At 63.7% G+C, this 57671-nt stretch carries 49 protein-coding genes and 1 pseudogene (2 of these 50 cut by a window edge); 20 read left to right on the forward strand and 30 right to left on the reverse strand.

Annotation, left to right across the window (positions count from 1 at the left end):
• Nucleotides 1–467: the 3' portion of a thioredoxin gene (trxA, locus tag FHW69_RS09705; protein WP_183422870.1), read on the forward strand. 403 nt of this gene lie to the left of the window's left edge; the window shows 467 of its 870 coding nt (coding positions 404–870); its start codon lies off the left edge, out of view; the stop codon is at nt 465–467.
• 73 nt (nt 468–540) lie between these two features.
• Nucleotides 541–993 carry a DUF4442 domain-containing protein gene (locus FHW69_RS09710; RefSeq protein ID WP_183422871.1) on the forward strand — a complete coding sequence of 151 codons (453 nt, stop codon included), beginning with the start codon at nt 541–543 and terminating at the stop codon, nt 991–993.
• A gap of 27 nt (nt 994–1020) precedes the next feature.
• Here the strand turns inward: FHW69_RS09710 and FHW69_RS09715 are convergent, their stop codons facing one another.
• From FHW69_RS09715 to FHW69_RS09725, 3 genes are read right to left on the reverse strand one after another with little or no spacing between them, the layout of a single operon-like run.
• Nucleotides 1021–4068, reverse strand: coding sequence for an efflux RND transporter permease subunit (locus FHW69_RS09715; RefSeq protein WP_183422872.1), 3048 nt, complete (start codon nt 4066–4068; stop codon nt 1021–1023).
• Complete coding sequence (locus tag FHW69_RS09720) at nt 4065–5108, reverse strand: efflux RND transporter periplasmic adaptor subunit (protein WP_183422873.1); 1044 nt, start codon at nt 5106–5108, stop codon at nt 4065–4067. The genes FHW69_RS09715 and FHW69_RS09720 overlap by 4 nt, the downstream gene beginning before the upstream one ends.
• Nucleotides 5101–6432 (reverse strand): TolC family protein, encoded by a 1332-nt coding sequence (locus FHW69_RS09725; RefSeq protein ID WP_183422874.1) that lies wholly within the window; start codon nt 6430–6432, stop codon nt 5101–5103. Before FHW69_RS09725 ends, FHW69_RS09720 begins: the two co-directional genes overlap by 8 nt.
• Before the next feature lie 143 nt (nt 6433–6575).
• Here FHW69_RS09725 and FHW69_RS09730 point away from each other — a divergent pair, with 143 nt between their 5' ends.
• Nucleotides 6576–7595, forward strand: coding sequence for a YncE family protein (locus FHW69_RS09730; RefSeq protein WP_183422875.1), 1020 nt, complete (start codon nt 6576–6578; stop codon nt 7593–7595).
• A 19-nt stretch (nt 7596–7614) separates the two neighbouring features.
• Here the strand turns inward: FHW69_RS09730 and FHW69_RS09735 are convergent, their stop codons facing one another.
• The 5 genes from FHW69_RS09735 to FHW69_RS09755 all read right to left on the reverse strand — a co-directional run bounded on the left by FHW69_RS09735 (nt 7615) and on the right by FHW69_RS09755 (nt 11133).
• Nucleotides 7615–8280: a response regulator gene (locus FHW69_RS09735; protein WP_183423233.1), complete on the reverse strand. Its 666-nt coding sequence runs from the start codon at nt 8278–8280 to the stop codon at nt 7615–7617.
• A gap of 66 nt (nt 8281–8346) precedes the next feature.
• Nucleotides 8347–9180 (reverse strand): sulfite exporter TauE/SafE family protein, encoded by an 834-nt coding sequence (locus FHW69_RS09740; protein ID WP_183422876.1) that lies wholly within the window; start codon nt 9178–9180, stop codon nt 8347–8349.
• Nucleotides 9181–9312: 132 nt separating this feature from the next.
• Complete coding sequence (locus tag FHW69_RS09745; protein ID WP_343204005.1) at nt 9313–9891, reverse strand: DNA starvation/stationary phase protection protein; 579 nt, start codon at nt 9889–9891, stop codon at nt 9313–9315.
• 89 nt (nt 9892–9980) lie between these two features.
• Nucleotides 9981–10613, reverse strand: a complete 633-nt coding sequence (locus tag FHW69_RS09750) for a hypothetical protein (protein ID WP_183422877.1) — start codon at nt 10611–10613, stop codon at nt 9981–9983.
• The gene (locus FHW69_RS09755; RefSeq protein ID WP_183422878.1) at nt 10603–11133 is read right to left on the reverse strand and encodes a sigma-70 family RNA polymerase sigma factor; all 531 of its coding nucleotides are present in this window, start codon (nt 11131–11133) and stop codon (nt 10603–10605) included. Before FHW69_RS09755 ends, FHW69_RS09750 begins: the two co-directional genes overlap by 11 nt.
• 97 nt (nt 11134–11230) lie before the next feature.
• Here FHW69_RS09755 and FHW69_RS09760 point away from each other — a divergent pair, with 97 nt between their 5' ends.
• The 8 genes from FHW69_RS09760 (at nt 11231) to FHW69_RS09795 (ending at nt 23588) form a co-directional block, all read left to right on the forward strand.
• Entirely contained in the window at nt 11231–11866 is a 636-nt protein-coding gene (locus FHW69_RS09760) for a DUF502 domain-containing protein (protein WP_183422879.1), read from the forward strand.
• A gap of 12 nt (nt 11867–11878) precedes the next feature.
• Nucleotides 11879–13651 (forward strand): M14 family metallopeptidase, encoded by a 1773-nt coding sequence (locus FHW69_RS09765; RefSeq protein ID WP_183422880.1) that lies wholly within the window; start codon nt 11879–11881, stop codon nt 13649–13651.
• 99 nt (nt 13652–13750) lie between these two features.
• Entirely contained in the window at nt 13751–15898 is a 2148-nt protein-coding gene (locus tag FHW69_RS09770) for a M13 family metallopeptidase (protein WP_183422881.1), read from the forward strand.
• Between the two features lie 311 nt (nt 15899–16209).
• Nucleotides 16210–18486 carry a TonB-dependent siderophore receptor gene (locus FHW69_RS09775; RefSeq protein WP_183422882.1) on the forward strand — a complete coding sequence of 759 codons (2277 nt, stop codon included), beginning with the start codon at nt 16210–16212 and terminating at the stop codon, nt 18484–18486.
• Between the two features lie 54 nt (nt 18487–18540).
• Nucleotides 18541–19227 carry a Fe2+-dependent dioxygenase gene (locus FHW69_RS09780; RefSeq protein WP_183422883.1) on the forward strand — a complete coding sequence of 229 codons (687 nt, stop codon included), beginning with the start codon at nt 18541–18543 and terminating at the stop codon, nt 19225–19227.
• Nucleotides 19227–19919: a tetratricopeptide repeat protein gene (locus FHW69_RS09785; protein WP_183422884.1), complete on the forward strand. Its 693-nt coding sequence runs from the start codon at nt 19227–19229 to the stop codon at nt 19917–19919. The genes FHW69_RS09780 and FHW69_RS09785 overlap by 1 nt, the downstream gene beginning before the upstream one ends.
• Before the next feature lie 70 nt (nt 19920–19989).
• Nucleotides 19990–22830 (forward strand): RNA polymerase-associated protein RapA, encoded by a 2841-nt coding sequence (rapA, locus tag FHW69_RS09790; RefSeq protein ID WP_183422885.1) that lies wholly within the window; start codon nt 19990–19992, stop codon nt 22828–22830.
• A 593-nt stretch (nt 22831–23423) separates the two neighbouring features.
• Nucleotides 23424–23588 carry a hypothetical protein gene (locus tag FHW69_RS09795; protein ID WP_183422886.1) on the forward strand — a complete coding sequence of 55 codons (165 nt, stop codon included), beginning with the start codon at nt 23424–23426 and terminating at the stop codon, nt 23586–23588.
• Nucleotides 23589–23605: 17 nt separating this feature from the next.
• Here FHW69_RS09795 and FHW69_RS09800 read toward each other — a convergent pair whose 3' ends face one another.
• The 4 genes from FHW69_RS09800 to FHW69_RS09815 form a co-directional block, all read right to left on the reverse strand.
• Nucleotides 23606–24268: a rhomboid family intramembrane serine protease gene (locus tag FHW69_RS09800; protein WP_183422887.1), complete on the reverse strand. Its 663-nt coding sequence runs from the start codon at nt 24266–24268 to the stop codon at nt 23606–23608.
• A 65-nt stretch (nt 24269–24333) separates the two neighbouring features.
• On the reverse strand, nt 24334–24864 hold the full coding sequence (gene gloA / locus FHW69_RS09805) for a lactoylglutathione lyase (RefSeq protein WP_183422888.1): 531 nt from the start codon (nt 24862–24864) through the stop codon (nt 24334–24336).
• A gap of 53 nt (nt 24865–24917) precedes the next feature.
• Nucleotides 24918–26495 (reverse strand): hypothetical protein, encoded by a 1578-nt coding sequence (locus tag FHW69_RS09810; protein WP_183422889.1) that lies wholly within the window; start codon nt 26493–26495, stop codon nt 24918–24920.
• Nucleotides 26495–26947, reverse strand: coding sequence for a DUF3574 domain-containing protein (locus FHW69_RS09815; protein ID WP_183422890.1), 453 nt, complete (start codon nt 26945–26947; stop codon nt 26495–26497). Before FHW69_RS09815 ends, FHW69_RS09810 begins: the two co-directional genes overlap by 1 nt.
• A 315-nt stretch (nt 26948–27262) precedes the next feature.
• Between FHW69_RS09815 and FHW69_RS09820 the strand changes: the two genes are divergently transcribed.
• Nucleotides 27263–29704 (forward strand): TonB-dependent receptor, encoded by a 2442-nt coding sequence (locus tag FHW69_RS09820; RefSeq protein WP_183422891.1) that lies wholly within the window; start codon nt 27263–27265, stop codon nt 29702–29704.
• A gap of 72 nt (nt 29705–29776) precedes the next feature.
• Here the strand turns inward: FHW69_RS09820 and FHW69_RS09825 are convergent, their stop codons facing one another.
• Nucleotides 29777–30886 carry an OmpA family protein gene (locus FHW69_RS09825; protein WP_183422892.1) on the reverse strand — a complete coding sequence of 370 codons (1110 nt, stop codon included), beginning with the start codon at nt 30884–30886 and terminating at the stop codon, nt 29777–29779.
• Nucleotides 30887–31112: 226 nt separating this feature from the next.
• Complete coding sequence (locus FHW69_RS09830) at nt 31113–32564, reverse strand: bifunctional 2-methylcitrate dehydratase/aconitate hydratase (protein WP_183422893.1); 1452 nt, start codon at nt 32562–32564, stop codon at nt 31113–31115.
• A 285-nt stretch (nt 32565–32849) separates the two neighbouring features.
• Here FHW69_RS09830 and FHW69_RS09835 point away from each other — a divergent pair, with 285 nt between their 5' ends.
• Entirely contained in the window at nt 32850–33527 is a 678-nt protein-coding gene (locus FHW69_RS09835; RefSeq protein ID WP_183422894.1) for a TerC family protein, read from the forward strand.
• A 76-nt stretch (nt 33528–33603) separates the two neighbouring features.
• Here the strand turns inward: FHW69_RS09835 and FHW69_RS09840 are convergent, their stop codons facing one another.
• The 6 genes from FHW69_RS09840 to FHW69_RS09865 all read right to left on the reverse strand — a co-directional run bounded on the left by FHW69_RS09840 (nt 33604) and on the right by FHW69_RS09865 (nt 38744).
• The gene (locus tag FHW69_RS09840) at nt 33604–34449 is read right to left on the reverse strand and encodes a hypothetical protein (protein WP_183422895.1); all 846 of its coding nucleotides are present in this window, start codon (nt 34447–34449) and stop codon (nt 33604–33606) included.
• A 165-nt stretch (nt 34450–34614) separates the two neighbouring features.
• Nucleotides 34615–35934: an acetate kinase gene (locus FHW69_RS09845; RefSeq protein WP_183422896.1), complete on the reverse strand. Its 1320-nt coding sequence runs from the start codon at nt 35932–35934 to the stop codon at nt 34615–34617.
• Between the two features lie 57 nt (nt 35935–35991).
• Nucleotides 35992–36654 carry a hypothetical protein gene (locus FHW69_RS09850; RefSeq protein WP_183422897.1) on the reverse strand — a complete coding sequence of 221 codons (663 nt, stop codon included), beginning with the start codon at nt 36652–36654 and terminating at the stop codon, nt 35992–35994.
• Entirely contained in the window at nt 36651–37334 is a 684-nt protein-coding gene (locus FHW69_RS09855; RefSeq protein ID WP_183422898.1) for a C39 family peptidase, read from the reverse strand. The genes FHW69_RS09850 and FHW69_RS09855 overlap by 4 nt, the downstream gene beginning before the upstream one ends.
• Entirely contained in the window at nt 37331–37681 is a 351-nt protein-coding gene (locus FHW69_RS19030; protein WP_255494744.1) for a hypothetical protein, read from the reverse strand. The genes FHW69_RS09855 and FHW69_RS19030 overlap by 4 nt, the downstream gene beginning before the upstream one ends.
• 70 nt (nt 37682–37751) lie before the next feature.
• Nucleotides 37752–38744 (reverse strand): hypothetical protein, encoded by a 993-nt coding sequence (locus tag FHW69_RS09865; RefSeq protein ID WP_183422899.1) that lies wholly within the window; start codon nt 38742–38744, stop codon nt 37752–37754.
• Nucleotides 38745–39112: 368 nt separating this feature from the next.
• Between FHW69_RS09865 and FHW69_RS09870 the strand changes: the two genes are divergently transcribed.
• Complete coding sequence (locus tag FHW69_RS09870) at nt 39113–41125, forward strand: NADPH-dependent 2,4-dienoyl-CoA reductase (RefSeq protein WP_183422900.1); 2013 nt, start codon at nt 39113–39115, stop codon at nt 41123–41125.
• A 66-nt stretch (nt 41126–41191) separates the two neighbouring features.
• On the opposite strand, the gene prpC is transcribed toward FHW69_RS09870, so the two are convergent.
• Nucleotides 41192–42340 carry a 2-methylcitrate synthase gene (gene prpC, locus FHW69_RS09875; RefSeq protein WP_183422901.1) on the reverse strand — a complete coding sequence of 383 codons (1149 nt, stop codon included), beginning with the start codon at nt 42338–42340 and terminating at the stop codon, nt 41192–41194.
• A 49-nt stretch (nt 42341–42389) separates the two neighbouring features.
• The gene (gene prpB, locus FHW69_RS09880; RefSeq protein WP_183422902.1) at nt 42390–43277 is read right to left on the reverse strand and encodes a methylisocitrate lyase; all 888 of its coding nucleotides are present in this window, start codon (nt 43275–43277) and stop codon (nt 42390–42392) included.
• A gap of 116 nt (nt 43278–43393) precedes the next feature.
• On the opposite strand from prpB, the gene FHW69_RS09885 reads away from it, so the two are divergent.
• The gene (locus FHW69_RS09885; protein WP_183422903.1) at nt 43394–44698 is read left to right on the forward strand and encodes a dicarboxylate/amino acid:cation symporter; all 1305 of its coding nucleotides are present in this window, start codon (nt 43394–43396) and stop codon (nt 44696–44698) included.
• Between the two features lie 42 nt (nt 44699–44740).
• On the opposite strand, the gene FHW69_RS09890 is transcribed toward FHW69_RS09885, so the two are convergent.
• Nucleotides 44741–46345 carry an alpha/beta hydrolase-fold protein gene (locus FHW69_RS09890; RefSeq protein ID WP_183422904.1) on the reverse strand — a complete coding sequence of 535 codons (1605 nt, stop codon included), beginning with the start codon at nt 46343–46345 and terminating at the stop codon, nt 44741–44743.
• 125 nt (nt 46346–46470) lie between these two features.
• Between FHW69_RS09890 and FHW69_RS09895 the strand changes: the two genes are divergently transcribed.
• The 3 genes from FHW69_RS09895 to FHW69_RS09905 all read left to right on the forward strand — a co-directional run bounded on the left by FHW69_RS09895 (nt 46471) and on the right by FHW69_RS09905 (nt 49081).
• Complete coding sequence (locus FHW69_RS09895) at nt 46471–47253, forward strand: phosphatase PAP2 family protein (protein WP_183422905.1); 783 nt, start codon at nt 46471–46473, stop codon at nt 47251–47253.
• Nucleotides 47254–47315: 62 nt separating this feature from the next.
• Entirely contained in the window at nt 47316–48272 is a 957-nt protein-coding gene (locus FHW69_RS09900; protein ID WP_183422906.1) for a diacylglycerol kinase family protein, read from the forward strand.
• Entirely contained in the window at nt 48269–49081 is an 813-nt protein-coding gene (locus FHW69_RS09905; RefSeq protein ID WP_183422907.1) for a metallophosphoesterase, read from the forward strand. Before FHW69_RS09900 ends, FHW69_RS09905 begins: the two co-directional genes overlap by 4 nt.
• On the opposite strand, the gene FHW69_RS09910 is transcribed toward FHW69_RS09905, so the two are convergent.
• Nucleotides 49078–49857: an SDR family oxidoreductase gene (locus FHW69_RS09910; RefSeq protein ID WP_255494765.1), complete on the reverse strand. Its 780-nt coding sequence runs from the start codon at nt 49855–49857 to the stop codon at nt 49078–49080. The genes FHW69_RS09905 and FHW69_RS09910 overlap by 4 nt on opposite strands.
• A gap of 96 nt (nt 49858–49953) precedes the next feature.
• Nucleotides 49954–51474 (reverse strand): oligopeptide:H+ symporter, encoded by a 1521-nt coding sequence (locus FHW69_RS09915; protein WP_183423237.1) that lies wholly within the window; start codon nt 51472–51474, stop codon nt 49954–49956.
• Between the two features lie 133 nt (nt 51475–51607).
• On the opposite strand from FHW69_RS09915, the gene FHW69_RS09920 reads away from it, so the two are divergent.
• Complete coding sequence (locus tag FHW69_RS09920; RefSeq protein WP_183422908.1) at nt 51608–52639, forward strand: oxidoreductase; 1032 nt, start codon at nt 51608–51610, stop codon at nt 52637–52639.
• A 33-nt stretch (nt 52640–52672) separates the two neighbouring features.
• On the opposite strand, the gene FHW69_RS09925 is transcribed toward FHW69_RS09920, so the two are convergent.
• The 3 genes and pseudogenes from FHW69_RS09925 to FHW69_RS09935 form a co-directional block, all read right to left on the reverse strand.
• Entirely contained in the window at nt 52673–53545 is an 873-nt protein-coding gene (locus tag FHW69_RS09925) for a sulfurtransferase (RefSeq protein WP_183422909.1), read from the reverse strand.
• A pseudogene (locus FHW69_RS09930) lies at nt 53542–54329 on the reverse strand (CoA pyrophosphatase). The gene FHW69_RS09925 and the pseudogene FHW69_RS09930 overlap by 4 nt, the downstream one beginning before the upstream one ends.
• A gap of 48 nt (nt 54330–54377) precedes the next feature.
• Nucleotides 54378–55094 (reverse strand): FKBP-type peptidyl-prolyl cis-trans isomerase, encoded by a 717-nt coding sequence (locus tag FHW69_RS09935; RefSeq protein ID WP_183422910.1) that lies wholly within the window; start codon nt 55092–55094, stop codon nt 54378–54380.
• Nucleotides 55095–55235: 141 nt separating this feature from the next.
• Between FHW69_RS09935 and FHW69_RS09940 the strand changes: the two genes are divergently transcribed.
• Nucleotides 55236–56018 (forward strand): enoyl-CoA hydratase-related protein, encoded by a 783-nt coding sequence (locus tag FHW69_RS09940; RefSeq protein ID WP_183422911.1) that lies wholly within the window; start codon nt 55236–55238, stop codon nt 56016–56018.
• A 42-nt stretch (nt 56019–56060) separates the two neighbouring features.
• On the opposite strand, the gene FHW69_RS09945 is transcribed toward FHW69_RS09940, so the two are convergent.
• On the reverse strand, nt 56061–56954 hold the full coding sequence (locus FHW69_RS09945) for a DUF1684 domain-containing protein (protein ID WP_183422912.1): 894 nt from the start codon (nt 56952–56954) through the stop codon (nt 56061–56063).
• Nucleotides 56955–56991: 37 nt separating this feature from the next.
• On the reverse strand, nt 56992–57671 hold the final stretch of the coding sequence (gene mutL, locus FHW69_RS09950; RefSeq protein ID WP_183422913.1) for a DNA mismatch repair endonuclease MutL. The gene runs 1147 nt beyond the window's last position; the window shows 680 of its 1827 coding nt (coding positions 1148–1827); its start codon lies off the right edge, out of view; its stop codon occupies nt 56992–56994.

Here is a 57671-nt window from a genome sequence, read left to right on the forward strand (position 1 = left end):
CCCAGGACGCGATCAACCGTCTGCAGCAGGCCATTGCCGCCGAGCCGGATCGCGCCGAACTGAAGCTGGACCTTGCCCTGGCCCTGATGCGTGATGGCCGGGTCGCCCCGGCCCAGGCCGAACTGGACGCCCTGCCCGTCAACCTCGCCACCGACGCCCGCGCCGTTCGCCTGCGCAGCCAGCTCGAACTGGCCCGCGCCCTGGAAGGCGCGCCGTCGATGGCGGAACTGCGCGCACGCATCGAAGCCAACGACACCGACTGGGAAGCGCGCGACCTGCTGGGCGTACGCCTGTTGCTGGAGGGCGAGGCGGCTGCCGGCCTCGATCAGTTCCTGGACATCCTGAAGCGCCAGCGCGACTGGAACGACTCCCAGGCCAAAAAGCGCCTGCTCGCCGCTTTCCTGACCATCGAAGACCCGGCGCTGGTCAGCGCCTACCGCCGGAAGATGTCCTCGCTGGTGTTCTGAGAATCTTCGCGGTCCAGGCCTCTATAATGACGCCCATACGGCCCCGTATGGGCGTTTTGCTTCGAGGCTTCGTTTGAAACCCAATACCTTCCGGCGCCTGCTGAATCTTTGGCCGCCCTTCTTCTTCAACGCGATCCGCGTCCAGTCCATTTCTTCGGACTGGACCGAGTTGCGCGTGGTGCTGCGCCTGCGGCCGTGGAATCGCAACTATGTGCGCAGCCAGTTCGGCGGCAACCTGTTCGCGATGACCGATCCGTTCTGGATGCTGCTGGCCATGCATCAGCTCGGCAACGATTACTACGTGTGGGACAAGGCCGGCGCCATCGAGTTTGTGGCTCCGGGGCGCGAGGATGTGTTCGCACATTTCGTTCTCACCCCGGCCGTCGTGGACGAATTGCGTACGGCGGCATCGGGTGGTGAGAAAGTGCTGCACTGGTTTGATGTGGATGTGACCACGCGCTCAGGCGAAGTCATTGCGCGCGTGCGCAAGCAGATTTATGTGCGGTTGAAGCCGAAGCATCGTTGAGGTTCTGGCTGGCACACAATGCTTGGGTCAATCGCGCTCCCGGGGCAATGTCAGGCCGATCAGCACCGGCATGGCGAGCAACACCGCCGGATACTGCACCAGCAGTCCCGCGATGATGGCAATCGCCAGCGGCTGCTGGATGCCCGCCCCCTGTCCGATGGCCAGCGCCAGAGGCAGCAACGTCAGGATCGCTGCCAGCGTGGTCATCGTGATGGGGCGAAGACGATCATGGCTGGCCACGCGCAAGGCATCACGCGCCGGCATGCTCCGCGCCAGGAACTCATATTCGCTGATCATGAAAATCGCCATCTCGGTGCCGATGCCCACAATCATCGTGAGCCCCATCATCGCCGTGATGTTCAGATCGACGCGCGCCAGCCACAGCGCCACAAACACGCCCGTGATGGAAAATAACGACACCCCGATCACGATCAGCGCCAGCGTTACGCGCCGGTAGAGAAACATCAGCAGGATGAACTCCGCCATCAATGCGGCGGCAAACACGCGCGTCAGGCCCGCAAACGCCACCTGCTGCTGTTGATACAGACCGCCCAGTTCATAACGCACGCCACTGTCCAGCAATCCCGGCTTGCTCAGCGCCTGCCGCACGCCCGCGACGGCTGCACTCATGCCGCCGGAGTCAATTCGCGCGGTCACAGGAACCATGGGCTGGAGATTCTCCCGCGTGATCTGTGGCTGCCCGGCCTGGGGCACGATGCTGGCCACGCGACTCAACGGGAACAGATGTCCATCGGCCGCACGAAGGGCCAGTGCGGCCAGGTCAGGTGTGCGCCACTCGCGCACTCCGGGCATGGATACCCGCACACCCACGGTCTTGCTGACGCGTGGCAGCGTCGTGGCCACCACACCGTTCAACGCCGCGTCGATCGCCTGGCTGACTGCGGCAGGCGTCACGCCTTCATTCGCCGCTTTCTCTGCATCGATGCGCACATCAAGCGCATCACCGGCAAGCTGGATGCCGCTCTTGACCTCAACCAGCCCCGCCACATGCGACAGGGCATCCGCCACGCGCTCTGCCTGCGCATCCAGCCGCGACGGGTCCGTGCCATAGAGTTTCACTTCGATGGGCTGCGGCACGGCCGTGAGGTCACCGATCAGATCCTCCATCAGCTGGGCAGTTTCAATCTGCATGCCCGGCACATCGCGTTCGATGCGATCACGCACCTCATTCATCATTTCAGGCGTGGAGAGCACATGTGCCGGTTTCAACCGCACGAAGAAATCGCCGTGATACGACTGTCCCAGATCGCCACCCAGGCCAGTGCCCAGCCGGCGGGAGAATGTCTCCACATCCGGCGTCATGCGCAGGATGGTCTCGACCTGGGCAATCTGCCGCTCCGATTCGGGCAACGATGTGCCCGGTGCCGTGTAGTAATCCATCACGAATCCGCTTTCATCCACCTGCGGCATGAAGCCCGTGGATACATGCGCATACGCCACCACACCAGCCACCAGAGGCACGGCAAACACCAGCACAAGTGTCCAGGGGCGCTGCACCAGCGTGCCGTACAGACGTCCGTGCACGCGCGCCCACCATCCCCCATCGCCGTGGGTGGCCGGATCGTGCCAGCGACCGAAGTCGACGAAACGACGCACCAGCACGGGCACCACGGCAATCGTCATCAGCCAGGAGACGACCAGCGCGCAGGCCATCGTGATCGACAAAGCCCGCGAGAAGGCCCCCGTCACGCCGTCGAGAAAGCCCAGCGGAACGAACACGATCAACGTCGCCAGGCTCGATCCGGACAAAGGCACAAGAAATTCGCGCGCCGCCGGATACACGCCTGATGCACCCACCACGGTGCCATCGCTGCCCCGGGCACCGGCACGCCGCGCAATCTGTTCGATCATCACGATGACATCGTCGATGACCAGACCCACAGCAGCCGCAATGCCGCCAAGCGTCATGATGTTGAAGCTCATGCCCATCACGTGCAGCAGGAGCACCGTCGTGGCCAGGGTGGCAGGCACGGCAATCAGTGCCACCAGCATCACGCGCGCACTGCGCAGGAACAGCCACAACACGATGCTGGCCAGTACCAGGCCGATGACGACCGCGTCGCGTACGCTCGCTGCCGACTCCAGCACCAGCTCGCTCTGGTCGTACCAGACCTTCAGCGTCACGCCAGCGGGCAACGCGAGACCAGCGAGGCGACTGCGCACCTGCGACGCGATAGCTACGGCGTTGCCATCGGGCTGCTCGTAGATGTTGAACAGAACGGCGGGACGGCCATCCTCCGCCACATGAACCCACTGCGGAACGACACCATCGCGCACTGTGGCGACATCCCCCAGACGCACGAGCGCACCGCCATCGTTGCGGATCAGCGTGGCGCGCAACGCGTCCAGCCCGTTCACCGCATGATCGGCCACCACGAGATACAGCTTGTTGTGATCCTGCACTCGCCCGACAGCCTGCAAGGCGTTCGCTCCGGCAACGGCCGTCGTCACGTCATCCAGGGTGATGCCATGTGCGGCCAGGCGGTGCGGGTCGGTCTCCACTTCAATCTCGGCCGTCTCGCCACCCTGCACGTCCACCCGCGCCAGGCCGGGCACCGTCGCCAGCAGCGGCACCACCGTGTACTGCGCCAGGTCGCGAAGCTCCACGGGCGAGAGCCTGTCCGAATGCAGCGCATAGGAAAGAATGGGAAACACAGTAGGGTCCATCCGCCGCACGTCATATGACGTACCGGGAGGAAGCGCGGGAATGGCACGCGAGATGGCCGCGTCCACCAGCAGCGTGGACGCCGTCATGTCGCGTCCCCAGCCGAAGTCGACCGATATCTGCGCCGAACCCCGCGAGGTTTCCGAACGCAGGCCCACCACACCAGGCACCGTACGAATGGCTTCTTCGACCGGACGGGTTACCAGCAATGCCATCTGATCGGCGGGACGATCACCCGCTTCAAGATCCACCACCACGCGGGGGAAGGACACCTGGGGAAAGAGCCCTACCGGCAGGGAAAGCGCAGCCATGATGCCGGCGAGGGTGAGGGCCAGCGCCACGATGACGAACGTGCGCGCATGACGTTCAATCCATGGAGGTGACCTCATCGCGCCGCACCATCGGGACGCACCTGCATGCCTTCATCCAGTTGCCCGGCTCCCACCACCACGAGGGGATGCGTGGCGTCCAAGGCGCCGGACACGGCACTGGTGTCGCCCTGCTCGCCCACCAGCGTGACCGGTACGCGCACGGCTTTGCCTTCGGCCACCTGCATCACGTGCAGACCTGTGGCGTCGTCCAGCAACGCGTCGCGCGGCACAAGCCAACCCTTCCACTGACCCACGGTGATCTGCGCGCGATAGGACATGCCTGCGGTGATCGCTCCTTCGGGAACGAGTTCGACGGGCGCCTGATGCGACCGGGGATCAAGCGCACCTGCGCCGCGCCGCACGCTGGCGGACACCACGGCGCCCCCGTCCACGGGCGTCAGCGTCGCCTTGTCCTGCGCTTCGATTCGCGTCATCACCGCAGGCTCCACGCCAGTCACCACGGTGAGCCGGTCGTTGCGTGCCAACGTGACAAGCGTCGCGCCGGGGGCGAGGGTTTCACCCACCGGTGCGCCAACGGCCGTTACAACCCCGTCGAACGGCGCGTGCAACACGACATCACCGCTGCCATCAACCGCTGGCAAGCCTGCAAGTGCCGCTTTTGCATCGGCCACGGCCTTGTCCGCCTGCGCGAGTTGGTCGCGGGTAGCCAGCTGACTGGCCAGCAGCGACGCCACATGATCCCGCTGCGTCACTGCAAGCGTCAGCGCGCTGCGCGCCTGAAGCAACGCAGTCACTGATGCGCCGGACGGAACGAAATTCCCCAGCGACTGGCCGCGTGCCACACGCTGCCCCACCATCACGTCCAGATGACCAAACGCTCCCTGCACCGGCAACGTCATGGTCAGGGACGCATCGACAGACGCCGCCGCCACACCATAGGCGAGCACGGTTTCGGGCAGCGCGCCTTGCGCGGGCATCTGTGTCTTGACCAGCGCGCTGGGAATAGCCGCCTCCCCCTCGCTGTCGGGAGCGCCCCCACAGGCGGCAAGCAAACCCGCAACGAGGCACGGCAGCAACAAACGCACACAGCTATTCATGATGTTCCCCAGCCGGCGGGAGCGATGCCGGCATGCCTGCACCGGTCAGGGTTTCCAGCGCGATGATCTGTTCGCGAAGGGTTTGCTCCAGCGTGATGCTGGCGGCCTGGCGGCTCGCAGACGCGCTGACCAGATCCACATAGATGCGGACATCCATCAGGCCAGCGTCGAAAGCCGCACGCGACGATGCATCGGTCGTGCCCGGCGATGCGTCGCTGCGCGCTTTCTGCGCCAGCACGGTGTGCTGCGCCGCAAGCAGCGATTCCACTTCGTCGTGCGCGTCGGCGATGCGAGCCGCAAACTCGTCGTGAAGTTGCTGCCGGGTTGCCGATGCCATCGCGATGGCGTGTTGATTGTGATTGAACACCGGCAGATCGAAGGTCACGGCAGGGCCGCCGTTGCGGACGCGGCTGTTGTCCTGTGAGGCGCTGTAACCCAGCGTGAGCGCGGGAAACTGCGCCAGCACGGCAGCGCGAAGCGTCGCCTCCTGCGCGGCATAGCCCAGCCGGAGCGCCACCAGATCCGGGCGCCGCTGCGCCAGCGTCGCCAGCTGAGTGCGAACGACGCGGTCATCGGAAGGGACCACGGGAGGAAGTGGGGCCAGCGATACGACGGCGTCGTAGCGCAGGCCGAGTAGTGCGGTGAGTTCACGGTGCCGCGCTTGCAGCGTGCGTTGCAGATCATCGTGCGCCGTTCGCGCATCGGCTGCCGCAGCCAGGGCCGGCGCGGCGGCACCCCGCTCTTCGTCACCTGCGGCAATGGCGTGATTCAACCGTGCGGCACGCTCGTCCAGCCAGTCCAATGACCTGCCCTGCACCGCATACAGACGCTCCCCCTCGCTGATATCCACGACCAGCAGCTGCGCCTTTGCCACCGTCTGCCATTCCTGCCACAGCAGCGATGCGTTGATCTGGGCTTCGGTCGCGCGTGCCGCCTCGCGCATCGGTGCCAGGGTGATCAGCGCCGCCACATCCTGGCCGATGCCCGCTGACCATGCGGTGCTGTCGCCCGCGCCGGACAACAGATATCCCACGCCGAGATTCACGGAGGGATTCGGCAACACACCCGCCTCCAGCATCTGCGCGTGCGCGATGTGTTGCTGTGCGCGAAGCGACACCAGCTCCGGGCTGTGTTCCAGCACCAGCCGATCCACGCCGTCCATGGTCAGCCCGCCAGGCGGGGGCGGCGTGCCCTGCAACTCTTCGATGCTGCTGGCCAGTGCGGGTTGCACCGCCAATGGCAAAGGCCGATACGTGGCGCATCCCGCGACGCCTGCTGCAATAAGCACAGCCGTGCCGATAGCGGGAAGAACGGAGGAATTCACGCAAACCTCGTGGGCATGATCGAATGGGGCCACGGTATCGACCTTTGCTTAGCGATCTCTTTGGCCGATGCGCCTGCCGTGTTGTAAGCCGTGAATAAGCCAGCCGGTCCATGCTCGGCGAACCTTCCGCACGAGCCACGTCCATGCGCGCACCCTTTCGCTACCTGCTTCCTGTCGGTCTTCTCTGGATGTGTGCCCACGCAGCTGCCGCCGACGCGCCGCTGGGCGTGACGTCACGCTGGGCCATCGGGCAGGAAGGTGGCTGGGACTACCTGAACTTCGACGCTGTACAGCATCAGCTTTATGTCAGCCGGGCTGATCGTGTGCTGGTGCTGGATGTGGATAGCCACACCATCAAGGGCGTGATCGCCGGTACGGCCGGCGTGCATGGCATCGCGTTGTCTGACGACCGCCATGAGGGCTATACCAGCAATGGCAAAGCCTCATCGGTAACGGTATTCGACCGCCGTACGCTGAAGACGCTGGCGACCATCGGCGGCACGGGCAAGAACCCCGATGCCATCGTCTACCACCCGGCAAGCCACTCGTTGTTTACTTTCAACGGCGCAAGTCACGATGCCAGTGTGATCGACGTGACCGCCCGCAAGGTGGTTGCCACGATTCCGCTGCCGGGCAAGCCCGAGTTCGCCGTCACCGATGACCATGGGCACCTGTTCGCGAACATCGAAGATAAGGCGCAGCTCGTGGACATCGACATCGCATCCGGAAAGGTGGCGCACATCTGGTCACTGGCACCGTGCCAATCGCCCAGCGGGTTGGCTATCGACAAGGCGAATGAGCGGCTGTTTTCCGTGTGCGACAACAAAGTCATGACGGTACTGGACGGCACGCGCGGCAAGGTGGTTGCGTCAGTGGCGATTGGCGAGGGCCCCGATGCTGTGGCATTTGATGCGGCGACGCGCACTGCGTACGTGTCCGATGGTCAAAGTGCCGACCTGACGGTGGTGCAGCAGATGGATGCCGATCACTATGCCGTGCTCCAGACATTGGCCACGCAGACCGGTGCGCGTACGCTGGCACTGGATGCGCAGACGCATCGGCTGTTTCTTCCGGCGGCGACGGCGGATGGATCGTTGCCGGTGGGTGGCAAGGTGCGCTGGAAGGACGGGAGTTTTACGTTGCTAACCATTGGCAGGCCCTGAACGACCTGGCCAGCGTCACTCAACGCGGATCGCGCGGAATCATGTAGCCAAATCCGCGCACGGTCTGAATGGCCTCGAAGCTCAGCTTCCTGCGCAGCGCATGCACCAGCACCTCAAGAGCATTGGCGGTCTGCGCACCGTCAATGCCGTACAGTGAATTCTCCAGCGTCTGCCGCTGTACGATACGCCCGGCGCGTTCGATCAGAATCTGCAACAACGCAAACTCGCGACGGGTCAGCTCAACGGGCTGACCGCGATATGCCACCTCGAACGTACTGAGGTTCAGATCAATGGCGCCCACTTCGATGTGGTTATCTGCCAGCCCCTTTGAACGACGCGCCAGCGCACGGATGCGCGCGGCCAGTTCGTCCAGATGGAACGGCTTCACCAGATAGTCGTCAGCGCCGGCATCCAGTCCACGAATGCGCGCTTCCACCGCATCGCGTGCCGTCATCACGATGACCGGTGTGCGGATGTGCGCGGCGCGGATCTCTTTGAGAATATCCAGCCCGTCTTTGCCGGGAAGGCCCAGGTCAATCAACACCACATCCGCCGACTGGTCGCGAATCGCGCGCAGCCCTTCGGTGCCGTGGCGAATCAGGGTCACCGTGTAGGACAGCTGCGTCAGTACCCGCCGGATGGCCGCGCCCAGTTGAGCGTCGTCCTCAATGACGATGATGTGCACCAACTGCTCCTCGACTGTCTCGACCACGTTGCGCCCTGCCTTTCTGGCCCGTGTTGTGGCGCCGATTCACGGCCGCGCGCCTCTGGTAAGCGCAGGATGGTCACGCCCCTGGCTTACGTCTGCCTTAGGGCCGCTGATGGACGTCGCATGACGCGTGACAATGGCGTCCCCGGCACTCAGCGTCATGCTGACGCCCGCCGCCACCATCGCGCCGTAACCCATGCGCCGGAACCACAATCCACTGACATGCACGAGCAGCCGCCGGACCATCCACGTACCGGTGACCGCAGCGCCACCGACCATCAGGCCCACGATCACTCCCCAGCGGTCAAGAAGGCCAAAACCTGCATAAATCCCGAGCTTCGCCACATGCAGCAGGATGTCGTTCGCCGCACGTGTCGCCACGACCTGCTGCGCAGTGAGCCCCTGGCGCAGGTAGAAACCGTTGAACAACAGACCGACCGCACCCGTCAGCCCGGATACAAAGCCCGCCAGCGCACCGATCAGCGGCAGCGTCCACCACGATGAAAGCGATACCCGTGCGGGCGGGACGCCACGCCGGAACAGCATGGGCAGATTACCGAGCAGAAAGACCCCGAGCACCACCTCCAGATAAACCGGGTCCACGCGACTGAGCACGCATGCGCCCAGCCACGCCGATGGCAGCGCAGCAGGCACGAAGCCGCGCACGATGCGCCACTGCACATGCCCGAAGAACAGCGCGATCCGCGACATGGAGCTGATGGCCGTGCCCAGCGACAACGCGGCGGGCACCGCCGTGGCGGGCAGCACCATGCGCAGCACGGGCAGCAGCACCAGGCCGGCGCCACCGCCACTCATGGCGCTGACGGCAAACGCGGCCGCCGCAGAAACAAACACGACACACAGGGAAACGAGCATGAAAAAAAAGTTCCGCGACCAAAGATCGCGGAACCAGAGCATCGTTTTCTTAGGCGAACATCAGGTCACCACCTGATGCGCGCTGGCGCGTTTCGCATGATGCGACAAGGCGCCGATGGCCTACGAAACACCTCAGGCGTTGCGGCCGCTCTCAAACAGGAACCACACGCGGCGCTCGGCCTGGTCGATCCAGTTCTCAAGAAGGCTCGCCGTCGCCACATCACCGTATTCATCGCACAGGCTGTGGGTTTCGCGCATGTAAGCGGCAAGGCGCTTGTTGTCCTCGCGAAGCTCGGCAAGCATGTCCTGCGGTGTGACGAAATCGGCATCATTGTCCGAGAGACGCTGAAGCCGCTTGGAGTGGCCTACCGAACGCAGTGTCGTGCCACCGATCTTGCGGACACGCTCGGCCACGTCATCGACGATGGCGTAGATCTGGTCCGACTGATCGTCCAGCAACAGGTGCAGGTCGCGGAAGTTCGGGCCCGACATGTGCCAGTGGAAATTCTTGGTCTTGAAGTAGATCGCAAATACGTCAGCAAGCAGCGCATTGAGTTCGGCAGAAATATCGCGCGTGGCATCGGCACCCAGGTCGCTGGGCGTGCGCAGGTCGGCCTTGCGGCGCTCCTTGACATCGGACCTGGTGGCGCTGGCCTGTACCGCTTTCACTTTGGCCTTGTCCTTCGGCTTGTCTTTGGCTTTCGCTTTCACGTTGAATCCTCATGCGTCACGGAAGGTGCGCCAAGCATGCGCCGGTTTCATGACCCGTGCTTGGCGAAAACACTCTCGGGCATACCGCGTCATTCCTTTGTAAAACGGTCCAGGTCAACCAGTGCCCGTTGCGCACGGGCCACGGCAGACCGCTCCAGGCCGTCTTTTCCGCCCGACCGGACATACCGCATCACAAGAACAAACACACCCAGGCAGCCCAGCCCTGCGACAACCTGCCACCCGACGAAAACCGGGTTCTGCGCATAGAGATTCACGCCGCCCAGTGCAAAAGCCCAGATCAGCAGGGGCACCCACGCCACCGAGCCGATCACACCGAACCACCAGCCCTCGCGCACCTTCCATGAGCGCAGTGCGGCCAGCCGGCGCTGTGTGTCCAGCACCGGTGCCGTGCCGTCGACCGTACCGATCAGGTAGAGCGTGCGGGCTGCGGCCAGAATCGTGCTCAAGGCGTAGGCATGAAGAAAGATGCCCGTCAGCATCAGCGAGACGCTGTCCCGGTGATGGACCCAGAAGCTGCCGAACACGATGGCGAAGAAGATGCCCACGACCAGCTGTATCCACTGGCCGATTCTGAGTGATCGCAGCGTCGCCCCCAGCACATCCGTCCGGCGATCATCGCGCAGCGCGCGCAGCCATGCGTCCTGCTGATCCACTCGCCGGTCCATCTCGCTCCAGGCCAGCTTCCAGTCTTCATGCGACATGATCGTTTCTCCGGTGGTTAACAGGCGCATCGGTCATTTCCCGACGCAGGCGTTCTTTCAATCGGCCGATTTTCGTGCCGACATGACTGACCGTCAGGCCAAGCACATCCGCCATGTCGGCATGCGGGCGGTCGTCCAGGTACAGCAGCAACAGGGCGCGATCCAGCGGCTCGAACCGGCCGATGGCCTGATAGAGCTGGGCCACCCGCTCATCCGGCTCGCTGATCGGTGTGCCGCCGGGCAGTTGGTCGTCCAGCTCCTGGCTGGACGCGGGGCGCACCGCATCGCGACGTACCCCGGACAGCGCCACATTCAGGGCAATGCGATACATCCACGTGGAAAACCGGCGCGTGTCGTCGTAGCGGGGAAACGCCCGCCACAGCTGAAGCACGATGTCCTGCTCAAGGTCACGGCGATCCTCTTCGCCCCGGGCGTACACCCGGGCTACCTTGAACACGATCCGGCGATGCTCGGTCAGCAGCCCGGCGAATCGTCGCTGTCGTTCCTCGTTTTGCCGCATATGCCCTCCCTTTCCACCATGATTCGCGGCACGGGAAAAAAAATCACACCGTTCCCTACAATGGCCATCCGCATCCTCCTCTCCCCGGACCTGCATCATGGCTTCGCTGCGCATCAAACGTTACCTCTTCACCGGCTTGCTGACGGTGCTTCCCCTGTGGGTCACCTGGCTGGTTTTCAGCTTTGTGCTCAGCCTGCTGGCCGGCATTGGCGCGCCCCTGGTCGAACTGGTGCTGAGCATCGACACCACGGCCGCCGCCCGGACACCCTCCTGGGTCGTGTTCCTGCTGGCGCTGGCGCTGACGCTCGGCGTGCTCTACGCCGTGGGTTTTCTTGCGAACCGCGTGCTGGGCGCGCGCATGCTGTCCGGCTTTGATGGCCTGCTGGCGCGCATTCCCGTCGTACACACGATCTATGGCGGCACCAAGAAGCTGATGGCCGTGCTGCAAAACAAGCCCTCGGGCGTGCAGCGTGTGGTGCTGGTGGAGTTTCCGCGCCCGGGCATGAAGGTGGTGGGCTTTGTCACGCGCACCATGATCGAGGACGACACCGGCCGCGAAATGGCGGCTGTGTTCATCCCCACCACCCCCAACCCGACCGGCGGCTATCTGGAAATCGTGCCGCTGGAAGAACTGACCCCTACCGACTGGACCATGGATCAGGCGATGGCCTTCATCATCTCCGGCGGCGCGGTTGCGCCGGACAGCCTGCCCGCTTCCCGTCCCGCCCCCTGACCGGATTGATCCATGCGCCGTTTCGTCGTCTTTTCCCTGCTCACGGTTATATCCATGACCCTGAACGCCAAAGAAAACTGGACCACCCCGGCCGAAGCGGCCGCCTTCCGCACCACGCCCTCATACGCAGACACGCTGGCGTACCTTCAGCGCCTGGCCGCCGCCGCGCCTTCGCGACTGCGCGTGGAGACCTTCGGCACGACGCCTGAAGGCCGCCCGATGACGGTGGTGATTGCCGGCGAAAATGGTGATCTCACCCCCGACGCGGCGCGCGCCGCCCATAAGCCGGTCGTACTGCTGCAAGCTGGCATCCATCCTGGCGAGATCGAGGGCAAGGATGCCGGCCTGATGCTGCTGCGCGACTACGCGGTGACCGGCAAGCTGCCGCACATGCTCGATCACGCAGTGCTGGTGTTCATCCCGGTTTTCAGTGTGGATGGTCATGAAAACAGCAGCCCCTACCACCGCATCAACCAGGACGGCCCTGAAAGCATGGGCTTTCGCGGCCAGTCGCAGTACCTCAACCTCAACCGCGACTACGTCAAGGCGGATGCGCCGGAAATGCGCGCATGGCTGAAGCTGTGGAACACGTGGAAGCCTGATCTTCTGATCGACATCCACACCACCGACGGTGCGGACTACCAGTACGACCTCACCTGGTACGCCGAAGATCCGCACAAACTGCCGCCGTCGATCGCGCAGTGGCAGACGGCCGCGTACGAAGGTTACGTGATGCCCCACTACGAAAAACTGGGCCATCTTGCCGCGCCGTATCTGGAATTCCGGGATGGCCGCGACATCACCAAGGGCATCCAGAATTTCGGGTCGGGCCCGCGCTTCTCCACCGGCTATGCCGCCATCCGCAATCGCGCCGGCCTGCTGATCGAAACGCACATGCTCAAGCCGTACAAGGTACGCGTGGACGCCACGTACGACGTGGTGCGCACCGTGCTGGACTACGTCAGCGCGCAACCGGATGCGCTTCTTCAGGCATCCCGTCTGGCTGACGACTGGGCAGCGACACTCACCACCGTGCCCGTCACGTACAAGGCATCGCCGGAGGCGACCCCGTTCGTGCTCAAAGGCGTTGCCTTCACGCAGGAACACAGCGACATTTCGGGCGACACGTGGGTGCGCTACGACCCGAAGATCAAGAAGGACTATCCGATCCAGAGCTTCAACGCACTGTTGCCGGATCAATCCATCAACGTGCCCGCCGCTTACGTGATTCCCGCGCAGTGGACCGAGATCATCGAACGGCTGGATGCCCACGGTGTGCCATACATCCGCACGCCCGGCCCCGCCACTGTCACGGTGACCCGCTACCAGCTGGACGATCCGTCCTGGGCAACGAAGCCTTTCGAGCGGCACCTGATGCTTCGGGATGTCAAAGTCCACGAAATCCGCACGACGGTCACACTGCCCAAGGGCTCCGTAGTGGTGGCCACAGACAATCCCTGGGCCAATATTGCCGTGAACCTGCTGGAGCCGCAGGCGCCCGACTCCCTGCTGCGCTGGGGCTACTTCAACGCCATTTTCGAGCCGAAGGAATACGGTGAGCCGCGCGTCGTGGAAGCGCTGGCACGCGACATGATCGCGAAAGATCCTGCCCTGAAGCAGGAATTTGATGCGCGCGTCCAGTCCGACCCGGCCTTCGCGGCCAGCCCCTCGGCAAGGTTGATGTTCTTCTTCCAGCGATCCCCCTGGTACACCGCACAGAACGTAGGCGCGTACCCGGTACACAAGATCGACAACCGGGCGCTGGAGATTCTTGCGCACCCATGACTTTCCTCACCCCCCGCCCCTTCCACCCACCCACTCACGTTATCCTCGGGTAGTTACCGAACTCGCCTTCGGGGCGATGCCACCAACAGAGGGACATTCATGACCAAGCAGTTTCTGAAGCCGCTCGCATTCGCGGTCGGCCTGGCGCTCACCGCCAGCGCATGCAGCAAGCACAACGACGCGGACTCCGCCGTCCCGGGTGGCAACCAGCCCGCCCCGAGCGCCACCGCTCCGGCAGCCGCCTCCACCGTTGCGGCTGCGAGCACCGCCGCCAAGGCCCCGACGTTCGACGTTGCCGACATCGACACCAGTATTGATGCCTGCGGCGACTTCAACGGCTTCGTCAACTCCAAGTGGGTTGCCGCCAACCCGATCCCGGAAGACCGCACCCGTTGGGGAGCCTTCGACAAGCTGGCTGAAAACAGCCTCAACACCCAGCACGACATTGTCGATGAAATGAACAAGGGCGCCGACAACGCCAAGGCCGGCTCCATCGAGCAGAAGATCGGCCTGCTGTACCGCTCGGGCATGGACGAGGCTGCCATCGAGGCCGCCGGTGCCAACCCGATCAAGCCGGAACTGGACAAGATCGCCGCACTGAAAACCAGCGCCGACGTGGTCGACTTCCTCGACTCCAGCTTTGCCGACGGCAACGGCTACGTGTTCGGCTTCGGCTCGGGCGCGGACTTCCAGAACGCCAAGATCCAGATCGGTTACGCGCAGCAGGACGGCCTCGGCCTCCCGACCCGCGACTACTACACCGACCCGAAGAATGCGGACATCCGCAAGTCCTACGTCGAATACATCGCCAAGACCCTGACGCTCGCTGGCGTTCCGGAGGCCGATGCCAAGACCCAGGCTGACGAAGTGATGAAGTTTGAAACCGCGCTGGCAGCCTCGTCGCTGGCACCGGTTGAACTGCGCGCTCCGGAAAACCAGTACCACTTCGTGACCGTGGCTCAGGCCGACAAGATCACCCCGCACTTCAACTGGGAAAAGTTCTTCGCCGCCCAGAACGTGACGATCGACAAGGGCTTCTCGCTGTCGCAGCCGAAGTTCTTCACCCAGTTCGACAAGATGCTGGCGTCCACGCCCGTGTCGCAGTGGCAGGCGTATCTGCGCTTCCATGCCATCGACAGCTCGTCGCCGTACCTGTCCAAGGCTTTCCAGGACAACAAGTTCGACTTCTACGGCAAGACCCTCGCCGGTCAGCCGCAGCAGAAGCCGCGCTGGAAGCGCGTGCTCGGCACCGTCAACAGCAGCATGGGTGAAGCCCTCGGCCAGCTGTACGTGGCCCGCGTGTTCAAGCCCGAAGCCAAGCAGCGCGCCAACGAGCTGGTGGACAACGTCCGCAACGCGCTCAAGACGCGCATCGAAAACCTCGACTGGATGAGCCCGGAAACCAAGGAAAAGGCCATCGCGAAGTGGAACACCTTCCTGCCCAAGATCGGTTACCCCGACAAGTGGCGCGACTGGTCCGGCCTGGAGGTGAAGGGTGACAACTACTTCGGCAACGTGCAGGCCGCGTTCAAGTTCAACTACCAGTACGACCTGGCCAAGATCGGCAAGCCGACCGACCGCCTGGACTGGGGCATGACCCCGCAGACCGTCAACGCCTACTACAACCCGACCGACAACACGATCAACTTCCCGGCCGCGATCCTGCAGCCGCCGTTCTTCGATGCCAACGGTGACGATGCCATCAACTACGGTGGCATCGGTGCGGTCATCGGCCACGAAGCCAGCCACGGCTTCGACGACGAAGGCAGCCAGTTCGACGGCGAAGGCAACAACAAGAACTGGTGGACCAAGGCGGATCGCACCAAGTTTGACGAGCGCACCGCGCGTCTGGTCAACCAGTTCAACGAATACGCCCCGATCAAGGACAAGCCGGACCTCCACGTCAACGGCAAGCTCACCCTCGGCGAGAACATCGCTGACCTGGGTGGCCTGAACGTGGCGTACGACGCCCTGCAGGAAGCGCTCAAGAAGAACCCGAGCGAAGCCCAGGCCAAGATCGACGGTTACACCCAGGACCAGCGCTTCTTCCTGAACTGGGCCCGCGTGTGGCGCGGCAGCGTGCGTGAGAAGCAGGCCATCCTGTACCTCAACACCGACCCGCACGCACCGGCCTCGCTGCGCGCCATCGGCGCACCGTCCAACATGGAAGCCTTTGCAACGGCGTTCCAGTGCAAGCCGGGCAGCAGCATGATCCGCACCGGCGACAAGCAGGTGAAGATCTGGTAATCCCCATTCCCCACGGGGAATGAAAAACGCCACGCGAAAGCGTGGCGTTTTTTTTGGCCTGCGCCTCGCGGCAATGCGCCTCGCTACAGCAACCCAAACACCCGCAAGAACCGGCCGTCATGCCGCAAAATCCCCATGCAACAGATTGCGAATCATTCTCACTTAATGTAACCTTCACGAAATACCCGCCCCCGGGCGGGCCTCAGGGTCACCCACATCTCCCCTGCTTCCGGCCTCACCGCCGGGACGATCACGTGCGGCCCGAAGAAATGATTCGCATGACCCGTTCTGAAATACATAAGGAAAGCCTGATGTCTTCCAACGCGTTCGTTACATCGACGGCAGCCACGCCCCGCCGCCTCGTCGCCAGTGCGCTCGGCCTCGTTCTCGCTACCTCCGCCGCGCATGCCGCCGACGTGACCGAGCCGCAGCAGAAAACCGACAAGGATGCCAACGGTCAGAGCGCCGCCACGCTGGAAGGCGTCAAGGTCCAGTCCACCGTCGTCAACGCGACCTCGCCCAAGTTCACCGCCCCGCTGCTGGATACCCCGCGCGCCGTGACCGTGGTGCCGCAGATCGTGTTGCAGACCACCGCATCGACCACGCTGGCCGAAGCCCTGCGCACCGTGCCGGGCATCACCTTCGGTGCAGGCGAAGGCGGCAACGCCATCGGCGACCGTCCTTTCATCCGCGGCTTCGACGCAGGCTCGGACATCTTCATCGACGGCATCCGCGACACTGGCACTCAGAGCCGCGAAACCTTCGACATCGAACAGATCGACGTCATCAAGGGCCCGTCGTCGGCCTATACCGGTCGCGGTTCCGCGGGCGGCAGCGTCAACATCGTGTCCAAGGCGCCCAAGGCTGCCAACTTCACCGACGTCAGCGTTGGCGTGGGCACCGACAACTACAAGCGCGGCACGTTTGACGGCAATTACATGCTGAACGACAACACCGCTGCCCGCCTGAACGTGATGGCGCACAAAAACGACGCTCCGGGCCGCGACGCCGTCAACGGCAAGCGCTTCGGCATCGCCCCGTCGATCACCTTCGGCCTGAAGACCGACACGCGCGTCACGCTGGACTACTACCACCTCAACACCAATGAACTGCCCGACAGCGGCATTCCCATTGATGGCCCGTACACCACTGGGCCGTTCGCCGGCACCGGTACCGGCCGCCCGGTCAACGTCAACCGCAACAACTACTACGGCCTGGTGAATCGCGACTTCCGCAAGACGAAGGCAGACATCGGCACCGTGCGTTTCGAGCACGACTTCGCCAACGAGTGGACGATCCGCAACACCTCCCGTTACGGCAAGACCTCCAACAACTACATCTGGTCGAACCCGGATGACAGCTCGGGCAACGTGCCGTACGGCTACGTGTACCGCTCGTCGAAGAACCGCATTGCCGACACCCGCACGGCGGTCAACCAGACCGACCTGACCGGCGAGTTCATGACCGGTTCGATCAAGCACAACTTCTCCACCGGCCTGGAATTCAGCCTTGAGAAGACGGCTGTGGACGGCTACAACGTGGTGCAGCCGCCCGGCCCGGGCATCGCTGGCCGCAACTGCCTCGCCAGCCCGCTGTTCCTCAGCGACTACGCCTGCACCTCGCTGTACAACCCGAACCCGAACGATCCGTGGCTCGGCACGTACACCCGCCGCAACACGCCGACGCAGAACCGCACGTCCACCCGCTCGTTCTGGGCCTTTGACACCATCACGTTCAACGACCAGTGGCTGGCCAACCTCGGCGCGCGTTACGACGACTACCTGACCAAGGTGTACGTCCCCACCGCCGTCGCCAACGCACAGCACCTGCGCAACCAGTCCGACTTCTGGACCTGGCAGGCAGGCGTGGTGTTCAAGCCGGTGTCCAACGGCAGCATCTATGCCTCGTGGGGCACCTCGGCCAACCCGTCGGGCGTGTCCAACGGTGAAGGCATCGGCGACAACGCCAACCTGTCGGTGGCCACCCAGGATCTCGCTCCGCAGAAGAGCAAGAACCTCGAAGTGGGCACCAAGTGGGACGTGATGGACAACCGCCTGAGCCTGACGGCCGCCGTCTTCCAGTCCAAGATCACCAATGCCCGCGTGTCGATCGACGCCACCACCACCGCACTGGCCGGCACCAAGAAGGTCAACGGTATCGAAATCGGCGCCACCGGCAACATCACCGACAAGTGGATGGTGTTCGGCGGTTACACGCACCTTGATCCGAAGCTGACCGACAACGGCCCGCTGGCTGCCAACGCGGCATACAACGGCAACCAGTTCCCGAACACGGCCAAGAACAGCGCCAGCCTGTGGACCACCTACGCCATCCTTCCGGAACTCACGGTCGGCGGCGGCGCGTTCTACATGGACAAGGTGTTTGGCAACGTGCAGAACACGAAGTACGTGCCCGGTTACACCCGCTTCGACCTGATGGCTTCCTGGCAGGTCAGCAAGGAGCTCAACCTCCAGCTGAACGTGCAGAACCTGACGAACAAGACGTACTACGACAAGATCTTCACCACGCACTACGCCAGCATCGCTCCGGGTCGTTCGGCACTGATTTCCGCCAACTTCCACTTCTGATGCATGATGCGAACCCCGCCCTGTGGCGGGGTTCGCTCATTTGCAGGGCCCATCATGCTGTTGCACATTCCCGATGTCCTGACCGCCGACGAAGTCACCGCAGTCCGCCGTCACCTCGATCACGCCGACTGGGCGGATGGCCGCATCACGGCTGGTTACCAGTCCGCGGCCGCGAAAGACAACGCGCAGCTTCCGGAAAATGATCCGGTCGCCATCGAGATGGGAAACGTTGTTCTTCAGGCGCTTTCGGCCAACACCACATTTTTTGCGGCCGCGCTGCCCAGGCGCATTTATCCGCCACTCTTCAATCGCTACGGCGGTGGCCAGTCATTCGGCTTCCACGTAGACAACGCCGTGCGCTACGACCGCCGGGTCTCACCCCCCGAAGCCGTGCGCACCGATCTTTCCGCCACGCTGTTTCTCGCAGATCCTGAGTCCTACGACGGCGGTGAGTTGGTCATCGAAGACACCTTCGGCACCCATTCGGTGAAGCTGCCGGCGGGGCACATGGTGCTTTACCCGGGCAGCAGCCTGCACAAGGTCCTGCAGGTCACGCGCGGTGCGCGCGTCGCCTCGTTTTTCTGGATTCAGAGCATGGTGCGCGACGACGCGCAACGCCGGCTGCTGTTTGATCTGGACGTGTCGATTCAGACCCTGACCGCGTCCAGCGCCGACGAAAATGCCCTGCTGCAACTGACCGGCGTGTATCACAACCTCCTGCGCCAGTGGGCCGAGACGTGATGGCATTCGACCCGGCTGAACTCAAAGCCTGCTTCGAGGCATCCGACGAGCAGGCGCGGGCATACGTTACCGAACACGCCCGCACCGGCGACGTCACGGCGCAGACCGTGCTCGGCCAGATGTGCCTCGATGGCACCGGTGGCGCCGTAGCGCCGACCGAAGGTCTCTACTGGTTCCAGCAGGCCGCGCACCAGCATTCGCCGATGGCCATGAACATGGTGGGCCGCTGCTACGAAAACGGCTGGGGCGCACCCATCGACTACGAACTGGCCGCCGTCTGGTTCCGCCGGGCCGCCGAAGCGAACCTCGACTGGGGCGTATACAACTACGCCCACCTGCTGGCCAACGGCCGCGGCATGCCTCAGGACCGCGCCGCCGCCTTCACGTGGTTCGGCCGCGCCGCCGCCATGGGCCACGCCCGCACCAAGAATTTTCTGGCCCAGTACCACGAGAACGGCTGGGAAACGCCGGTCGATCCGGACAAGGCACGTGAGCTTTATCGCCAATCGGCCGAAGCCGGGGACTACCGCGGCGAATGCAGCTGGGCCTCCGTCCTGGCGGGCGAAGGACGCCTCAATGAGGCGGAAACCTTCCTGAAGCGCGCCATCGCCAAGGCACCGCCCCACTTCCTGGAAGCTCTGGCCGACACACTGGCTCGATCGCCTCACGAGCGGTTTCGAAAACTCCTGTAAGTCAACGGTAGGCATGGGCGGCCCCAGGGCGGATAATTCCCGACCCCTGCCTGCATGACTGCCCTACCTGATGTTCCAACCCGGACAACGCTGGATCTCCACCGCCGAACCTGAGCTGGGTCTCGGCACCGTATTGCGCGTCGAAGGACGCGGCGTACAGGTTCTTTTCGCCAAAGCTGGCGTACTTCGCCCCTATGCCACCGAAAGTGCCCCGCTGGTGCGCGCCGAGTTCCGCGCCGGCCAGCGCGTGGCTGGCAAGGGCATCGCCTTCCTGGTCGAACGCGTGGAAGAACGCGAAGGATTGTTCGTGTATCGCGGTGAAGGCCGCGAACTGGAAGAAGGCCAGCTGGACGACGAGCAGAGCGTGTCCCAGGCCGACGACCGCCTGGTAGGCGGCCGCACCGACCCGGCCGACCGTTTCGACCTGCGTCTGGAAGCCCTCCAGCGCCGCGCCCAGGCCCGGCGCTCGCCCACATGGGGCCTGGAATCGGCCCGCATCGGGCTGGTGCCACACCAGCTGCGCGTCGCCGGTATCGCCTCGGCCCGCCGCCCGCCACGCGTGCTGCTGGCCGATGAAGTGGGCCTGGGCAAGACCATCGAAGCGGGCATGATCCTGGCCCGCCAGCTGGCCGCCGGCCGCGCCAACCGCGTGCTGCTGTTGCTGCCCGAAACGCTGGTCTACCAGTGGTTCGTGGAGCTGCTGCGCCGATTCAACCTCAGTTTCTCGATCTTCGACGAAGAGCGCTGCGAGGCCATCGAACAGGCTTCCGACGGCCGCAACCCGTTTGAGGACGAACAGCTCGTCATCGCCGACTTCGCCTTCCTCAGCCAGTCGCCCAAGCGCGCCCGCCAGCTGGTGGATGCCGGCTGGGACCTCCTGGTGGTGGACGAAGCCCATCACCTTGAGTGGAGCCCCGAAGCTGCCAGCCCACGTTATGCGCTGGTGGAAGAGCTGGCTGCCGCCACGCCGGGCGTGATCCTGCTGACCGCCACGCCCGAACAGCTTGGCCGCGCGGGCCACTTTGCCCGCCTGCGCCTGCTTGATCCGCAGCGCTACGGTGACCTGGACACCTACCTGGCGGAGGCCGATTCGTTCGGCGAGCTGTCGGACGTGGCCAGCGTGCTCTCCGAGGGCGGCGCCCTCACGGCGGATCAGCGCACCGCGCTGACGCGCCGTTTCACGGGCGACCGGGAAATGATCGCCCTGCTCAACAAGGCCGAAGACCCGAAGATCGCGCGCGACCTGCTCGCTGCACTGATCGACCGTCACGGCACCGGCCGCGCCATGTTCCGCAACCGTCGCGCAGGCATCGGCGGGTTCCCGCGCCGCGTGCCCGACATCATCCTGCTCGACCCGCTGGACCTCGATCCGGCGCGTCGCGACACGATGCTTGCCGAGTTCCGCGCCGACTGCCAGCAGCCGCCCGCGCTCATCGAGCCGGACTACGCGGACGATCCGCGCCTGGAGGCGCTGATCAATCTGCTGGACGAGCACCCGGCTGACAAATTCCTGCTTATCTGCCGCACGCAGGCCAAGGTCCTTGCCATCGAAGAAGCCCTGCGCACGCGCAGTGGCGTGGGCGTGGCCCGCTTCCATGAAGGCCTGGGCATCGTGCAGCGCGACCGCAACGCCGCTTTCTTCGCACAACCTGATGGTGCACGCCTGCTGCTGTGTTCGGAGATCGGCTCCGAAGGCCGCAACTTCCAGTTTGCGCATCGCCTCATCATGTGGGACATGCCGCTCGACCCGGATCTGGTGGAGCAGCGCATCGGTCGCCTGGACCGCATTGGCCAGAAGCACGACATCGTGATCCACGTGCCCGTGATCGACCAGAGCGCACAGCACGTGCTTGCCCGCTGGTTTGACGAAGGCCTGGACGCGTTCCGCCACAGCCCGGCAGATGGACGCGAACTGCTGCGCCGGTTCGGCCCGCTGCTGGCGAATCTCGCTGACGAACACGCACGCGGCGACGACGACCGCGATCAGGAACTGGACGCCCTCATCGCCGAGACGCGCGCCGCTCACGAAGAGCTTTCTGCACTGATTCACGCAGGCCGCGATCATCTGCTGGAACTGGCCGCCACGCGTGATCCGCACGCTGACGACCTGACCCGCGCCTTTGCCGTGGACGACGTAGACCCGGGCCGTGATGCCTTCCTCCAGCGCCTGTTCGAGAACTACGGCGTGCACGCCGAAGAACTCGCACGCGACATCGTGCTGCTTGATCCGCAATACCTGTCCACCGATGGCCTGGAAGGTTTTGGCGACGGCCCCGTGTCGGTCACGTTCTCGCGTGACGTTGCGCTGTCGCGTGAAGACCTGCCGTTGCTGCGCATGGACCATCCGATGGTGCATGCCGCCGTTGATCTGCTGGTCTCCAGCGAACAGGGCAACGCCGCCTTCATGGTGGACGACACCCTGCCCGTGCGCACGGCGCTGCTTCAGGCCGTGTTCGTGCTGGAATGCGTGGCGGATCGCACGCTGGACGCCGAGCGCTTCATCCCGCCGACGCCGATGGTGGTCTCCGTGGACACGCGCCTGACCGAGCGCGCCCACTTCGTTCCCAGCGAAGTCGCCATGCGCCGCGCCCCGGATCGCAACATCGAAGTCGCCCGCTACCGGAAATTCCTTTCCAAGCTGGTGCCGCCGATGCTGGAACGCGCCGAAGATCTCGCCGATGCGCGTGGCGAAGTGCTGAAATACGAAGCCATCGAAGCGGCTCAGCTGGAAATGGATGCCGAGTACTCGCGCCTCATCGCGCTGCGCGCGGTGAACCCGTCGATCTCGGAAGCCGAAGTTACCCGTGTGGCCGCCGAGCGCGCTGCCATTCTGGCGGCACTTCCCGAAGCACGCATGCGTCTTGATGCCGTGCGCTTCGTGGTCAGCCCGGACTTCCTCGCCCTGAGGTAAGTGATGTCCCAGCCGCAGTCATGCTGCGGCTGGGTCGCGAACACACCATGCAAAATGATTCGGCCAGCATCCGAGGCCGAAGCATCACAGTGGGAGCGATCCTCTGAGCGATGGATGTCCGTCGCACTATCAAATAATTCCGATGACTTTTTCGGAATAATCGGATAGTTCCGCCTTGCGTGAATCGGGATGCTCTTCGCGTCGCCGACTTCTTCGGCGACCGGGCGTAGAAACCCGATTCAAAAAACGTCGCACAGGCGGTTCGCCGCCTGTGTCTTATGCACTCGCCTTATGGCGGACGTGTCGGGCAGGCTCGCGCCTGGCCGGGTTTTGGCGATTTTTGACCGGTTTTCTACCCCGACACGTCCGCCACCCTGCGAAGCAGGGCGCGGACCTCCGGCCAGGGAACCACCATGCACACGCCCGACCAGACCATCACCTGCCCCACCTGCCAGAGCCAAGTCACCCTCACCATCGACCAGCTCCGCGAAGTCGCCGTCATGTGACTCGCTGAGGCGCAGGCTATCGTTGATATCTCGTCACATGCGGTTGAAGCCGACGTAGACCCGGCGACCTCCGCGCAACTCAGCATCATGCTGCGCCGACTGCTGGCTGAAGCCATGCCGCCGATTACCGGGCTCTGGCGTAGCCGGGTAAGGCTCATGCCCGTTGAGGCCATCGACATGTTGAAGGCCGGGCCGTTCGGGCAGAGCCCCGCTTCTACCGAATTGCCCGCAAATCCGCTCTCGCAAACGTGAGGCGGATCGCGCCTGTTTCAGGCACCACGGCGCCATCTTGGCGGCAGTTTGTCACGCCACAGGCGCATCAATACGATGCCGCCTGCAAGGCCGCCCAGGTGAGCGAAATGCGCCACGCCCGCCACGGTGCCAGTGACGCCGAATACCAGTTCGATCACACCGTAAGCGGTGACAAAGAGCCACGCTGGAATGCCGATGGGAATCGGAATGATCATCAGCTTTTCGCGTGGGAAGCGCATCGCGAACGCGCCCAGCAAACCAAAAATCGCACCCGATGCGCCCACTGTCGGGAACATGCGTGACGGCTCGAAGAAATACAGCACGCCCAGCTGCGCCACGCCCGCCACGATCAGGCAGGTGAAGTAGTAGATGAGAAACCGGCGCGCGCCCAGTTCGTGCTCTACCGTGCTGCCGAACATGTACAGGCCGAACATGTTGAACAGGATGTGCTCCAGCCCGCCATGCATGAAGGCATAGGTCACCACTTGCCACGGCCGGAAACCGGCAGTGAAGACCGAGCCATCATCAAGACGCAACGCCACATCCGGCCCAAGGGGCCACAGGGCGAAATAGCGCGTGAGGGCGGCCGTCGTATCGTCCTTCAGCAGCAACTGAAGGGCATAAACCAGGATGGTCGCAATCAGCAGATTGCGGGTGACGGGGGCGAGCGTCTGGGGCATGGGGATCTCTTGTAAACCGGGCGCTCCGAAGGCGCCCGCGGGCCGATCATCACACAGCCAGCCTATCAGCCTTCGATGCGGCCAGGCTGAAGGATCTCGATCCAGTATTGATCCGGGTCACGGATGAACGCGATGTGCTTCATGCGACCGTCTTCCAGACGCTTCTGGAACGGGACGCCCAGTGCCTCGAAACGCTCACAGGCCGCCTTGACGTCGGGCACCGAAACGCACAGATGGCCGAAGCCGCGCGGCTCACTGTTGCCGTTGTGATACGCGAAGTCCGCGTCCGATTCCGTGCCATGGTTGTGGGTAAGTTCCAGCACGCCCGGCTGGCGCAGCGCCCACGTCAGGCGCTCGGCATCGTCATCGGGAATGACCGAACGGTCAGACACCAGCACCAGATACACGATGGTGAATTTCGCTTCGGCAAAATCCTGGCGATGAACCGGCACAAACCCGAGCACGCGCGTGTAGAAATCAAGCGACACCGCAAGATCTTTCACGCGGATCATCGTGTGATTGAACACATAGGACTGCGTCACCGCTTCAGGCTGAGCGGTGACGCCCGGGAGTTTCGTCAGGTCGGCAAGCGACATGGGGCATTCCTTCAAGGGACAGCTGTCCGATGTGGCGCCCCAGCCCGTTCAATTCAACCGGGCTGGCGCTGCAACGACAGCAGCCCCAGCACCGCGGCCAACGCCGCATAGGCTGCCGTGAACTGCCAGACCAGCGTTTGCGCGGCGGGCGCCAGCTGCCAGGGCAGATAGACGCTGCCGGTGGGGTCCACCGAATGAATGATGCCGAACACCGTCAGCAGCGCGCCCACAAGCACGATGCCGGCCGCCTTGCGCATGTGCCCGTCGATCATCGCCACCACGAAACTCGCCCACACCATCGACGTGATGATGAAGCCATTGCCCAGGATGGTGATGACTGCCAGCGACGAGACGCCGTGATCCGATGCGGCGAACAACGCGGCGAAATGCGCGGGGTCCACAATCGACGGATCGCCCAGCTTGATCGCCAGCATCCGGGAAATGGCCGGGAAGAAGCTGAAAACCACAGCGGCCGCGTAACGGATGGGCGTGGCCTCGAACGCCTGTGTGGTGATGCCGATGGCTACGAACACCAGAATCGGAGCCAGTACCGCAATGGGCAGCAACTCCACCAGGTTCGACAGATAGCCGAAGATGCCGCCCAGACCGATCACCAGACCCGTGATCAGCGTATAGCCGCTGCGGGCGCCCATGGCCTTGTAGGCGGGCTGGCCGATATACGGGGTGGTCTGCGCCACGCCGCCGCACAGGCCGGCCACCAGCGTCGCCAGGGCCTCCACCAGAAGGATGTCGCGCGTGGAGTAGTCGTCACCCGCCGCGCGCGCACTTTCAGTCACGTTGATGCCGCCCACGACCATCAGCAGGCCGAACGGCAGGATCAGCGGCAGATAGGGCACGGTATAAGGCAATCCGCTCAGGAAGCCCAGCGACGGCAGCGGAAAGCCGATGCGCCACTGCCACGCGGCAGGTGCGTGATAGCCGGTGCCCAACAGCCCGAGGGGGCCAAGCCCGTAATAAAGCACCACGCCGACGAGGAATGCGCCGAGCACGCCCGGCAGGCCAAACGGCAGCCGTCGACGGGCCACCAGCGCATAGAGCACCACGCCCAGCCCGGCGAAGCCGACGATGGGCACTCGCATGATCTCCACCAGCGGGAGGAAACCCATCAGCACCAGCGCGATGCCGGCAATGGAGCCCAGCAGTCCGGCGCGTGGTACCGATCGCTGCACCCAGGCGCCAGCGAACGACAACACGAACTTCAGCACGCCCATCACCACCAGTGAGGCCATGCCCAGCTGCCACGTGGCTTCGGCCGCATGATCGGCGTCCATGCCACCCTGCCGGAACGCCAGGAATGCCGGACCCAGCACCAGCAGCGCCATGCCAATGCTGGTGGGTGCATCCAGCCCCAGCGGCATCGCCGTGACATCCTCACGGCCGGTACGTGCGGCCAGACGCCGCGCCATCCAGGTATAGGCAAGATTGCCGAGCAAGACGCCCAGCGCCGTGCCCGGGAACATGCGGCGGAACACGATATCGGCGGGGAACCCGAAAATGCCGATCAGCGCCGTGGCCAGAAAAGCCAGGATGGACAGGTTGTCCACCACCAGGCCAAGGAAGCCGTTAAGGTCACCGCCACTCAGGCGCCGGGTGCGCAGTGCCGTTGCCATCAGAACGACACGTCCGCAGGCTGGGTCACGCGCAATACGGATTGGTCGCCGGTCTGGCGCTTCCAGGCCGCGCGAATGGCCTCGACGTCGGCGCGCGCTTTGGGGGTGTCCGGATACAGCAACAGCAACTCCTTCGAGCGCAGCCGCTCTGGCGTGTCCTGCCCCTTGCCGCGCCACTGACCATACACATCACGAACGCTCAGGCCGTCGGGAAAACGCGTACTCACTTCGCGGTCCAGGAAGTTGCGCCACTGGGCTTCGGTCACGCCCGTGTCGCCATCTGCCAGACCCAGCCCGAAATACAGGCTGGTGGAGACCCAGCCTTTCGTCTGGTCCGGATGGGCCGCATCGCCCTTCAGCGTGGCGGCGGCACCCGTTTCGTGCTGCGCCGTGGCGCAACCCGTGCCTGCCAGCAATGCCAGTGAAAGAATGGCGCCAGCCCATGTTTTCATGATGTTTTTCCCGGTTGAACGAAGGCTTCCGTACGGACGTCCATACGCCTATCGTTCCGAATGTGTTGACACAGCCTACACTGCAATGCAACAAATGCGCAAAGCGCATCGTGCGCCCACCGTCTGATCTGCGCCTTGAAGCATTCCATCCACCCAGGTCTTGCCACGAATCGTCCGGTGTCGGCGAGGGGTCGATGTAGGCGCGCGCGCCGTACCTGACGACGCGCTTTCACGGGTTTGCCATTTCTTCCATGCGGCCGCGACCTTTCAGGACGCGGCACGGCGCCGCACACGCCTTTATCCCAGGGGTTTTCCATGTTTTCGCATCACCGAAAGACCGCTCTCACGGGGGCGATCACCCTTGCCCTTTTCGTGCAGGGCGCACATGCGCAGGACGCAAAGCCGGCCAATGCTTCCACGCTGGATCAGATCGTGGTCACCGGCACGCATGCAAAGGACCGTACCGTCCTCGACTCGCCCGTACCCATTGACGTACTGACGCCCGAGGACCTGCGCTCTGCGGGCGCGGTCAATGGCGAACTGGGTTCGGCGCTGGCCACTCTCCTGCCGTCATTCAACTTCCCCCGCCAGTCGAACTCCGGCGGCTCCGATCATGTGCGCGCGGCGCAGCTTCGTGGCATGAGCCCGGATCAGGTGCTGGTGCTGGTCAACGGCAAGCGCTTCCATACCTCGGCGCTGGTCAACAGCGACACCAAGATCGGGCGCGGCACCACGCCTGTGGACTTCAACGCCATTCCCATCAGCGCCATCAAGCGGATTGAAGTGCTGCGCGATGGTGCCGGTGCGCAGTATGGCTCCGATGCCATTGCCGGCGTGGTGAACATCATCCTGGACGATGCGCCCGAGGGCGGCGAAGTCACCAGCAGCTACGGTGCGTATCACACGAATTTCCGCCCCACCGGCCGCACCATCACGGACGGCCAAAGCAGCTACGCCAGCGCGAAGTTCGGCACGAAGCTCGGTGCCAGTGGGTTCTTCCGTGCTGGCCTGGAAAGCAACCAGCACGATGCAACCAACCGCGCCGGTCCCGATCAGATTCCGTCCTGGGAGAACCAGTCACCCGCCAATCTCGCACTTCAGGGCAAGCGCAACTACGCTGCGGGCGATCCCAAAAACGAGAACTACAGCGGATGGCTGAATGCCGAACTCCCTCTCGGTGACACCGTCACCGCTTACGCGTTCGGCATCTACACGCAACGCCATACCATCGGCGACAACTACTTCCGTTATCCGGACAGCGACGCCAATGTTCCGGCCATCTATCCGTCCGGATACCGGCCCGAATCCATCGGCACCAATCGCGACATCAACCTCACCACAGGCGCGCGCGGCCACTTCGGCGAGTGGGATATCGACAGCAGCCTGACCTGGGGCGGCAACAGCTTCGCGTACAACCTTCGCGATTCGGTAAACGTGTCACTGGGCGATGAAAGCCCCACCCAGTTCCGGATCGGCAAGTACTCAGGTACGCAGGGAACAGCCAACATCGACCTGAGCCGTCCGTTTGAATGGGGCTCCACGCTTTACACGCTGGCCACGGGTGCGGAGTATCGGCGCGAGACATTCCGTACCTATGCCGGTGATCCCGCCTCGTATGCGGTGGGCCCCATCGTGGGTGCACCGACCGGCGCGCAGGCCGGTGGCGGCCTCACCCCGCAGGACACCGCCAACCTCAGCCGGCATGTGGGTGCGGCCTATGTGGATCTTTCCGCCGACCTCACGGAGAAATTCTTCGCCGACGCCGCCGCGCGATACGAGCACTACAACGACTTCGGTGGCGCGTGGACCGGCAAGCTGAGCGGACGTTATGCGTTCACGCCGGACTACGCGTTGCGCGGCGCCATCTCCAACAACATCCGCGCCCCGTCACTCAGTCAGGTGGGTTTTGAATCCACCTCCACCGGCTACGGCGCGAACGGCGAACTGGTTCAGGGACGCGTGCTATCGGTGAACAACCCCATCGCCCGCGGGCTGGGCGCTACCGACCTCCAGCCGGAAAAATCACGCAACATCAGTCTCGGTTTTACTGCTCGCGTGGGCGAGCACTTCGACGCATCGCTGGATATCTTCCGCATCGACGTCGATCACCGCGTGACGCTGTCTGAGACCATCGCCACCGATGGCCTTGAGTCGTACATCCTCGCGCATTTTGGCGTGCCCGGTGTTCAGAGCGTGGCGTTCTTCACCAACGCCGTGGACACCCGCACGCGTGGCGCCGAACTGGTGGCCAATTATCGCAACGCGCTGTATGGCGGCAACTTCACACTGACCGGCACTTACAGCTACAACCGCACCTCGATCCGCAACGTACGCGACACGCCCACCCAGCTGGCTGCGCTGGGCGCCGATGCGGTGCTGTTCGGGCTGGAAGAACGCAACACGCTCACCGATGCCTCACCGCGTCAGCGCGGCGCACTGACCGCGCGTTGGGACTCGACGCATTGGGGCCTGCTGACCCGCCTCACCCGCCAGGGCTCGACCACGCGCGTGTTCGATTTCGGCGATGGGTTCGTACCCACGCAGACCTATGCCGCGCGCTGGCAGCTGGACGCGGAAGTGGAATGGCGCGCTACCGAGCGGCTGTCGCTTGCCCTGGGTGGGCAGAACATCACCGATCAGTACCCGACTCGGTCGATTCCGGACATCGCCTATGCGGGCAATTTTCCGTATGACGTGATTTCGCCCATCGGGGTCAATGGGGCGTACTGGTATGGGCGGGTGCGCTACAGCTTCTGAATGACGTACGACAGGCACAAAAAAAGAGCCCGGCTTTCGCCGGGCTCTTTCGTACCTTCCGATCAAACAACCTTACTGCTGAACCTGCAGTTCGGTGCGACGGTTACGAGCGCGGCCTTCGGCCGTGTCGTTCGTGTCGATCGGGTTGTTCTTGCCGTGGCCGATGGGGCCTTCCAGACGGTCGGCACCAATGCCGTGAGCCGTCAGGTAGTCGAACACGATCTTGGCGCGACGCTCGGACAGACCCTGGTTGTAAGCGTCCTTACCAACGCTATCCGTGTAACCGGCAACCGTGACCTTGACCGACGGGTAACGCTGCAGCGTGTCGACAGCCTGGTCGAGGACGCCCAGCGATTCGCTGGTCGGCTCCTGCAGGCTCGGGCCGATGTTCGTCTCACCCTTCTTCGGGCGATCAAACTTGAAGTTGACGCCGCGCAGGTCGATGACGACCTTCTGCGGGCAACCATCCGGGCCGACGATCGTGCCGGCGGGCGTACCCGGGCACTTGTCGTCGCAATCGTTCACGCCATCGCCATCGCTGTCGAGGGTGGAGCAATCCGGAGCGGCCGGGACAACCGCAGCAACCGGAGCCGGAGCCGACGGCGGCGCACCGAAGCGCGACACGATGGAGAAGCCGAGGAACCAGTCGCCGTAGCCGTTCTCGCTCGGACGGGTCTTGTCGTCCCAGTCGTAACGGTAGCCAGCTTCAACGCGGAAGTCCGAGCTGTCGGTGATCGTCTTGGACACGCCAACGCCGAGCTCGGCAGCCGGGGACCAGCCAGCATCAGCCGGGTTCTTGTGGTAGCTGCCCATCACGCCGGCCAGCAGGTACGGACGCCAGGAGTCCCATGCGCCAGCGTAGAAACGAGCGGCAACGCCGTAGCTGTTGTTCGCCCAATGGCCGGGGCCATCGTTGTCACGCTTGGTGCGATCGGCAAAGATGTCGATCGACGCATTGTTCGAGATGAACCGGCCGAAGCCCAGGCCGTAATAGACCTGACGGCTGTTGGTGTTGCGGTCGGTGTCGTTGTAGTAGCCGCCAACGGTCGGCGCGATGTACCAGCGGCCGTCGTAGCTCGACGTGCTGCTGCTCGCCGTGTCACCGGCAGTGTCCTGCGCGTGAACGGCACCCACGCCGCCCAGGGCCAGGCCAATCAGCAAAAACAAGCCCTTACGTTTCATCGGTGTCTCCTCATTATTGGTATTCGCGTCCGCGCTCCACCCCAGACGGAAATCGCGCGTAGAACTCTATATCGAATCCGGGGACTTCGGCCGTCCCTCGCTTTGATACCCCTTCAACGGGCGGCGGCAGTTTAGCAAAAATCAAACAATTGAACACGTGCTAAAAACCGCCGTTCATATTCGAGTCACGGGGCCCCACAACAGCCGGAGGCCCCGCGAACCATTATCAAGCCGTGAAGAGTGTCATGAAATCGTGAATCGGCATGGCATCAAGCTTTTCCGGCGAACTGGTGACCGCAAGAACCTGCGAAACCCGCTCCGCAGGCCATTCAGCGCGCAGTGCAGCCTCGAATTTCTTGAGAAGTACCGGGATGCCTTCGGCGCGGCGCTTGCGATGTCCGATCGGATAATCAATCGAAACTTTTTCCGAGCTGGTTCCATCCTTGAAAAACACCTGAACGGAATTGCCGATATAGCGCTTTTCTGAATCGAAGTAATCGCGGGTGAACTGCGGATTCTCTTTCACCGTCATTTTGTCTCGCAGCGCGTCGATACGCGGATCGGCGGCTACCGAGTCGTTGTAATCGTCGGCGGTGAGACGGCCGAAGATGAGCGGGACGGCCACCATGTACTGGATGCAGTGGTCACGGTCGGCGTAGTTGGCCAGGGGGCCCGTCTTGTCGATGATGCGGACGCCGGCTTCCTGAGTCTCGATGACGATCTTCTCGATGTCGTCAATGCGGTCCTTGACCACGTTGTGCAGCTGCATGGCGCATTCCACCGCAGTCTGGGCGTGGAATTCGGCCGGGAAGCTGATCTTGAAGAGCACGTTTTCCATCACGTAGCTGCCAAACGGACGCTCGAACTCGAACGCGTTGCCCTTGAAGGCCACGTCGTAGAAGCCCCAGGTCTTGGCCGTGAGGGCCGACGGGTAGCCGACCACGTTGCGGTACACGGCGTTGATCGCGTGGGTGACCGCGCGACGGCAGGCGTCACCGGCAGCCCAGCTCTTGCGCGGGCCGGTGTTCGGAGCGTGGCGGTACGTGCGCAGGGCGCCGTTGTCGATCCAGCTGTGAGAGACGGCCGTGGTGATCTCTTCCTTGCCGCCGCCGAGCATCGCGGTGGTAACGGCCGTGGAGGCCAGGCGGACGAGGATCACGTGATCCTGACCCACGCGGTTGAAGCTGTTCTTCAGCGCGTAGCAGCCCTGGATTTCGTGGGCCTTGATGGCATAGGTGAGCACGTCGCGCACCGTCAGCACCTTGCCACCTTCTTTCTCGGCCTTGCGGCTGAGGTAGTCGGCCACGGCCAGGATGGAGCCGAGATTGTCCGACGGATGACCCCACTCGGCGGCAAGCCAGGTGTCATTGAAATCGAGGTAACGGATCTGCGTGCCGATGGCGAACGCGGCCTGCACCGGGTCCAGTTCGTGAGAGGTGAACGGAACGCGGGCGCCGCCAGCCATCGTTGCGCCGGGAACCAGCGGCCCCAGGTGCTTGACGCAGTCGGGGAACTTCATCGCGAGAGCCGAGCAGGCCAGCGAGTCCAGAAGCATGTACCGCGCGGTGTCGTATGCCTCGGTCGAGTCGATTTTGTAATCGGCGACGTAGTTGGCGATGTCGACCATCGGCTGGTCCGGATCAGGACGCGTAGCGGAACGGATGTCGTGTGCACTCATGAGGCTGTCTCGCGAGGGGGAAAACGACCATTTTAGCCTGCCGTCCGGCCCTAAGTCCTTGTGCACCGCGGCGTGAACGCCGACAATGGACGTACTAAGCCCAAGAGGGAGTAGTTCCAGCCCGGCATCTGATGCCCTGGCTGTGCGTCGATCGTCATCACGGATGCCCCATGCATCCCGGTCGCCGCTCCGGTTTCCCGGGAACGAGACTTTTGTGGTGACCACGGAGCGTGCGCTGTCCGTTGTCACTGCATTTGTCCAGCGCACGCCCCGGATATCACCCCCATGGACTTCCTCACCCCCCAGTTCCTTTCCGGTCTCGGCGCCATCGTGCTGCTGGATCTCGTGCTGGCTGGCGACAACGCCATCGTCATTGCCCTCGCGGCACGCAATCTCCCGCCCCACCTGCAAAAGAAGGCCATCTTCTGGGGCACGTTCGGCGCGATTGCCCTGCGCATCATCCTTACCTTCGCGGTCATCTGGCTGCTGAAGCTTCCCGGCCTCATGCTGGTCGGCGGCCTGCTGCTGATGCCCATCGCGTGGAAACTGCTGAAGCCCGAAGAGCACGAGCCGGGCATCAGGCCGGCCGCGAGTTTTGCGGCGGCGATCCGCACCATCATCGTGGCCGACGCACTGATGGGCCTGGACAACGTGCTGGCCATCGCGGGCGCCGCGAAGGGGCACATGGGCCTGGTGGTGCTGGGCCTCGCCATCAGCGTGCCGCTGGTCGTGTGGGGCTCCACGCTGATCCTGAAGCTGATCGAGCGCTTCCCTGTCGTCGTGTACATCGGCGCAGCGGCCATCGCATGGACGGCGGCACGCATGATCGCGCACGATCATCTGATCTCGACATGGTTCGACGTGCGGCCGTGGGCACAGTGGGCGCTGGATGCGCTCTTCGTGCTGGGCATCTGCGGCGGCGGCTGGCTGATGGCACGACGCAGGCGCACTGCGCTGGCCTGACCTCACGCACGTGGCGACACAAAAAAGACCGCCCGGCTCGCGCCGGGCGGTCTTTTTATGCTTGAAGCGAAGTGGATCAGAAGCGCACGCGAACGTACGCCGCCGGGCCGTTGAGCTTCATGTCCAGATCCAGGTCGTAGTCACGCTTGTCCTGGTGCAGCTTGATCTGGGTGTACGCGTACTCCGCGCCGAAGCCCACGTTCTTCCACGGGAAGTACTCGACACCGAGCGCAGCATCCCAGATGTGACCGTTGAGCTTGCCGCCGCTCTTCTTCACGCCCGATGCGTTGAGGTACATGCGCCACTGGTCATTGAACGCGTGACGCCAGCCGAGCTGAAGATTGGGCGCCCATGCGCTGGCGCTGGTGCTCGCGCTGTCGGATACGGAGTCACCATTGAGGCTGGCCGAACCGGAGATGCTGCCACGCACCTTGTAGTACGCCGCACCCAGGCCAACGCCGAACACGTCGTCGCCGGTACCAAACCACCATTTGTACGCGGCGCTGCCGAAGTTGAACTTCAGGTCACCCTTGACGCGCGCGGTGGCGTCAAACGGCTGACCGAGGAAGTTGATGTCTTCGTTGAGCGTCTTGGAGTGGCTGCGGTCCACTTCGTAGTAGTCAAAGCTGAAACCCTGATGTTCACCGATCAGGAAATCCAGACGTGCGCGCGGCACGGTCTTGCGCTTTTCGAAATCCAGATCGTGCTCAAGATTCACGCTGCCCTTCGTCGTGCGATCAGGCGTGGCTGCACCGATGGTCGTATCGTTGTTGGCGTAGTAACCGCCGAGCCAGATGCTGATGTTGTCGAGTGCGGGCGACTGCGACTTGTTCTGAGCATGCGCGCCAGTGGCGACCATTGCCAGAGAAAGAACGGCAAGACCTGCGGTGGTCTTGCCCATATGACGGATGCGGCTACGCATGTGGTGTAACTCCCTGCTGATGCTGAATACAAAAAAGCGACGATTTCCCCGGGCCGGGATATTAACGACGCGTTATGTGTTCACTCCGTGCACGACAAAGACCCGCCGTTTGAAACATGGCAGGTCTTCATCATTTGTTTAACTCAGCATCAGTGGACTGATTTCTCACAACGTCATAGGCAGACGCACCGTCACTGTGGTGTCAGGTGTATCGCGCGTGACGCCAACACCCAACGTGATGTTCAGCGTGCGCTTGTCGCTGAACCGATATGAGCCACCAATCAGAAGTGACCCAAGTACAGAACGCGCGGAACCCGCAAGCGGTTGTCCGTTCTGCTCCACTCGACCCACAAAACTCTGGTCGTAACCGATGCTGATGGATGCCTTCTCATTGAGCGCCAGGCCCATGCCGACGCTGACGTCTGCAATATCACCCGCCTTGACCGTGCCCAGATATTGTTTTCCCGCCAGAAGCACATTGCGGCTGACGTTGTATCGCGTGAAGTTGTGCAGATAACTGAGGTTGCCAAAGAACACGACAGGGTCAGACGGATAGAGCCAGGTCACACCTGCCTGCGCGGAGTAGAAGCCTGTGCCAGTGGGAAGTTGCAAGGGCAAGCCGGTGCCGGTGGCGTTCTCGACGCAACGGGTCACGCAGTCAGTCGTGACTTCAAAGGGATCCCTGCCCGTGCGCGACTTGGCGCGGAACCAGCCCACGTAATACGGCTTGTCGGCACCGCCGTCGTTGAGCTGGTAGCGCAATGTGGCTTCCACATCGCCGATGCCCTTGCCGCTGGATGTGAAAAGATTGTCCTGGGCTGTGCCGGTGAAAATTTCGCGACTGATCGTATCGGTATGGCCATCCGCGTAGGGAACGCGCACTTCCAGTTCCATGCGATTGGTCAGGCCATAGCGGGCGGCAATCGCTGCGGTTTGCGTCGTGGTTTTCACCTGACGGACGTCGATCAGGCCAATGAGGATGGCGGGAATGACGGTGTAGCCGACCAGTGCCACGCGGTCGCTGGAGGAATAGCCGTACTGATACGAAGGCTCGACGATGAGCTTTCCTTTCGGCGTGAGCACGCCGGGCTGATCGAAGATCGGCGCAACTTCCGGCGGACGATCTGCGGTGGCCGGCGCTTTGCCCACGGGCCCGGAAGTCTGCGCCACCGTGTCCTGCGTGGGCGCCTGCGGCGCACCGGAAGACGACGACGTGGGTGCGGCGGACTGGCCTGATGCCGCCAGCGAACCGGCACGGCTGGTATCCAGCGCGCTCAGTCCGACGGCTTTGCGAAGATCATTGAATTCGGCCTCCTGCTGGGCCAGTGCCCGCTTCATGTCTTCCAGCTGAGCGGCCTGTTCGGCCACCTTGCTGCGCATGGCGTCGAGCTTTTGTGATTGCGCGGCGACGCGATCCCGCAATGCCGGATCAACCGGCGTATCGGTGGCCAGCGCGTTTCCTATGCTCCATGGCAGACACGCCATGAGAAGGGACCCCAGAACTTTCGCTGCGTGCGGATTCCTGCCGATCCGATGCATACGTCAATTACCCCTGAAGCGAACGACCGCGTCCTGAATGGTGTTGCTCAGCTGCGTACTGTCCAGTAGTCGCAGACTGTTGACCGACGCGTTGATCGTGGTGGTGGCCGAGATGGCCTGATTGTCGAGCGAGTTCTGCACGACGAATGCGGGTACGGTGAGCGACTGCGCAGTCAACGCAGGCAGCGAAGCGGTGGGCATGGTCCCGATGGCGGTGGGCACATTGGCCGCGCCGACGGAGGTTGGCGACACACTTGCCGCAGTCTGCACGGCCGATGCCGCCGCAGCGGCCTGGGTGATCGCCGCACTGGTGGCCGCCGCAGACTGCGCCGTGTTTTGTGTGAGCACCGGATTGACACTGTTGCCCGCACCATTTGCAATGACGGTGGGGCCGAATGCCTGCGCGAGCGCGGTCGCCTGCGCGGCGGTGATCTTCGAGACGTCGGGAATGCTTATGCTGTTGCGCACCTGCGTCATGCCGTCAACGATGACGGTGCGCTCGATGCCGAAGGATACTTTCAGGCCGTCACCGATATCGAAGCCGCCCCGCTCCGATTCCAGTCGCGCATCGGATACAGGCGTCCATTCGTCGGCATGAGCATGGGACGCCAGGGCGCATGCGCCACATCCGGCGACCAGAAGAAACGAAGTGCGCTGAAGTTTCATATGTCACCTGGTCCCCGCTTGGGCATGACGATCGGAGCCAGTCCGTTGCGCTGGATGCCTTCGGCCAGTGGCGCGGACGGGGCGGCCTGCCAGTCGCGGGGACTGTTGAAGATCGCTTTGTCGCGCTCGTTATGGATGACGAACACGAGGTGGCTTTTCCACATGGCTTCAAACCGCTCTCGTGACATCGAATGCGTGCCGGTCGCCGGATCTCCGACGAGAACGCGTCCGTATTGCATGCCCTTGACCACGACGAAGTGGTGATACCCGCGCTCGTTGATCAGCACGATGGCGGGAAGGCCCTGCTCCCTGAGCTTGTCCAGCGGCAGATCGAAACCGTCGGCTTCAAAGCCGCGCGTGGCGAGAAAGCGCTTGATGTCCAGCAACGAAAATCCTTCGCGGCGAATCTTGTCGCGATCGCCTGCGGCATACATCGCATCGAACGCCGTCTGTTCGTTGGTCGGCTCGCCGTACTGGAAGGTAAGCAGCGTGGCTACCGCCGCCGATCCGCAGCTGAAGTCGTACTTCTGATGGATGGTGTTGCGAAACCGCGCCTCTTTCAGGCTGGTCAGATGGAATGGATAGGAAACACCGGGACTGGTCTGAACTTCGGCCGTCGCGGCCCACGCGGGGCCGACGACACCGACGCATGCCAGCAGAAGCAGTCCCGCTGCTTTCATTGCACAAGTCGCACGTTGATGATGGTGGCGTTCTGGATCAGGACGTTGTTGCCGGAGTTCTGAATGACGGTGGGCAAGCCTGCCGCCCCCTGGAATGAGTTGGCCTCGATGGCGTTCATGCCGGTGTTCACATGACTGGCCTGGGCGTCACTGACGCTGCCGTCTGTGCTGATGCCGTTGGTTGTTGTATCGGTACCGCCTGACATGCTGCCCAGCGTGCTGCTGGCGACGGCGGGCCCCAGTTCATTGCCGTCAGGTGGCGGCGTGGCGCAGGCGATGCCTGCGAAGCTGGCGATCCCCAGCGCGAGCAGTGTGGCTTGCAGGCGCGAAACGGGTGGCGTGAACATGACTTTCTCCCTGCGGGATGGAAGAAAGTCCGCGGTGCGATGAAGCGCACCGCGGACCTCACGTGCTACCTCAGTGACCCACGTTCAGATTCGCCTGGACGTTTACGCTCTGCTGAAGGAGCGAAGCGCCACCGGTGTTCTGCGCGATCACGAGTACACCCGCCGCCGCCGCGCCAGCGCCTTCCATGTGGTTGGCCATGTCGAAGCTGCCCGCATCGACACTGTTCGACCCACCTGCGCCGCCCGCGCCACCGGATGCTCCACTTCCGGCACCGCCGGACCCTGAACCGCCTGCGCCGCCCGCTGCGCCCGCACCCGCTGATGCGGTTGCGTCGCCGCTTGCACCGCCAACACCCATGCCATCACCGCTGGTGCTGGTGGATGCACCTGACGTGCCTGCGCCGCCCGTGCTGGCGCTTGCGCCGCCGGTGGACGAGCCACCACCGTTGCGTACGCGAGCCAGGCCGCCATCGCCATCTGCTGCGCCGCCTGCGGATGAACTGAGCGCGCCAGAATCGCCGCTTGCGCCGCCGCCGTCACCGGCCGCGCCACTATGTGAACGGGAATTGCCGCCAGCGCCGCCGGAGCCGCCGCGACCACCGCTACCCGTGGCACCGTAGCCCGCACCGCCGGAACCGCCACGGCCACCCGCCGCGCTGCCCGTGTTGCTGGCAATATTGCCGTTGCTCATCGTGGTGACGCCGGTCACTTCACCGCTGAGGTTGATCTCGGCGATGGCGTTGCTGACATTGAACGAATCGGAGAGCGATGCGCTTGCGGTGCCGCCATTGTTGGCCGATGCACTGCCCTGGCCCGTGGCATACGCATCACCACTGTTGCCGCGCATGTTGCCGTTGTCCTGATTGGACTGATCGCTGTAGTGCGTGCTGGAATTGTTGTTCTGATTCGAGTTGTTTGCGTTGTCTGTCGATGTGGTCTGTGTGGCTGTCGAGTGCCGCTGGGCAGACGCACCTGCGCCGCCAGTGAGCGTGTCGTCGGCCATCGCCGGAAGGGCGAAGCCGATGCCGATGCAGATCGCGGTAGCGAGCAAGGTCTTACGCATTTCAGTCTCCTGATAAAGGCGGCGCGAACCCCTGTTTCCCAGTTGATGAACGCCCTGCCAGCGCTCGTTGAAGCATCGAAGCGGAGCAATAAGCGTGCCTTCGCGCGCTGCAGCAGCAGAAGCACGCTGTGGCGCGGGCTGCGCCCCTCTCTGGTCCCTCGAGGAGGCGGCGCGCGAATGCGAACCGTTACAGGGCTGCTACACCTGCGCAGAATCGGCAAGGCCCTGACAGGCCGCAAAGCCCCACGCCATGCGCCTTCCGGCGTGTCGGCGCGCGCCTGTCGCAAACCTGTTACAGGCTGCACCCTCTTGCCTGGGAGCGGCCTTGCGCGCATCCTTCAAACGATCGTTTAAACCCGGATGCTCCCGTGCCCTATTCCCACCTGCTCAGCCCGCTGGACCTCGGCTTCACGACCCTGCGCAACCGCGTGCTCATGGGCTCGATGCATACGGGGCTGGAAGACAAAGCGTCGGACTACGACAAGCTGGCGGCGTTCTTCGCCGAGCGTGCTCGCGGCGGCGTGGGCCTCATCGTCACAGGCGGCATCGCACCCAACATCGAAGGCTGGCTGAAGCCGTTCTCCGGCACGATGTCCATGCCCTGGCACGTGGCTCGCCATCGCAAGGTCACCTCCGCAGTGCATGCCGAAGGCGGCAAGATCGCGATGCAGATCCTGCATGCGGGGCGCTACGCGTATCAGCCCTTGTCGGTGGCGCCGTCCAGGATCAAGTCACCGATCACCCCGTTCACGCCGCGCGCGCTGTCCGGTCACGGCGTGGAACGCAGCATCAACGCCTTCGTGCGCAGCGCGAAACTCGCGCGCGACGCCGGCTACGACGGCGTGGAAGTGATGGGTTCGGAAGGCTATCTGATCAACCAGTTCCTGACCGAACGCACCAACAACCGCACCGACCGCTGGGGAGGCAGCACGGAAAACCGCATGCGCTTCCCGGTCGAAATCGTGCGGCGCATGCGCGAGGCGGTGGGCAAGGACTTCATCATCATTTATCGCCTGTCGATGATCGACCTGGTGGAGGGTGGCCAGCCCTGGGAAGACATCGTGACGCTCGCCCGCGCCATCGAAGCGGCCGGCGCCACCATCATCAACACGGGCATCGGCTGGCATGAAGCGCGCGTTCCCACCATCGTGACGAGCGTACCGCGCGGCGCGTTCTCGTGGGTTACGCGGCGGCTCAAGGGCGAAGTGCATCTTCCCCTCATCACCACCAACCGCATCAACATGCCCGACGTCGCGGAGCGCATTCTCGCTTCGGGCGATGCTGACATGGTGTCCATGGCACGTCCGCTGCTGGCCGATCCGGAATGGGTCAACAAGGCGGCTGCACAGCGCGCCTCGTCGATCAATACCTGCATCGCCTGCAATCAGGCCTGCCTGGATCACGTATTCGAGAACCGGCGCGCTTCATGCCTTGTCAATCCGCGCGCATGCCACGAAACCGAGCTGACCATTCTTCCCACGACCACACCGAAACGCTATGCCGTCATTGGCGCGGGCCCGGCGGGCCTGGCCTGTGCCACGACGCTGGCGGAACGCGGTCACAAGGTCACGCTGATGGATCGTGCCAGCGAAATCGGTGGCCAGTTCAACATGGCCAAGCGCATTCCGGGCAAGGAAGAGTTCCACGAAACGCTGCGCTATTTTGGTCAGCGCATCCAGGACACCGGCGTCACGCTGCTGCTGGAAACGCAGGCTGATCCGTCTGCGCTGAAGGATTTCGACGGCGTGATTCTCGCCAGCGGTGTCGTGCCGCGTGCGTGGGATATCGACGGGCACGACCATCCCAAGGTAATGAGCTATCTGGACGTGCTTCTCAACGACCGACCGGTCGGCAAGCGCGTGGCGATCATCGGTGCGGGCGGCATTGGTTTCGACACCGCCGAGTTCCTTACCGAGCACACGCCCTCCCCCAGCACCGACGTGAGGCGCTGGACGAAGGAATGGGGCGTGGACATGACCATGGCCACACCGGGCGGCCTCATGCCTGCCACGCCGGAAGCGCCGGCACGTGAAGTGTGGCTGCTTCAGCGCAGCGCCGGGCGACCCGGTGCGCGACTGAACAAAACCTCCGGCTGGGTGCATCGCGCCACGCTGAAGAACAAGAAGGTACGGATGCTGGGCGGCGTTTCATATGACCGCGTCGACGACGCCGGCCTGCACATCACCGTGGATGGCCAGGCCCAGGTGCTTGACGTAGACAACGTGGTGGTCTGCGCGGGGCAGGAGCCGAACCGCGAGCTTCAGGCTGCGCTGGAAGCGCTTGGCATTCCGGTGCATCTGGTGGGTGGTGCGGACGTGGCTGCCGAGCTGGACGCCAAGCGCGCGATTGATCGGGCTACACGACTGGCTGCTTCGCTTTAACGGGCAGCAGGCTCGCTGCCACACATCTGTGCCAGCCCGGCTTGCGGGCTGGCACAGGCGAATGGATCAACGCTTCTCGATGGGCACGTAGACCTGATCTTCCGGACCCGTGTAGTTCGCACTCGGGCGGATGATCTTTCCATCTTCGCGCTGCTCGATCACGTGCGCGCTCCAGCCCGACGTGCGGGCCAGCACGAACAGCGGCGTGAACATGGCGGTGGGCACACCCATCATGTGATACGCCGAGGCCGAGTACCAGTCGAGATTGGGGAACATCTTCTTCTGCTCCCACATCAGTTTCTCGATGCGCTCGGACACGTCGAACAGGCGCGGGTTGCCGCCGTCGGTGCAGAGCTTGCGCGCGATTTCCTTGATGATCTCGTTGCGCGGATCGGACACGGTGTACACCGGATGGCCGAAACCGATGATGATTTCCTTGCGCTCAACGCGCGCACGGATATCCGCTTCAGCCTCGCTGGCGTTGCGATAGCGCGCGATGATTTCCATCGCCACCTCGTTGGCGCCGCCATGCTTCGGACCACGCAGCGCGCCGATGGCACCGGTGATGGCCGAGTAGATGTCCGAACCGGTACCGGCGATGACGCGTGCCGTGAACGTACTGGCATTGAACTCGTGCTCGGCGTACAGCACCAGCGAACGGTCCAGTGCGTGTGCGTGCAGTTCGCTGGCCTTGCGACCGTGCAGCAGGTGCAGAAAGTGCGCGGCGATGGAGTCATCGTCCGTCTCGGTTTCGATGCGCTTGCCGTTGTGGCTGAAGTGGTACCAGTACAGCAGCATGGAACCGAAGCTCGCCATCAGGCGATCCGCGATGTCGCGAGCGCCGGTGACGTTGTGATCTTCCTTCTCCGGAAGCACGGTGCCCAGCACCGATGCACCCGTGCGCAGCACGTCCATCGGATGGGTGGCGGCGGGAAGCAGCTCCATCGCGCTCTTGACCGGCGCAGGCAGGCCACGCAGGCGCTTCAGCTTGGCGCGATAGGCATTGAGCTCGGTCCAGTTCGGCAGCACGCCGTGAACCAGCAGGTAAGCCACTTCCTCGAAGCAGCCCTTCGCGGCGAGGTCATGAATGTCGTAGCCGCGGTAATGCAGGTCGTTACCGCTGCGACCCACCGTGCAGAGCGCGGTGTTGCCAGCGGCGACGCCGGACAGCGCAACGGATTTCTTTGCCTTGGGCAACGTGGATGTATCGCTCATCAGAACAATCTCCTTGACGCATGAAACGTGACGTTACGTAGGGAAGCGATCAACCTTTCTTCGAGAACAACTCGTCGAGGCGACGCTCATATTCGTGGTAACCAATGCGGTCGTACAGTTCTTCGCGCGTCTGCATCGTGTCGATGACATTGCGCTGATGACCATCACGACGAATGGCGGTGTACACATTCTCGGCCGCCTTGTTCATGGCGCGGAATGCGGAAAGCGGATACAGCACGATGCCGACGCCGACACTGGCCAGTTCTTCCACGCTGAAGAGCGGGGTCTGGCCGAACTCGGTGATGTTGGCCAGCACGGGCACTTTGACGGCATCGACGAAGCGCTGATACGTGGCAAGGTCGTACGCCGCCTCGGCGAAGATGCCATCAGCCCCTGCTTCCACGCAGGCGATGGCGCGCTCGATGGCAGCATCCACGCCCTGGGCAGCGATGGCATCGGTGCGGGCGATGAGGAAGAAGTCGGCATCGGTCTTTGCGTCGGCGGCCGCCTTGACGCGGTCGGCCATTTCTTCCGTCGTGACAATTTCCTTGCCCGGACGATGACCGCAGCGCTTCGCTCCCACCTGGTCTTCGATGTGGCAGGCGGCGGCGCCAGACTTGATGAGGCTCTTGACCGTGCGGGCGATGTTGAATGCGCTGGGACCGAAGCCGGTGTCGATGTCGACCATCAGCGGCAGGTCGCACACGTCGGTGATGCGACGCACGTCGGTCAACACGTCGTCCATCGTGTTGATGCCAAGGTCAGGCAGACCCAGTGAACCGGCAGCCACGCCGCCGCCCGACAGGTAGATGGCGCGATAGCCTGCACGCTTTGCCAGCAGCGCATGGTTCGCGTTGATCGCGCCGATGACCTGCAGCGGATGCTCCGCTGCCAGCGCGGCCCTGAATTGCGCGCCGGGTGATGCAAGCTGTGCCATGGAACACTCCGCGTAAAACCGGGATTTTAGCGCAGGCATGTGACTTTCCACTCGCTGCAACGCGTCATGCGGCACCTGACCGTGACGAACCGGTACATCCCGGTTACAGTCGAGACATGAACAATAACAAGCACTTGGCTACGAAAATTCTCATCGGGTTGGCAGTTGGCATTGTCGCCGCGGTGATCACTCTGATAGTCGGACAAGCGGCTCCACGCGTGCTCGATGTCATGCGCAAGGTATCTACCGCCGTGTTCGATCCGGTCGGCCAGGTATTCCTGCGGATGCTCTTTTTCGTAGTGATTCCGCTGGTCTTCACCTCGCTGGCTTCTGGCGTCGCGCAATTGGGGCAGCTGGATCGCCTGGGACCACTCGCTGGCCGTACCTTCCTTCTCTTCTTTCTCAACATGGTCATTGCCACGGCCATTGGTCTCGTGGCAATGAACACCTTCCAGCCAGGACATCACCTGGACCCCGACGCCAAAGCGCAACTGATGACCGAGTTCGGCGGCAATGCCGACAAGGCCATCGCGAAGGAAAGCGAACAGCCTGCCCCGGGGCTCGGCATGCTGGTGGACATGTTCATGCCGAAGAATCTTCTCGGCGCCTTCGTCGGTTTCGACCGCAATGCACTGGGCGAAGTGCTTCCGCTGATTCTGTTCGCGCTGCTGGTGGGGGCCGCCGGCACGCAGCTTCCGGTGGAGCAACGGGCGAAGCTGCTCTCCGGCCTGGACATGGTCACCGACCTCATGACCCGCATTGTGGGATTTGCGCTGCGCATTGCTCCGTATGCCGTGCCGGCGATGATCTACAGCGTCATCGTGAAGGTGGGCGTGGATGTGCTGATTGCGCTGGCCGTGTTTGTGGTGGTGGTGGCAGGCTGCCTCGTGCTGCATCTGTTCGGCACGATGTCCCTGTGGCTGAAGTTTCTGGCACGACGCAATCCGCTGGGATTTTTCCGGCAGATCCGGCCCGTGCTGATCACCGCGTTCTCCACCAGTTCCAGCAGCGCGTCACTGCCCGCGTCGTTGCAGGTGGCGCGTGAGGATCTGAAGCTCAGCCCCAGCACCGCAGGCTTCGTGCTCCCGCTGGGCGCGACCATGAACATGAGTGGCACTGCGCTGTACGAAGGTTGCGTGGTGCTGTTCGTGGCGCAGGCGTTCGGCGTGGACCTCAGCCTGGCGCAACAGGCCATGCTGATGTTCCTTTCGGTGCTGAGCGCGGTCGCAGTGGCAGGTATCCCGGGCGGATCGCTGCCGTTGATTGCCGGACTTCTGGCAACGTTTGGCGTGCCGCCCGGTGGCATCGCCATCATCTTCGGTGCCGACCGCATCCTGGACATGCTGCGCACCACCACCAACGTGGGCAGCGACATGGTCACCGCTGCCGTGGTGGACGCCCAGGTGGCACCGCGCGCCTGATGACACGCCGCCTGCCCGGCAACGGGCAGGCGGCGTAACGCATCACCCCCTGGGCCGGGCGACCTTGTACATTTCCCAGGAGATCTTCTTCAGCAACGCACTGCGGTCGTCGCCTTCCACGTACAGGTCGAAGTGCGTGCGACCGTCCAGATAGCGGAAATCACTTTTCGCTCCCACGCCGTCCAGCGCCGCCTGAAGCTTGCGTGCTGCGCCGTCGAGATAGAACGTGTCCGCCGTACCGACGATCAGATGAATTTTTCCATCGAGGTCCGGCTTCAACGTTGGCCACTGTGACGTCACGCGCGCGGCAATGTCGTAGTGATCGTGCCAATACGCCACGACGGCCGGATTCACGTCGCCCGTGTCGCGGTCGAACATCGGCACCGGGCGGCCGTCGACATCGCGCGGCGAGAAGACCCACTCGAACGAGGAAAGCTGACCGCCGTAGGGTCCGATCACCCGCTCGATTTTCGCGAACGCCTCGAACGTGGCAACGACCTTGCCCTTGTCACGCACGAGCGGAATAGCCGAGCCATCGGCGCGGCGATACACATTGGCGTGCGGTGCGTACAGATCCACGCCGGTGAAGTCGTGAAAATCGCTCGGATCGGGCGAGGTGGACCACGTTCCACCGAACACGGCCGGATAGCGCGTCTGCAACCACAGCGTTGCCCAGCCACCTGACGAATGTCCGTTGAGGAAACGTCCGCTGCTCTTGGCGTCCATACGGTAGCGGCTTTCCAGCGACGGAATGAACTCTTCAGTCAGCGCCTTGCCCCACGGGCCGTTGTTTACCGAGTCGGCAAATTCGTGGGTGCCGGTGGCGCTCGCTTCGTCAAGAAACACCCAGATCATCGGCGGCATCTCTTTCTTCGCCATGGCCGAGTACACGCCCACCATGCTGGTGGCGAAACGATCGAAGCCACCGCCGAACCCGTGCGTGCTGTACACCACCGGATAGCGGGTGGATGCCTTTGCGTCGTAACCAGGCGGCGTCACCACCCAGGCGCGCACCGCTATCGGGCGCCCCCAGAAAGCGCTCAGTGCGGGACTGACCATGGTCTCTGCCGTGGCATGCTGCCGCGCCTCGGGAAGCGCATCACGTACAACCTGAGGCACCGACGGCGGCAAGGTCCACATATCCTTTGCCGGTAGGGCATGCGCCAGCTTCAGCGTGGGAACCGCCGACCCGGGCGCCACGTGCACCGGCACCACGTCGCTGACCAGATCGCCGGCATGGCGGCCGGTGTAGTTGTAGCTGTGATCCACATCGAGCACTGCCTGGAACAGATAGTCGCCTTCGGGCAGCGTACTGAAGCCTGCCGGGTAGGCCAGCGTGTCGGTGTCGATATCAATGCTGGCACCCGGCTCGATCCGGCTCACCTCGCGCGCGGCGATGGACACGGCCTGCGGCTTGAACGGATTGGTGTCCACCTGCTCCACCTTGCCGTCCTTCGCGGATGCCTTCGCGGTGGAAGCCAGGGTGGCAAACACGAGCAAACGGCCCGAACTTGCCGAACTGGATGCACCATCCAGCGACACACGGACGATGCGATGAGCGACCGCGGCCTGATCGGCACAGACGGCCGACGTGAACGCAAGCGTGGAAACAAGCGCGAACAACGGCGCGACGTGGCGGATCTTCATGGTCTCTCCCCGGGGCGATGTAAGGTGTCACATCGTGGCAACATGCCGATCCTGCCAAAGTCCGCGTATGCGGGTCGTGTGCCGGATTGCACGTCGCTTCTTTACTTCAGTGCGCCAGGAAAGTCATGTCGTTCAATGCCCAATGGATCAGCCAGCATGCCCTCACTCTCTGGGCGCTGCTTCTCGCCCTGGTGCTGATCGGTGCCGATGCGGTATGGCGCCGCGCGGTCAAGCGCCGCGCCGTGGCTGACCCGTCCGCGCAAAGCCTGCTTCGCCCCATCACGGCGGCGGCAGTCATACTGGCCGGCGTGCTGGTATCGACTGCCATCGCCATGGAAGTGCGCCGCCAGGCCGGCCTCACTGTGTTTGACGCCGCACTGGCCAGTGACCTGCGCGACAACATGCCCCTGCCCGTCCTCCGCGCCATTTCCTGGATCACCCACATTGGCGACCCCGTTGTGGTGATGATCGAGACAGCCATCGTCACGCTGTGGCTGCTGGTCCGCCGCTACTGGCAACTGGCGACCATCTGGGTGGTGGCGCTGGTGGGCACGGGCCTTATCAACCAGACCCTGAAGCAGATCTTCCAGCGCGAACGCCCGCTGCATGACCACGGCTTCATCGTGGAGCACAGTTTCAGTTTCCCGAGCGGCCATGCCTCCGGGGCCATGGTGTTTTTCGGCATGCTGGCCTACGTGCTGGTCGTGCTTACACCTGCCCGCCTGCATCGGGCCATCGTGGCCTGCGCGGTCGGACTCATCACGATCATCGGCATCAGCCGGATCATTCTCCAGGTGCACTATTTCAGCGATGTGTTCGCCGGTTACGGCACCGGCCTGGCCTGGGTCGTGCTGTGCATTGGCAGCGGCGAGTATTTCCGCCTGCGCCGCAAAAGCCCGCTGCCGTAATTTCATGCGGCAGTGACACCCGTAATGGAAGCATCGAATGCCACAGCCTCCATGAGCATTCCATGTCGACCGAGCAGGCCGAACCTCCTTTCGCCATTGTGATGAATGCTGGCTCCGGCGCCAGCGACAAGGACAGCACGCGCGCCCAGATTGCCGCCGTGCTTGATGACGCAGGCCGGACGCATCGCTTCTTCCTCGTGGACGATCCCTCGCGCATGGATGCGGTGGCGCGCGAGGCGGTTGCCTGGGTGCGCGACAACGACGGTGCAGTGGTGGCAGCCGGCGGTGACGGAACGATCAACTGCGTGGCCAGCGCCGCCTGGGAAGCCGACGTGCCCATGGGCGTGCTGCCGCAGGGCACGTTCAATTTCTTCGGTCGCACGCACAACATTCCGGCCGATGCACGTGCCGCCACGCAGGCGCTGCTCGCCGCGCACACGCACGATGCACAGATCGGACTGGTGAACGACCGGGTGTTCCTCGTCAATGCCAGCCTCGGGCTGTACCCGGAAGTGTTGCAGGATCGCGAGCTGTGGAAGCAGCGCTTCGGGCGTCACCGCATCGTGGCGCTATGGTCCGGCCTTGTGACCATGCTGAAGCGACGCCGCTCGCTGCATGTGGATATCAGTGACGGCGAACGATCCCGCACACTCAAGACGCCCACGCTGGTGGTCGGCAACAATGCGCTGCAACTGGAACTGATCGGCATTCCCGAAGCCAGTCAGGTGCATCGCAACGAGGGCACCCTGGCGGGCATCATGCTTCGTCCCATCGGTCGGCGCACGATGCTCGGTCTCATCCTGCGCGGCGCGCTGGGCAAGCTGGGGGATGCGGAGAACGTGGTCACGTTCGCCTTCCGCAACATCACGGTGACGCCCAAACGCAGCAACAAGCCGATCAAGGTCGCCATTGATGGCGAAATCGTGTGGCTGGCACCGCCCCTCACATTCCGCTGCGCGCCAAGACCGCTGCGCCTGCTTGCAGAGAGCACGCGCCTGCCGGGCGAGGATCCCGGATGACCCGGCTGGCTCATCTCTCCGATCCGCACTTCGGCACGGAGCGACCCGAGGTCGTCGCTGCGTTGCGTCGATGGATCGCTCAGCAGGCACCTGACCGGGTGGTGCTGTCCGGCGATGTGACCCAGCGTGCGCGACGCTCGCAATTTGCGGCGGCGCGTGAATTTGTCGCCTCCCTGGAGCGGCCGACGCTCGTGCTGCCGGGAAATCATGACGTGCCGCTTTTCAATCTGGTGGCTCGCGCAGCGTGGCCCTTCAGAGGCTATCGCGAAGCCTTTGGCCATGACCTGGAGCCGACGCACGTCGACGCGCACCTCATGGTGATCGGCGTGAACACGGTTCGCCCGCGCCGACACAAGGATGGCGAGGTCTCCGACCTACAGGTGGAGCGCGTCTGTGCGGCGCTCGCCCGTGCCACGCCACAGCAGTTGCGCGTGGTGGTTACCCATCAGCCGGTTCACGTGATTCGCGAAAAAGACGTGTCCAATCTGCTGATCGGTCACGATGCCGCTGTGCGCGCGTGGTCGGCGGCCGGAGCAGACATCGTGCTTGGCGGGCATATCCACTTGCCGTATGTTCGCCCGCTGTCACGCGAGGGACGGCGGCTGCCTCGCGAACTCTGGGCCGTACAGGCCGGCACGGCTACCTCCACGCGCCTTCGCGAAGGCATCAGCAATTCGGTGAACCTGATTCACTGGAACTACGTGGCCGAACGCCCGACCTGCGATGTCGAGCAGTGGGACTTCGACGAGGCAACGCACGAGTTCATCGCCACGGCACGTACCACGATGCCGCTGGATCGCACCTCTTAAACGTACTGCATCTTCCGGGCTACGCCACCATCCACAGTGAAGTTTTCGCCGGTGATGAAGCCCGCCTGCGACGAAAGAAGAAACACAGCCAGCGCGCCGATGTCCGGCGGAATGCCTGCGCGGCCCACGGGATGCTGAGCATGGTCGGCAGGCGACAATGTCGGCTTTCTCCGTGCCGATGGTTTGCGCCATTCGTCCGTCACTATCCAGCCCGGATTGATGGCATTGACCCGTACCGGTCCCACACTGATGGCCAGCGCGTGAGTCAGTGCGATCACGCCGCCCTTGCTGGCGGCATAGGCTTCCGTATGCGGTTCGGATTGGTGCGCACGCGACGAGGAAATATTCACGATGGCGCCGTTGGATGCCCTGAGCGCCACAAGCGCATGCTTTGCGCAAAGGAATACGCCGCCCAGATTCGTATCGATCCGCCGCGACCATTCTTTCCAGGACAGTTTTTCGATGGGACCGGTATGCGCCTCGGCGATGCCTGCGTTGTTGACCAGCCCATCCAGACGTCCAAACCGCTTCAGCGTGGCGGCAACAAACGAAGCAACCGACGATTCACGCGATACGTCCAGAACGCGAAAAGCTGCGCGGTCGCCCACGTCCCACTCATGCAGACACGCCTGCCCGGCCTCCCGGTCCAGATCACCGATCATCACACTTCCACCCGCAGTCAGCACTGCCTCGGCGATGCCTCGCCCGACGCCCTGCGCGCCACCGGTCACGATCACGACCTTGCCGGCCCACTCGCTCCGTGCTACCGAGGGCAATGGGGATGCTTTGTGCTTGCGGGCTGCCAAGGCGGCTCTCCTCGATGGAAGGGTGGAATCGAACGCTGCCATCCGGTGCGTGGACGGCACGCGAACTCACGCCGCCCGATAGTTGTCGACCACCCGATACCGGCGTGCGTACCAGCCAAATGCCACGGCCGCCACGCCAGCAAACGCGGCGAAGAAGAACATCTGGAAGGCAGACGTGCTGATGCCCGTGTTCTGGATGTAACCCAGCACCGTAACGTTGCGCACACCCGCGTTGGCCAGCAGCACCCAGAGGTTGCCGACGGTCACGCTCAGGGTCCAGAAGCTCATCAAAGTGCCCTTCATGGAGGGCGGGGCCTGACTGTAAGCAAACTCCAGACCTGTGGCCGATACCAGCACTTCGCCCGACGTCAGCAGCACGTAAGGCAACAACTGCCAGAAAATGGAAACGGGATCACCGCCATCAATAGCCAGCTGGATCGAACCGACCGCCACCCACGCCAGCGCGGCAAAGCCGATGCCCGCCGTCATGCGGCGCAGCGCGGTCGGCTCGTAGCCGAGGCGACGCAGGAAGGGAAAGACCGCCAGGTTGTTGAAGGGAATCAGAAGCAAAACCAGCGCCGGATTGATCGCCTGCATCTGTGCAGGATGCAGCCACGACGGGAAGTCCATCTCGCCTGCCTGCACGATCCACGTGGAAGCCTTCTGGTCAAACAGCGACCAGAACGGCGTGACCAGCGCGAACACCACCAGCATGCGCAACACCACGCGAACGCCTTCGATGGCGCGTTCCGGATGCCCCCCCTGCGCGCGATCCAGTTGCATCCGCGCGCCGCTGCCCACGCCTGCCAGCGTGGCAACGAACGCCAGACATACGGCGGGCACGACGCCCAACACGGGGATAAGCGCCAGCGATGCCACCGCCGCCAGCAAACCCACGAACGCGACCACCAGACCCGGGCGCCCTTCACCCGGAGCACGGGCGGTCAGCGCTGTACGGACCACGCGCGCGAAACTGTCGGGGTCATGCGCGACGGGCGGTAGCATCACGTACTGATGCCGGCCCATCCAGAACACGATGGTGGCGACGAACATGAGCACTCCGGGGATGCCGAACGCCACAGCCGCGCCGTAGTGCCGCAGGAACAACGGCATCAGCAACGAGGCGAAGAACGAGCCCACGTTGATGATCCAGTAGAAGGCATCAAACACGATCCTGGCCAGATGCCGGTTGCGTGCCGTGAACTGGTCTCCCACAAACGAGGCCACGCAGGGTTTGATGCCTCCGGACCCCAGCGCGATCAGCGCCAGGCCCGTGTAGAAACCGGCCACGCTGCGCTCGAAAATCGCCAGGCAAGCGTGGCCCACGCAATAGATCAGACTCAGCCAGAGCACGGTGCGGTACTTGCCCAGCCAGCGATCCGCCAGCCAGCCGCCCAGCAGCGGGAAGAAGTACACGCCGATCACGAAGGTATGGAAGATGTCCTTCGCGGCGCCCGGCCGGTCAGCGGCCGGCAGATACATCAGCAGTGACGTGATGAGAAACGGCGTGAGGATGTTGCGCATGCCGTAAAAGCTGAAGCGCTCACACCCCTCATTGCCAATGATGTAGCCGATCTGCCGCGGCATGCGTTCCGCTGGTGCGGCGGTGTTGAACGTGTTCAAAAGCGGTACTCCGGACCATCCATCCGGCCGATCCTAAACGAATCTGTCAGGTGGGACGCGATAAGCTGGCTCCTTTCCCCATGTCCACGGAGCCATCATGACCCCTGTTTCCACGGGCCTCATCGGTTACGGGACGGCTGGTGCCGTCTTCCACGCCCCGCTCATTGCCGCCGCCAAGGGGCTGCGGCTCAATGCCATCGCCAGCAGCCGAACCGCCCAGATCACCTCAGAATTTCCTGAGGTCCGCGTCTACCCGAGCCCGGAAGCGCTGATCGCCGACCCGGACATCCGGCTGGTGGTGATTGCCACTCCCAACGACACGCATGCCCCTCTGGCGCGGGCAGCGCTGCAAGCGGGCAAGGATGTGGTGGTCGACAAGCCGTTCACACTCAATGCTTCGGAAGCCGACGCCCTGCTCGCACTGGCCGAGCGTTCCGGGCGCCTGCTCAGCGTGTTTCAGAACCGGCGCTGGGACAACGATTTCCTGACCGTACGCCGCCTGATCGAAGATGGCCGCCTCGGCGAGGTAATGTATTACGAGGCGCATTTCGACCGCTTCCGTCCTGAGATCAAGCAAGGTTGGCGAGAAACGCCGGCGGCAGGTTCCGGTCTGCTGTATGACCTCGGCGCGCACCTGATCGACCAGGCATTGCAGTTGTTTGGACTTCCCGATGATGTGTCGGCAGACGTGCAGCGCCAGCGTACCGCTGCGCAGACCGACGACTATTTCCACATCGTGCTGCGTTACGCCCGTCGCCGCGTTGTACTGCACGCTTCCACGCTGGTGCGCGAACCGGGGCCGCGCTTTCTGGTGCATGGCGATGGGGGCAGTTTCAGCAAGTACGGCATTGACGGTCAGGAAGCGGCATTGCGTGAAGGTGGGCGTCCCGGCAGTGATTACTGGGGCGACGACGATCCGGCACAGTTCGGCACGTTCACCGATATCGACGGTACACGGCAGACCATCGACACCCTGCCCGGTCGCTACACCGCGTTTTACGACGGCATCGCGCAGGCACTGCGGGAAGGTACGCCGCCGCCTGTGCACGCGCGGGAAGCGCGTGACGTCATTCGGGTCATTGAAGCGGCGCGCATCAGCGCCAGCGAAGGCCGTCGCGTCGCGCTGTAAAGAGTGCGGCGACGCCTGAAGCGGCGTCGCCCCTCACTCGCCCGTGGCGATGCCGCGTGCCGAGTGGCTGATCCAGCCGCTCCACGACGGCGCGTAGAGACGCGAGCCGGTGAGGCCCGCGTGCTCCATCGCCAGCAGGTTGTGGCAGGCAGTGACGCCCGAGCCGCACATGTGCACCACGTCGGAGATGTCGCGCGGCCCAATGATCGCGGTGAATGCTTCGCGCAGGGCGTCGGGCGAACGAAAGCGTCCGTCGTCCTGAAGGTTTTCAGAGAACGGGCGATTGCGCGCGCCCGGCACGTGGCCAGCCACAGGGTCCAGGGGCTCGACCTCGCCACGGAAACGCGGCGCCGCACGTGCGTCCAGCAACACGAAGCGACCCGACGCCAGACCGTCGGTGAGCTCTTCCGCCGATACCGTCATGGTGTCGTTGAAAGCAATTTTCACGGACGTGGGTGCGTGACGCGCGTTCTCGCATGACACCGGCAGACCCTCGGCGATCCAGGCCGGATAACCGCCATCCAGCACAGCGACGTTTTCGATGCCCGCAAGACGCGCAAGCCACCAGAAGCGCGCCGCCGCCAGCGCACCGCCCGCTGCGTCATACGCCACGACCTGAACATCGGGACGCCACCCCGCGCGGGCCAGCAATGCGGCGAATACTTCCGCCTTCGGCAACGGATGACGCCCGCGACCCGCAGGCGGCGTGGCGAGGTCGGCAAGATCGGCGTCAAGGTCGGCACGAATCGCGCCGGGAATGTGACCCTGTGCGAAGTCGCGCTCGGCCTTGCCCGGGGCGGCCAGGCCACCGGCCGCAAATTCAAAGCGGCAATCAACAAACAGCACGTCGCCCGGCTCCAGCGCGGCAGCCGCCTGGGGAGTGATGATGGTGCGCACGGTATTCATGAGTGACCCATCCTGCGAACGAGGTTCTGGAGCATGGCGGCCGTGGCGCCCCAGATGCGGTAACCCGTGTGGAGAAACTCCACCATGTCACGCTGCTGGCCGCGAAACTCCATCGTATACCTGCGCAGGTTGGCCGGATCGAGAAAGAACGCAAGCGGCACTTCAAACACCGCCGCTACCTCGCCCGGATCGGGCTTCAACCGAGCCGCCGCCTCCACCCGCGCCACCACAGGCGTGACGGTGAAGCCGCTGATGGTCTCGAACGATTCGAGGAAACCCAGCGGAGTCACCGCATCGGGCTGCAACCCGATTTCCTCGTGGCTTTCGCGCAGTGCCGCAGCAACGACGTCGCGGTCGTCCGGCTCAACCCGGCCGCCGGGAAACGCGACCTGTCCGGCGTGCTGTTGCAGGGTGTCGGTGCGGACAGTCAGCAGCACGTTCTGCTGGCGATCATCGCGAATGCCAACAAGCACGGCAGCCGGCCGGCGCGGCGTATTGCCCAGAAACGGTGCGATGTCGTCGTGATTCCAGCCGCGCGGGCCCGGCGGCGCTTCCAGCGGAAGCAACGCGCCACGCAATGCGGCGTCCGTGGCGAGAATCACTGGACGTCCCGATGAGGCAATACCTCAGTCATGAGACGCAGGCGCTCGCGATCTGCCATGCCACCCCATGCGGCGATTTCGTCCCCGGTGCGCCGGCAACCCAGGCACAGCCCGTCACTGTCGAGACGACAGACGCCAGTGCACGGCCTGAGAGGAAGGTCAGAAGGTGCGTTCGGAAGCATACAACCGAGCATTCTACAGCGACGGGGCGTCACGCATTCCGCGACGGGTCACTGTTTGATTTCCAGCAACTCGATTTCAAAGACCAGCGCTTCGTTGGGTCCGATACGCGGCAACTCGCCGCGCTCGCCATAGGCCAGTTGCGGGGGAATGATGACCTTCCACTTATCGCCCACACGCATCCGCGGAATCACATCCTGCCACCCGCGGATAACCCGGTTGACCGTGAAAGTGACCGGGCGGCCGTGCGCGTAGGAGCTGTCGAATTCGGTGCCGTCCAGCAGCGCACCACGATAATTGACCGTGACCGTACTGGTGACCTGCGGTTGCTGGTTGCCCGAGCCCCTGGCGAGCACGGAATACTGAATGCCCGACGGCAGTGCAATCACACCCGCGCGGCTGCGGTTCTTTTCCAGGAACTCGGCGCTGCGCTTTGCGTTGGATTCTGCCACCCGGCGGAACTCCGCCACCGCATCCTGACGGACCTTGGCGTCGAAGCCCAGCAACTGGTCCTGCATCTGGTCGACCGACACGCCGGGAGCGCGACGGGCGTAGCCATCCTGAAGGGCTTTGACGAGCACGGCGATATCGACCTCAGGCTGAGGACTGTTCGCGAACTGGGTGCCGATCTGATACCCGATGGCGTAGGACAGCTTGGTTTTGTCGATGACCACCGGGCGCGCCGGCTGCGGGTTGGCCGGTGACTGGGCAACAGCAGACCCCGCGACTATCAGGCTCGCCAGCAGCAGGAAACGCGTGGATGACATCCCGTTCTCCGTGAACACAACAGAGCGACACCACAGGATAGTCGATCACGACCTGCTGCGCCCTTGGTGCTAAGAGGGTCGCGGAGGGAAAAGGTTCCCCTGATACCATCGGGTGCTTTGACCCCCGTTGAGGTTTCGACCATGGCCTATCGCACGCTGACCCTCGCCAACCGTGGCGCCGTTCGCACTATCACGATCAACCGCCCCGACAAGCTCAATGCACTGAACCGCGAAACGATCAGTGAGCTGACCCTGGCGTTCCGCCAGGCAGGACAGGACGACGCCGTGCGCGTAGTGGTACTGGCGGGCGCGGGCGAGAAGGCATTTGTGGCCGGTGCCGACATCTCCGAAATGACCGCGTGGTCGCCCGTCCAGGCACAGGCCGCCTCACGGGCCGGGCAGGATCTGATGCTGGCTGTGGAGCGGCTCGGCAAGCCCGTGATCGCCCGTATCCAGGGTTATGCACTGGGCGGCGGCATGGAACTGGCGATGGCCTGCCACCTTCGCGTGGCCAGTGAGAAAGCCCGATTCGGCCAGCCGGAAATTGGTCTGGGGCTGATTCCGGGGTTCGGTGGTACCCAGCGCCTGGCCCGGTTGGCCGGTCGGGGTGTCGCACTGGAGCTGTGCCTGCTGGGCCAGCAGATCGACGCCGCCCGGGCAGAACGCCTCGGCATCGCCACGCGCGTGGTTGCCGCCGACGAGCTTGACGCCACGGTGGACGCGCTGGCCGATCAGCTTGCCGTGTCGGCACCGCTGGCACTGAAGGGCATCCTGGATGCCGTGCTGGACGGCGGCGAATGCGCGCTGGATCAGGGTCTGGCGTACGAAACCCAGGGCTTCGCCATTGCCTTCTCCACACAGGACATGCGCGAAGGCACGACGGCATTCCTTGAGCGCCGCAAGGCGGCCTTCAAAGGTCAGTAAGCCGGATGCCGGTGGCGGTGAATGCCTCCACCGGCTTACGCATTAATGATGGCTGCCCTTGTACTTCAGCTCGCCGGCCGTCACGCGCACGTCCAGGCGGTTTTCCGGCGGCGCCAGCGGGCAGGTGGCATAGGGCGTGAAAGCGCACGGCGGGTTGGTCGCCTTGTTGAAGTCCAGCACCAGCTTGCCGTCCACCGGCATGGTGGTGGTGAGGAAGCGCGCTGCACCGTAGGTTTCCTTGCCACTGGTGCGGTCGGCGATCACGAAGAACAGTGACGTGGCGTCTTCCTGAATCGGGAACAGCTCGAAGCGATGGCCATTGCGCTCGAACACCGCCTTGCCTGGCACGCGCTCTTTGTCGACGGTGCCCAGCACCGAACCGATTTCGAGGAAATGCGGCGTGTCGAACGGCACCCAGTCGGCGACCACGCGCCAGGATGGGTCGATGTCGAAGTAATCCAGCCCCTGGAACCCGGTACGCGTCGGTGCGGCGGAGTCCTTGACCCGCAACGCCCGCCGACCGTCACGCACGATGACGTAGAAGCTGGCGGTACCGAAAGTGACCTGCGAGGGTGAGGCGTTCGCAGCGGCGTCATCCACGAGGGTGGCGCGCGGCACGATTTTCCCATCGACCGCCGCCTCTGCGTGGTCAGCAAAGACGATCTCGCTTGAGCCGTCCGCATGCAGCGTGATTACGCCAAGGTGCGCGGGGCCCGCTTTCAGCACGATGTCGTTGTCGGCAGCCGTGCCAATGCTATTGGCACCGGGCTTCAGCCATTCCAGCCCGATCAACGTCAACCAGCCTGACGGGCCGGTCAGCGTTTCAAGGCGCTGCGCGCGGTATTTCTCGATGGACTGGACATAACCCGCGTCCCCGCCCACAACGCTGGTAGCGGCCATGGCAAGTACCGAAGCAATAGCAATGTTGCGAATCATGATGGCATTCCATTTGGCCGTTTGGACGGCCATTCTGTCACCTTCCGCGAAGGAAGAGTCGGTCCAGCTCACCCAGTGCCAGCTGCACCCAGGTGGGACGGCCATGGTTGCACTGCCCCGAACGTTCGGTTGCTTCCATCTCGCGCAGCAGCGCGTTCATTTCAGGCAATCCGAGACGACGTCCCGCGCGCACGGAGCCATGGCAGGCCATGGTGGAGAGAAGTTCGTTTTCCAGTTCCTGCAACCTGCGCGAGCTGCCGTGCTGCGCCAACTCGGCCAGCACGTCGCGGGCGAGCTGAGAAACGTCAGCACCTTCCAGCAGCGCGGGAATACGTCGCACAACAACGCCCGAAGGACCGCTGCGTGACATCTCCAGACCCCACTCGGCCAGCGGCTCGGCATACTCTTCGGCCGCCGCTGCCTCTTTGGCACTGACGGCAATGCTGAGCGGAACCAGCAGCATCTGCGAACGGAGGCTGGAAGCGGCGCGACCGTTTTTCAGTTTTTCGTAAGTGATGCGCTCATGCGCTGCGTGCATGTCCACCAGAATGAGGCCGTGCTCGTTTTCCGCGAGCACGTAGATATTTTTCAGCTGCGCGATGGCATAGCCCAGTGGCGGAACATCACTGCCCTGCTCCGGCACGCCGTCGGTGGGTGGGGACCACGACACGGGACGCGCCGACGCCTCGCCAAACAACGTGGCGTAGTCGGCCAGCG

Origin of the sequence: Luteibacter sp. Sphag1AF (assembly GCF_014192715.1) — a bacterium.
Taxonomy (GTDB): Bacteria; Pseudomonadota; Gammaproteobacteria; order Xanthomonadales; family Rhodanobacteraceae; genus Luteibacter.

What these genes read in the sequence shown, in the direction of transcription:
- FHW69_RS09865 (WP_183422899.1), bottom strand. Translation starts at nt 38,744, where the DNA reads ATGCGTAAGACCTTGCTCGCTACCGCGATCTGCATCGGCATCGGCTTC.
- FHW69_RS09855 (WP_183422898.1), bottom strand. Translation starts at nt 37,334, where the DNA reads ATGAAAGCAGCGGGACTGCTTCTGCTGGCATGCGTCGGTGTCGTCGGC.
- FHW69_RS09840 (WP_183422895.1), bottom strand. Translation starts at nt 34,449, where the DNA reads ATGCGTAGCCGCATCCGTCATATGGGCAAGACCACCGCAGGTCTTGCC.
- FHW69_RS09730 (WP_183422875.1), top strand. Translation starts at nt 6,576, where the DNA reads ATGCGCGCACCCTTTCGCTACCTGCTTCCTGTCGGTCTTCTCTGGATG.
- gloA (WP_183422888.1), bottom strand. Translation starts at nt 24,864, where the DNA reads ATGTCGCTTGCCGACCTGACGAAACTCCCGGGCGTCACCGCTCAGCCT.
- FHW69_RS09825 (WP_183422892.1), bottom strand. Translation starts at nt 30,886, where the DNA reads ATGAAACGTAAGGGCTTGTTTTTGCTGATTGGCCTGGCCCTGGGCGGC.
- FHW69_RS09775 (WP_183422882.1), top strand. Translation starts at nt 16,210, where the DNA reads ATGTCTTCCAACGCGTTCGTTACATCGACGGCAGCCACGCCCCGCCGC.
- FHW69_RS09885 (WP_183422903.1), top strand. Translation starts at nt 43,394, where the DNA reads ATGAACAATAACAAGCACTTGGCTACGAAAATTCTCATCGGGTTGGCA.
- FHW69_RS09830 (WP_183422893.1), bottom strand. Translation starts at nt 32,564, where the DNA reads ATGAGTGCACACGACATCCGTTCCGCTACGCGTCCTGATCCGGACCAG.
- FHW69_RS09785 (WP_183422884.1), top strand. Translation starts at nt 19,227, where the DNA reads ATGGCATTCGACCCGGCTGAACTCAAAGCCTGCTTCGAGGCATCCGAC.
- FHW69_RS09920 (WP_183422908.1), top strand. Translation starts at nt 51,608, where the DNA reads ATGACCCCTGTTTCCACGGGCCTCATCGGTTACGGGACGGCTGGTGCC.
- FHW69_RS09800 (WP_183422887.1), bottom strand. Translation starts at nt 24,268, where the DNA reads ATGCCCCAGACGCTCGCCCCCGTCACCCGCAATCTGCTGATTGCGACC.
- FHW69_RS09895 (WP_183422905.1), top strand. Translation starts at nt 46,471, where the DNA reads ATGTCGTTCAATGCCCAATGGATCAGCCAGCATGCCCTCACTCTCTGG.
- FHW69_RS09925 (WP_183422909.1), bottom strand. Translation starts at nt 53,545, where the DNA reads ATGAATACCGTGCGCACCATCATCACTCCCCAGGCGGCTGCCGCGCTG.
- FHW69_RS09740 (WP_183422876.1), bottom strand. Translation starts at nt 9,180, where the DNA reads ATGCTCGTTTCCCTGTGTGTCGTGTTTGTTTCTGCGGCGGCCGCGTTT.
- FHW69_RS09940 (WP_183422911.1), top strand. Translation starts at nt 55,236, where the DNA reads ATGGCCTATCGCACGCTGACCCTCGCCAACCGTGGCGCCGTTCGCACT.
- FHW69_RS09900 (WP_183422906.1), top strand. Translation starts at nt 47,316, where the DNA reads ATGTCGACCGAGCAGGCCGAACCTCCTTTCGCCATTGTGATGAATGCT.
- FHW69_RS09935 (WP_183422910.1), bottom strand. Translation starts at nt 55,094, where the DNA reads ATGTCATCCACGCGTTTCCTGCTGCTGGCGAGCCTGATAGTCGCGGGG.
- FHW69_RS09795 (WP_183422886.1), top strand. Translation starts at nt 23,424, where the DNA reads ATGCTGCGCCGACTGCTGGCTGAAGCCATGCCGCCGATTACCGGGCTC.
- FHW69_RS09755 (WP_183422878.1), bottom strand. Translation starts at nt 11,133, where the DNA reads ATGCGGCAAAACGAGGAACGACAGCGACGATTCGCCGGGCTGCTGACC.
- FHW69_RS09770 (WP_183422881.1), top strand. Translation starts at nt 13,751, where the DNA reads ATGACCAAGCAGTTTCTGAAGCCGCTCGCATTCGCGGTCGGCCTGGCG.
- FHW69_RS09760 (WP_183422879.1), top strand. Translation starts at nt 11,231, where the DNA reads ATGGCTTCGCTGCGCATCAAACGTTACCTCTTCACCGGCTTGCTGACG.
- FHW69_RS09780 (WP_183422883.1), top strand. Translation starts at nt 18,541, where the DNA reads ATGCTGTTGCACATTCCCGATGTCCTGACCGCCGACGAAGTCACCGCA.
- FHW69_RS09905 (WP_183422907.1), top strand. Translation starts at nt 48,269, where the DNA reads ATGACCCGGCTGGCTCATCTCTCCGATCCGCACTTCGGCACGGAGCGA.
- FHW69_RS09715 (WP_183422872.1), bottom strand. Translation starts at nt 4,068, where the DNA reads ATGAGGTCACCTCCATGGATTGAACGTCATGCGCGCACGTTCGTCATC.
- FHW69_RS09850 (WP_183422897.1), bottom strand. Translation starts at nt 36,654, where the DNA reads ATGAAACTTCAGCGCACTTCGTTTCTTCTGGTCGCCGGATGTGGCGCA.
- prpC (WP_183422901.1), bottom strand. Translation starts at nt 42,340, where the DNA reads ATGAGCGATACATCCACGTTGCCCAAGGCAAAGAAATCCGTTGCGCTG.
- rapA (WP_183422885.1), top strand. Translation starts at nt 19,990, where the DNA reads ATGTTCCAACCCGGACAACGCTGGATCTCCACCGCCGAACCTGAGCTG.
- FHW69_RS09815 (WP_183422890.1), bottom strand. Translation starts at nt 26,947, where the DNA reads ATGAAAACATGGGCTGGCGCCATTCTTTCACTGGCATTGCTGGCAGGC.
- FHW69_RS09890 (WP_183422904.1), bottom strand. Translation starts at nt 46,345, where the DNA reads ATGAAGATCCGCCACGTCGCGCCGTTGTTCGCGCTTGTTTCCACGCTT.
- FHW69_RS09945 (WP_183422912.1), bottom strand. Translation starts at nt 56,954, where the DNA reads ATGATTCGCAACATTGCTATTGCTTCGGTACTTGCCATGGCCGCTACC.
- FHW69_RS09835 (WP_183422894.1), top strand. Translation starts at nt 32,850, where the DNA reads ATGGACTTCCTCACCCCCCAGTTCCTTTCCGGTCTCGGCGCCATCGTG.
- prpB (WP_183422902.1), bottom strand. Translation starts at nt 43,277, where the DNA reads ATGGCACAGCTTGCATCACCCGGCGCGCAATTCAGGGCCGCGCTGGCA.
- FHW69_RS09720 (WP_183422873.1), bottom strand. Translation starts at nt 5,108, where the DNA reads ATGAATAGCTGTGTGCGTTTGTTGCTGCCGTGCCTCGTTGCGGGTTTG.
- FHW69_RS09810 (WP_183422889.1), bottom strand. Translation starts at nt 26,495, where the DNA reads ATGGCAACGGCACTGCGCACCCGGCGCCTGAGTGGCGGTGACCTTAAC.
- FHW69_RS09820 (WP_183422891.1), top strand. Translation starts at nt 27,263, where the DNA reads ATGTTTTCGCATCACCGAAAGACCGCTCTCACGGGGGCGATCACCCTT.
- FHW69_RS09750 (WP_183422877.1), bottom strand. Translation starts at nt 10,613, where the DNA reads ATGTCGCATGAAGACTGGAAGCTGGCCTGGAGCGAGATGGACCGGCGA.
- FHW69_RS09765 (WP_183422880.1), top strand. Translation starts at nt 11,879, where the DNA reads ATGCGCCGTTTCGTCGTCTTTTCCCTGCTCACGGTTATATCCATGACC.
- FHW69_RS19030 (WP_255494744.1), bottom strand. Translation starts at nt 37,681, where the DNA reads ATGTTCACGCCACCCGTTTCGCGCCTGCAAGCCACACTGCTCGCGCTG.
- FHW69_RS09845 (WP_183422896.1), bottom strand. Translation starts at nt 35,934, where the DNA reads ATGGCGTGTCTGCCATGGAGCATAGGAAACGCGCTGGCCACCGATACG.
- FHW69_RS09915 (WP_183423237.1), bottom strand. Translation starts at nt 51,474, where the DNA reads ATGCCGCGGCAGATCGGCTACATCATTGGCAATGAGGGGTGTGAGCGC.